Here is a 57,671-nt window from a genome sequence, read left to right on the forward strand (position 1 = left end):
GAGCTACGCCGCCCGTTCAATTACACTCGTTGGTATCTTACCGTTAATTCTCAATAAATTTTCTCCCGGAGATATCGTATTGTGGTATTTATTCTCCACTATGATCAGTCTTCAGATGCTTGCAGACTACGGACTTCGGCAAACATTCTCCCGTATTATTTCGTACGCATATGGTGGTGCGCGTGATATTTTAATTGTTAATCAAAACTCAGTTGTAGACATACCGACAGATGAAACCTGCAACGAACCGTTAATGGCTTCTATCATTGCTTCCATGAAGTTTCTCTACAAGTGGTTAACGGTAATTGTATTTATATTGCTGCTCACATTCGGCACCTGGGCTATGAAAAAGCCGGTGGACAATACCGATGTACCGGATCAGGCCTGGATCGCCTGGGGAGTATTTATAGTCACTTCCATCATTAGTTTCTACTCGAAAGTTTATCAGAACTTTTTGGAAGGTTTGAATAAAGTTGCTCTGGTGAGAAGGATCGAGACCTTTACTTCTCTGGGTGGAATTATATGCAGCCTGGGTGTATTAGTATGGGCGCCAAGCCTGTTGAATCTTGTCATAGTTAATCAGATATGGATCGTGATTGCCTCATTTCGCGACTGGCTGATCTGTCAAAAGACCGAGTCTGCACTATGGAAACGAGTAAATATTCGTTTATCAATAGACCCCATCCTGTTAAAAAAAATATGGGCTCCGGTGTGGCGAAGCGGTGTAAGCGGTCTAATGTCCGGTGGACTTATGAGCCTGACCTCAGTAATTTATGCTCAATTCGGAACTAAAGATTCAGTAGCTTCTTATTTACTGGCTCTGCGACTTGTCAGCCAGATACGTGACGTATCAATGGCCCCTTTTTTCAGTAAAATCCCGTTGCTAGCCCGGTTTAGAGTTCAAAATAATATGCAAGGATTGTTGACAACCATAAAAAAGGGGATGAAATGGAGTCATATTGTTTTTGTTTTCGGTTTTATTTGCACGACCATATGCATCGAGCCGTTTCTGCAAGTAATAGGGTCCGAAGTAACGTTTATCGATCCAAAGCTTTGGATTTTACTTGGATGGGCTTTCTACGCGCATCGGTTTGGATCCATGCATCTTCAGGTTTATTTATCCACGAATCATGTCATTGCCCATATTGCAGATGGTGTTTCGGGCATTATATACATTGGCGTAACCTGGCTACTTAGCTCGCATTTTGGCGTATATGCTATCCCAGTAGGAATGCTTTCAGGATATCTTGGTTTTTATTGCTGGTATTGCACAAAATATTCATATAAATCATTAAATAACATTAACTTTTGGTATTTTGAGAAAGGAGTCAGCGTTCCCTCTATCATTGTGCTGTTATTGTTTTCCATATTCTATTTCTTTAATAGTTAAGTAACACCAATACTGCCCCCATTTTTCATGAACGACTACTTCTCACAATATAAAGAGCTAAAAAAAATATTAAAATTCCGAGAGAATGATATTGAATTTGAATTTCCCATGGCAATAGAAGTGATGTCAGTTGCGCACAAAGAAAAAATCAATCTCTTTAAGATAATAGTTTCATTTTTCTTTGTATACAACTTTCCAAAAGCGATAAAAAACATCAAAAATCAACGTATTTTGTTTTCAGATGCGTATGAAAGAAAAGAGTACTCTAGATTACTCCAAATCATTAGACAGAATGTCGGGGACAACTCTCATATCCATTTTAGGAACATAGACCTGATACCACACTTTAATTTAAAAATAATTATCTCTTCGATTGGCTTTTCATTTAAAGTTTTAAGCGGAAAAGTCTCTCTTAAAAATACGTTTTACATTGCTTCCCGATTAACGTTTTACCGAAACTGTCTTTCGGTACTTCAACATGTTGATAATACAACTCCATTTCAGTTAAAAAAATATATAGCATTTAACGGACAATATGGAATTGAGGCCTTACTCGCTCAATTTTTCAAACAAAAGGGAGTAGAAACTTATACACTCACTCATGGTAAGAGTTACGTGAATTATAAGAAAACGATCCCACAGGATATCATCAACGGTGAAAATATTTCTGTGGACAAAGTCTTGGTCTGGGGGAATTCGGGAAAAAAGGAATTGATTGAAAACTTTGGTATTCCAGAAAAAAATGTAATTGTGGCCGGAAATCTCAATTATCCGTCAAAGAAGATAAACGTAAAGCAAACATTTAAGAATGGAATTATTCTTTTGGGACGTAAAATATACGATGAGGGAAATAAGGATATCCTAAGAATTGCAGAGGAGGTGGCGCTGAGCCAGGGTATTAAATTCAGTGTGCGACTACACCCTTCTTTATCTTATGAAATTTATTCTAATCTTTGCAAAAGCAGTCTTCTATCCTTAACCAACAATGAAGTTAGTTTACAGGAAATGTTTTTAGCCGGCCAGTATGATTTTGCAATCGTAAATAATTCTACGACATACTACGAATCTATGTATCATAATATGGTTTGCCTTAGATATGAGCCTGATGAAAATGAACAGTATGAAGGCCTTGATGACAAGTTTGGAGATTCTAAAACGTTCTATGAAAGAATTAGCTTTTTCCAAAAGATTGATAATAAATTACTCAATGAAAAAATAAATAAACTTTTGTCAGACAATCTTGGTATGGGTATTAACCGATACAAAGAAATTTTAGGAAAATAACCCGGATTACGTATAAATAATAATAACGAATGAATCATTATAACACACTGCTAATATCAATTTGTATACCTGCCTACAAAAATCCTACGCTTCTAAAAAGATGCTTAAATACGGTTCTTGAACAGACCTATTCCAATATAGAAGTCATCATTACCGATGATAGCCCCAATGAAGATGTTGCCAATGTCGTAAAAAAATATAACGACCCTCGAATTATTTACATTAAAAATGCAATTCCTTTGGGCTCTCCGGAGAACTGGAATGAAGGACTTAGACGTTCAAAAGGAGAATTCATTAAAATTATGCATCATGATGATTGGTTCGCCAACAAAGATGCATTACGAATCTTTGTTGAAACTGCGCTAAAAACAGGATCGGATTTCATTTGCTCAAATTGCTTCAATGTTCATCCTGATAGAAAAGAAAAACACTCTATTCTCAAACGATTTCAAAAAAAATGGCTGCAAGATCCTACACTAATACTGTATGCAAACTACGTTGGCAATCCGAGTACAACTTTTTTTAAACGGCAGACGGATCAGCCAGTATTTTTTGATCAAAAGAGTATTTGGTTTGTAGATGTTCTATTTTATTATGACTATACACGTCTTTACCCAAAGGTTGCTTTTATCGATGAATATTTGATTGATACAAGTGCAGGGCTCGACACGCAAATTACGAACAGTGCGATTAGTGCAAAAATAGCAATTGGAGAATTTGTTTATATGTGCATTAAATATAACCTTAACCGCACACATAAATTTCTCACTATACTGAGTATGATTGAGTTAATGAAAAGACATGAGATTACTTCCAAAGAAAAGTTAAGCACTCTAATAGAAAACTCTAACGAAATTCAACTCCCATATCCTATTCTACAATTACCAATTTCTCACCAGGTATTCAATGTACTGAAACACCTTATAATTCTAATCTAGATTCATCAGATAGATGAAGTTTTACCAATAAATATCATTGCCTAAGTACATAATGATAGAATAAACTCAGTAGCCTTTTAGGAATAATTCTTAAAGGGAGTCTAATAAATATACCAGCAATGTAGTATTTGAATTCAAGATATGAATTAGCATAGGCAAGATTCAGAAAATTCATCTCATGCCTAATATAGTTTAGTCCATGCCTACGTCCTATTGTATCACTGTCATTTCTAAAATGAACAAGTACCTCTTGTAAATTGTCTATTTTATATCCCTTATGTAAAATATTTATCCACAAATAGTAATCTTCAAAATATGGAACATCTTCGTATGAATTTGAAGCTAAAACAACCGACTTCTTAAAAACTACAGTTGGATGATTAATTGGATTTCTCCATCTGGAATAACTATACAATTCAGACGCTTTCGGCGCTTTATTAATTCTTTTCAAATCACCCGGCTCTTCACTAAACTCCTCAACATCAGCTCCTAGCACATCAACATCTAGATGTACTTGCAGATAATCTATTTGTTTTTTGAAACGATCCTTTAGAGAGATATCATCTGAGTCCATCCTTGCAACAATTTCATTCCGGCATTGTAATAAACCAAAATTAAGTGCTGGCCCCAGTCCAATATTTCTTTCCAACGGGTGAATATCAACTATTGCCGGGAAGGATGTGTAATACGTATTAATAATTCTCTTTAAGGTTTCAGGAATCGGACCATCTATCACTAACACCACTTGGTTAGGTAGCAATGATTGTTTAAAAATACTCCCAAGAGCCAAGTCTAAATGAAGAGGGTTGTCGTTGTGATAGGTTGAAATTAAAACTGAGAATAATGGACTGGACATATTTGTAAATTAATCCCTTAAAAGATTACACTCTCCTTTGCTACTTTATACTTTCGTTTTACCTCCGTACAGCAAGAGATTCAATGGAGGACATAATTTTACTATCTCATAGATTCCCATACAAAGCGAAATTATCAAGACAGAAAAGAATAAGCTTATGAAAATAATAAGAGAATTATTAAGCTCAGGTATTAGGTATAAACCTTTAAAAAGATCTATAAACTTGAAATGAGTCGCATAAATCACTATAGATGACATACCCCATTTTGTAACACAACCATCTACAATGGCATTGAAAGTGATCTTATTTATGATAAAATAAGAAGATAAAATTGCAGAAACTGCGCTAACAATTTTAATTAGAAGACTTATACCCATACTATGAAAGTTAGGATCGCCGAACGAGTAAAAACCCACCACTAAAACAAACAAAATCAGAAAAAAAGAGAAAAGTCGATAATCCAAAATTTTCTCTTTTAGCCAAGTATACTTTGCTATAAATATACCTATAAAAAAATAGCCATAGTATTGGATAAAAGAGTCTACATAGTCAGTTACATGTACGACTTTCAGAATAACCAAAAATATAAGGAACGTAAAAAATAGACAAACGTCAGTTACAAACTTGAATTTACCTCTTAGATGATTGGAAATGAGCAAGAAAGCAGAATATATAATTGTTAGAAAAAATAAATACCAGAGAAACCACAAACCGGTTCTTGGATCTTCCATCAATTCCAGAAATCTCGGATAGGGATTGAATTGAAAATTGCCATTAAAAAAAAGCTTATCCACCAGTAGCGGCCAGGCGAAAAAAGGAACCAATAAAGAGCGAATTTTTTTCAATAAAAAACTACTATAATTTTGAAAAATCCTTTCATTGATGCTCAGATAAGCCACATAGCCGCTTATAAACATAAACAATGGCATGTGAAAAGAGTATATAAAACTGAATAGCCTACTATCCTTTGATTCAATCGTATTATACTGTATAAAATGGCCAACTACAACAAGCAAAATTGAAATTCCTTTCAGATGATCAATATACGCGACTCTATTTTTCATTTCTGATATGTGTGATTTTAGAAATTTTTGATTCGGCTAGTTACCAGCCATATTTAAAACCAGGATATATAAGTAGCAGATTCATCCGTAGGCGTTTCCCATTTTTTGGGGAGAAACAATGCGGTCAAAATAAAAGTCAACAAAATTAAGGAAAACGAAAATATCAAGATACGGTTTCTTATGTGAACCTGATGTAACATAAAACATGCCGCTATAAAAGGGGAATAGGGAAATAGATAGCGAGCTTGAATGATTGGACTTACAATTGTACTAAATATGCCTAAAAATGCATAAATAATTATTAACTGGCCTGCTTCATTTAATTTTGGACTTTGGGATATCCTTTTATTAAAAAAGAGCAGGATGAATGATAAATTAAGAGGAAAAAGAAGCCACCCCATAAAAGTATAACCCCAATCCAATAGAGGAACATATGGAGAAGACAAGGTATTAGGACGCGCAATTGGTGCAAACATTACCAGCACCATTTTTATGATCAGCGCAAATATCTGGAATATAGGATTTTCCTGCATTACCTTCAATACCAGAGCCACTTCGTAATAAATTGACGACTGAAAAAATTCCAGTTCGTCTCCTCCGGAATTGGAGATAATTCCGTTTATAAAAGGTATTGAATTAAAAAATAAAAATAACAAAAGTATAGCTACACAAAGAGAAATAGGCTTCTTTATAACCTTTAAGAGAAGTACGCAAGTAAAAGCAACCAAGATAAGTAATCCAAATTGCGGACGAATAGCCATAGCACCAAAAGCAGGTACAATACTGAGCACCTTTAAGATTACTGGACCTCTCAAAAATAAAAAAAACGCTGCCAAAGAGAAGAAAATTAAATTTATCTCTTTCGTTGGACCCATGATAGAGATTAGAAGGTACGGGTTAAATGCGATACACGCTCGAGCCCAAGTAACCCCCTTGGCAGAAAAAGGAGCAAAAATAGAACAGAAATATATAGACAATAGTAGCAGAGTTGAGTTATAAAAAACAAAACTTTGCACTCCGATCGAGTAAAGAAATGTATTCATATGCAAAAACCCGGTTGCTATTCCTTTGTCTCTTGGATAAAACACCCAAGTTTCATAGTAACCGCTATCAGGAATTGTATAATGAGTTAAAGGTAAAAACTCATGCCTTGCTACAAATATGGATATAAGTGTAAAAACAATAGTTCCTATTTGAATAAAATACCACTTATATTCTGTCTTTTTCTCATTTTCATGAGTTATAACTCCATGCATAAAAGCTCTTCCCTTAAAATATTCAATTGCAGTAATTCGCTATCTTACACTTTGCAGTTTATCGTAAACCGAAAAGTAGGCATTTCTCATATATTCCCAGTCAAATTCAGTGGCATAAGTCAAACAATTCTTAGAAAATGTCAGATAATCATTTTCAGAAATATCAGCTACAATCTTTTCAATATCGTCCGGATTTTCAAAAATCACTCCAACTTTATACACATCAATAATTTCACGAAAAATAGCAATATTACTACAAACAACAGGCATAGCCTTTGACAAACTGTCCTTAAAAGTGCCTGCTCCGTTTGTATACGCCAGAGGATACGGTAACAGCATAAAATCATGATTTGCTACCAACTCCGAAATTTCTTCCTCGCTTAAAAACTTATCGATTATGGTGAGATTATTCCTACTTGCAAATTCTAAAATTCTACGATCTACAATTTTCCCAGCTATGGTTATTATCAAATTTTTGGTTGAATCATTTTGTAGAAATTCATAGATCCCTTTATCATCTCTCACTTGACCATATATCAAATATTTCCTTTTGTCGCCAGAAAACACTTTTACTTTGTTGGATTCTGGCTTAGGAGCTGGGTAGTTAATTACTTTAACCCGCTCTCTCTTATCATCACCAATTATTTTCAATATGCTCTCTTTATGACATTCGTAATGAGTAACAATGGTGGCATCTTTACTAACTGCCTTTCTTAAAGCCATCTCCAGTAATCGTCGCTGGTAACCAGAAAATCTATTGTGAAGCCAGTTACTGAAGTGTAATTGGTCACTGGAATGTATTGTAATCAGCAAGCGGGCATTAAGCTTATTAGCAAATAAAAGGTATGTCAGTGGCTCGAATTCGATAAAGTGAATAATTCCAAAATCCTTACCGCTCAAATACTTAAAAACATTAAACGAGTCCCAAAAACGGCCTTTAATCTTAGTCTTGATTGTTAGTTGCTTTTCAGCATCAAAATCAGATCTGATCCATTTTGAATTTCCATAGTCTTCTTTCTTGTTCGACGCATAAACACAATAATATTTCGAATTATGAAGATTTTCAAAATACTGCCTGTAATGCCCTTTCCAAGAAAGATATTGCTGAACTATAACTAAATTTTTAATCATTAACTATTTAGCAATCAATTACTATAATTTCCTAAACTATTTCCCACTACCTTTAATAACTGTAAGAATTGTATGAAGGATAATTCTGAAATCCAATACAAGAGAACAATTTTCAATATACAAAATATCGAACTTCATTCTTTCAACCATTTGGGACACATTTTCAGCATAACCATATTTCACCATCCCCCATGAAGTCAAACCCGGTCTTACCTTATGTAAATACTTATATTGAGGATGAGTTTCTGAAATAATATTGATAAAATACTGTCTTTCTGGTCTCGGTCCTACAAGACTCATGTCTCCCTTCAATACATTAAAAAATTGTGGAAGCTCATCAATACGATATTTACGCATAATTCGTCCCCAATTTGTTATACGAGGGTCTCCTGTACTGGACAAAGAAGGGCCTGCGGCTTCTGCGTCAATAACCATTGACCTGAATTTATAAATCTTAAAGATATTCCCGTAAAGTCCCACACGCTCTTGCCGGTAAACAATAGGTCCTGGCGATGATAAAAGTACTTTAATCGATGAAAATATATATATCGGCGATAACATTATAAGTGCGAAAAGAGAAGCGAAAATATCAATCATCCTTTTGCAAACTTTTTGCCAGTCGGGCATCAACCTGGGGCTGATATGCATAAATAACGTATCGTCGAAAATACTATTTACTTTTACAGATCCTGAAATGATATCGTATAGGTCAGGAAGAATCTTAATATAAACAGGTCTGTAACTTAGTTGGAGTAATATTTTTTCGAGCAAATTATGTTCGTCACTATCAACTGCAACAATAACATCCTCAATTGAATTATCATCAATTATTTTTTCTAACTCATCAATCGTCCCAAGCTGTCTCAGATACTTACTCATCCCATTAGAGCTTTCCAGCGATGAGTACACAAACCCTTTGAAGTGGTTACTATTATGGCTATTTCCAGACAAAATCTTTTGATAGATATTAATTGCATTTTGATTTCCACCAATGATAAGGGTATTAAACTTCACCTTGCCCTTCACGATATTTGCGTGAATCATAGACAAATATAAAACTCGTATTAATAGCGTAAAAAAAGTATGAAGTAAAATGTACCTACCAGTTGATTTACTAAAGTATTCGAAATCTGTTGCATCATTCGAGAATGCAACCAAGGCAATAATCACTGTTCCAATTAAACAAGAACCTAAAGTTCTTTTTATTTCATCATATCTTGACTTCCTATATAGATCAAAATAGGTACCCGAAACATAGTATAAAAAGCACCATGCAAAGGGTATAATAAACAAACCCAAAATAACATCCGTCCAGCCCAAATACTGCAAATTCCAGAAAAAATCTTTGTGAAGTAAATCAAACCTATATCGGTAAAAAACTATCCAGACTGTTATAGCAATGATTCCATCAAGAACAAGTTGTGTAAAAACAGCACCTCGTCTGGTTGGGATAGTCAAAGAGGATTTTAGAGTTACATTATCAATTAGCAATTTGATAATTCCGTGAAATGTTGGTGAGGCTAGTCTCCTATCCGAAGCCTCAGTGGCACTAGCGGTTTTGGGGTAGTTGGATAACATATTAATAGTTTATAGCGTGTTGTATGCCAAAGATAAACAAAGATCAATAATTCTTTTAAAATTGACCAGTATATTTGTATATCACAAATTAAGATTTCAAACTTCAAAATGAGTTATCTCCGTTTGAGAGAATATAGGTTGGCTTTGCTTATACGGATATTTAGTGTCATTAATAAGGCGGAAAAATATTTCGAGCCGCAGCTATGCTGCATAAATAAACTTATAAGATTAAAAATATACTCTTCTCTGTATTTTTAATCAGTTGCAATTCTCGTTTTTGTTTACCTTGTAAATCATTATTTGAATAGATACATTTGATGCGACTTCTTCTATTTGTCTTTGGTTTCCTTTGCTGCTTTTGCGCCCATGCACAAGATTCCACACTCACCGTAAATCTATCATTGACATTGTCTGGATCAACCGGCTCAACTCCATTTTGGATGAGGGCCAGGCAAAACGGAACCATCCCAACTGCAAACCACTTCGTATCTGGACAATGGGGATTGTATAAGATTTATCATCCTCACAATCCACGATTGTTTCAATGGACGGCTGGCGCCGAGTTGATTACCAATTATGCAAAAAAAGGAGATGTTTTCTTTACAGACCTGTATATTGCCGGCAAACTTGGGGGCTTTGAATTATTAGCAGGGCAAAAAAAAAATATAGTTAGTTTGATTGACTCGTCTCTTGGGACCGGATCACTAAGTCTGTCCGGAAATGCAAGACCATTTCCTAGAATACAAATTTCTACTCCCGAATTTCAGCCTTTAAATTTCACAGATGGTTTTGTTTCTGTTAAAGGCGCCCTTTCGGAAGGAATGCTTGGAGCCAGCAACATATATTTTGGCTCAGCAAGCGCTGTACCGAATACTTATTTTCATCATAAACAACTTTATTTCCGGTTAGGAAAGTATAGCGATCCACTGAAAGTCTATTTCGGAATGAACCATCAGGCAGTTTGGGGAGGAGAAAATCAAATTGCGCCGATTCTAAACACTACTTCTTTAAAATCGTACTGGAATGTTTTAACTGGTAAATCTATCAACCATCGAAAAGTTGGGAGTAACTTCGGAACAACTGATTTAGCGATCGATTTCAGAGTTAAAAACTTAAAGTTTTTCGTGTACCGAAACAATATCCATGAAAATAGTTCATTGTTTAAAATAATAAACTTTTCTGATGGTTTAAACGGAGTAACAGTTAGAAAAGAGAATCAACGAGTTAAAGAAAAATATTTTTTTATATTTAATTCCATAAATTTTGAATATTTGTCTTTGAATAATCAAAAAAATCAATTTCATCCTCAAGAATTGGTAGTTAATAAAATCGCCGACTATTATAACAGCTATCTGTATACACGTGGATGGTCAAATTATGGCCTAAGTATGGGGACTCCTTTTGTTTTAGCCAATAATCAAACAAATGAAAATTTACCAGAAAGGACAAATCAATTTACCAATAACAACAGAATTCAAGTTTTTCATACTGCTTTAAAATGGAAAATGTACAAAACAGAATTAACCTTTAAAGGTACATACTCAACAAGCTCCGGGACATACCTATTGCCATTCTCAACCGCTGTAAATCAATTATCCTTATTTATCGGTGCGGAACAACAACTAAGGATCATAAAAGGGAAAATAACTGCTGGAATAGCATCAGATATTGGAAAACTTTATCCAAATTCTATGGCCCTTTTTATTGGCGTAAGAAAATCAGCATTTTTGAACTAACAAAATATTGAATGCTAAGAGATATTCATATTTTTGAATTTACATTTTGTCCAACTCCATATTGTAATTATTGGCCCAATAATAATTTATGAAAACACACTATATTTTTCTGATTTTCTGTTCAGCATTAATTTGTACAAAATCACTTTCTCAAAATCTGGATTTAACGAATAATCTTGTAACAGATTCTTCCAGCGCCTACATAGAAATCTATGGGATGGGCGCAACAACAGATAAGACTCCTTTTTGGATGCATGCTAACCAATTTGGAACAGTTCCGAAAAAAGGATCTTACGGCGCTGCGAAAATTGGCTTTGATAAAATTTGGGATATTTCCCAGCCAGTAAGAGGCAAAAGCAACTTTAAAGCTGGAATTGGAATTGAAGCAATTGCTAACGTCGGAGTTGATAAAAAAATCATTCTCCCTCAGGCATACGGAACTATACAATTTAAAAATTGGGAACTGTTTGTAGGGCGTAAGAAACAATGGGTTGGCTTAGCAGATTCAACGCTTAGCAGTGGTTCATATATATGGTCTGGAAACTCGATGCCTATTCCCAAAATTCAAATTGGCACCCGCCGTTTCGTTTCAGTCCCTTTTACAAAAGGTTGGCTTTCCTTCAATGGTTTTTATTCGGATGGATTTTTCGAAAATAACCGTTCTTTCACAAGTGATTTAAAGTTGCATCAAAAAGCGCTGTATTTAAGAATTGGAAATGAAAAAAGTAGATTGAAACTATTTGCAGGGCTAAATCATCAAGTCCAATGGGGAGGAAAAACTCCGTTTGAGACGAGTAATGGGCAAATGCCAACAGGATTTAAAAATTACATAAGAGCCGTAACGGGTAAGCGATATGCATATGAAGAAGGTTTTACCGCTTTTGATTATAATAATAGGGTCGGAAATCATTTAGGAACAGTTGACCTCGCCTTGGCATATCAAGGATATGAATACAGTGTGATGGTGTATCGTCAAAATATTTATGAAGACGGCTCTCTATTTTCCTTTAATAATTTTAAGGATGGATTAAATGGATTGAAAATTAAGAAACAGAACTCGTACGGTGCTAATTTCGAGGTAAAGGAGATGGTGTTTGAATTTCTTTATACCAAATTACAGGGCGGGAGCATTTGGGATCTAGCTACAATCATAGGCCGTGATAACTATTTTAACCATGGCCAGGTAAGAGATGGATGGTCATACTATGACCGAACTATTGGTACGCCATTCATTCCACCAACCACTGATACTTATTGGAAATGGCCAGCCTATTTTTTCACCAGTAACAATCGAGTTATGGTTTTACACACAGGTTTAAGAGGGACTCTATTACGAAATGTAATTTGGCAAACAAAATTATCATATTCCAGTAATTCGGGAACTTATGATTTACCATTTGCTTCGTCACCTACCCAATTTTCTGGAATATTTTCATTACAATCCACCATAAATCTCTTCGGTGGTTCTGTGATCACTTGTTCATTCGCAGGAGACAAAGGTGAACTATATCAAGATAGCTACGCATTTTCCCTAGCATTACGAAAAAACTTCTCTTTTTAAGAAGAAGTTTTTTCGTAATCAAAAATACATCTCAAAAATTGCTTCTGATTTCGGCCGCCAACGCAGCCAGCTCTTCCTGTGTTATCTTTATTTTCTTACTAAAATCTGCGTCTGACATCGAATTTAATGGCAGCAGATGGACGTGTGCATGCGGCACTTCGAGGCCGATAACACTAACGCCCACGCGCAGGCATGGAACTGTCTTCTCCAAGGCAGGAACAATGCTCTTGGCAAAGAGAAAAAGCCTCGTATAAGTATCATCATCCAGATCAAAAAGATAATCAATTTCTTTTTTGGGAATGACTAGCGTATGTCCTTTCGCGATGGGAAATACGTCCAGAAAGGCTAAAAACTCATCATTCTCCGCAATCTTATGGGAAGGTATCTCGCCACTTACAATTCTTGAAAATATGGAAGCCATAAATTAACCTGTTTTCAAATTTTTATAAACAATTGAGTCTCAGAACTACGTAAACTTTAATGCAATTTTAAGTAGTTAGAAGGCCAAAAGTACTTAATATTGTGATCCAAAACTTTTAAAAAAATAGCACATGAATTTCACAAAATGGCAAGGATTTGGCAAAACTGCCTTAATCGCCTTATTTTCACTAGCCCTTACCGGAAACGAAGCACAAGCACAAAAAGGAAAATGGGTTAAGTTATTTGATGGCAAAACCACTACTGGCTGGCATAGCTGGCAGGAGTCTTCTGTCAATCCACAGTGGAAAATTGAAGATGGCGCCATTGTACTTGCTGAAAAAGGTGGCAAAGACCTGGTTACAGATAAGGAATACGGAGATTTCGAATTGGAATTGGAATGGAAGATCAGCGAAGGCGGTAACAGCGGTATTATCTATCACGTAGTTGAAGATAAGAAATATTGCTGCCCATACTCTACGGGTCCTGAAATTCAGATTCTTGACGATGTGAAACACCCTGACGCAAAAGCGGGTAAGGATGGGAACCACAAGTCAGCTTCACTTTATGACATGTTGCCTCCAAGCGATTTCACAGCGACAAAACCTGCCGGCGAATGGAACAAAGCCAAAGTGATCATCAAAAACGGTCATGGCGAAAGCTGGTTGAACGGCAAAAAACTAGTTGAATTCTCGACAATGGGTCCGGAATGGGAAAAACTGGTTGCCAACAGCAAGTTTAAAACCTGGAACGGTTTCGGTGTTTCGCAAAAAGGTAAAATTGCGTTGCAGGATCATGGCAACAAAGTGTCATTTAAAAACATCCGGATTAAAGAACTTTAATCATAAGTTCAACGATCCGGTCCAAAATTCACGGCTATAAACGCGCCTGACCGGCCAGTTTTTCAACCGTAAAAGAAGGGGTAAATAAGCGTGTGGTTCTTTTGACGATTTACTTCGGTGATATAAATCATCGTCGGTCAAAACCAGACCTTTATATACCCCTTCTTCTTTTTCCGTCAGATCAGAAAAAGGAAGTTCTTTAATAAGCTCCGGTTTCAATTTTGCCAGACGGTCTTTTAATAACCAGTCAGATCTGAATCGTTCCGTGGTTAAAGGCTTCGGCTGATAATTCCCTTCGGAAACCTCCTGCGCATATTGCAGATAAGCCTTTAACAATCTCGGGCCCTGATTGGCCGTTTGATCGGTCTGTAATTGTGATGGCCAGACACTGGTCACAAAGTATATTTTTTCTCTCGCACGGGTGACAGCCACATTCAGGCGATTTTCGCCGCCCTGGGAATTCAAACTGCCAAAATGAACAGAAAGTTTTCCTTTTTCGTCAGGTGCATAACCCATCGAAAAAATGATAATATCCCGTTCATCTCCCTGAACATTTTCAATATTTTTAACAAATAATCCTTCCGCCGTCACATGCTCCCGTTCCAGGATTTCCTGAATGAGCTGCTGCTGGTAGAAGTTAAAGGTTACAACGCCCAGACTTTTTCCCGTTGCACTCAGCCCTTTTACCAGTTCGACAACCTTTTCAGCTTCGACCAGATTGGTATTTTGTTTCCAGACTCCCTCTGTTTTTACATAATTTATCCCCGGTTCCTGTTTGTTGATCAGGTTAAAATCGGGTAACAAACGCAGCGAATTCTTATAAAAATGCTGATTTGAAAAGTCGATAAGGTCAAGGGACAGGCTTCGATAGTGCCCGGAAAGCTGATACTGATCAAGGCTTTGGGCAGCAAGATCCAGCAAAGATGCCACTTCCAACGCGATCGCAACGTCCTCCTCCTCTACCCTTTCCTCATAGCGCACCTTGTACAGGTCACTCGGCGAAAGCTGTTTACTATCACCCGCAACAACCAATTGCTTCCCCCTGAACGCAGCCGGCAAGCCATACTCCGCATAACACTGGGAGGCCTCATCGAAGATCACCAGATCAAAAAGTCCGGCTTCCATCGGAAATATTGCAGAAACAGCTTCGGGTGAAGCCATCCAGCACGGGATCAGAGAAAATACATCCTCAGAATGATTTTCAAGTAATTTCCGTATCGGCCAGATCTTCCTTTTTTTAGTAACCTGATGATTTAATTCACGGTAGGTTACCCGATTTCCAAGCCTGTTTTTTTCGATATTTTTGTAGGTCGTTTCTCTGAGTTTGATACCTGTGATGTCACGGCTCAAACCTTCTTTTTGCCCGATACTATCCTGCAATTGCTCTTCCCACTGCTGCATTTTAAGGGAAGTTACGGCGCGAAGTTCCGGATATTTATTCTCAATATGTTCAATCCATTCCAGCGCAATGCTGTTCTCGAATAGTCTTACAATCTCCTCGGAAAATGTATAACTCAACTTTTCACTTTTATCCAGAATCCTTTTGGAAGCAGACTGCTCATGCGAAGTCATTTCCAATCCAATCCGGTCCATTTCAACAAGAGAATCAAAATCCTTACGCAAAGAAGATAAAAGTTGGTCACTATACGATTCCGGGTCTGTCACCAGTTTTTCAATTTGTTCGGGCAACAAAAACGGACTCATCATCTCTTCCAACCGGTTCCACGACTTTACCCAGGCAGTCAGCTGGTCAATATACGTCGTAAATTCATGAACCGTTGCCGATTTTCTTGCCAGGTCAGCAATCACTTCATGCCAAGGCTTAATACCAGATCTTGAAACCGCATCAGAAGCTTTTTCAGCGGTCTGGAAAAATTGGATATGCTGCTGATCAAAAGAGGCATTAAATTCCAGATATTGATCGTCAAAATCCAGTAAAGGACTTGTCAGCCAGTTTTCCAGCTCCATCCGATTCCGGATACGTAAGTCGAGTTTTTCCAGATGTTCAGGAGAAGTGGTAAGGCCATTTTTATTACTCACCTCAGCCACCGCCGCTTTTTCACTTCCAAATAAACTCCACCAAACGGACGACACGGAGGATTGTTTTGCTTCAATCGCCTTCCTTAATTGTCCGCGAAAAACGGAAAGATCCGTGCGGTTCAGTGTCGACTCGATGCCATCTTCTGCAAAACCTTCAAGCGCATCGGTTGTCTGCCGGATAAACGCAAGACGCTCCGCGCTATTGATGCCAGAGAACAGGTACTTTTTGAAAAGAGTATAAGTGGTTTCCGTCTGGACCAGCTCTGCAATGTCAGATAACCTTTCCAGAATCTCACTCCTGTATTTAATATAATCAACAGAAAAAGGTCTGCCCGATATTTTCTCAAACTGCCGGCTTTGATGCAGATGGGCTTCCGGCCAGTCCGAAAGCATCCGCTCCATATTTCTCAGATCGCCGATACCATATTTTGCGAAACTACGCCGGTTGTACCAATCGTGTTTTTTGTCAAAACGTAGACTATAATTGGCAAATATTTTAAAACGCCGTTTGAAATCATCCCACTGGTCGAGCCGAAAAAAACGGTAAACATCCTTTAACGTCACGTACTCTCCTTTGGGATCACTGGTCAGGTATAGTTCCTTTACGGACACGCCCGACTCGTTTTCGTCAAATAAGGCTTTCCTGAAAGCATCCAGCTCGCCAACTGTCCGGTCAATCTGGCGGCTCTCCTGCGTAAATTGTCTTTCTAAAAAAACAGCATCCAGGCTATAATTCTGTTGCCGATACGATTCAACCTGTTCTATTTGCGTGGCAAATTGCCGGTAGAGTTCGGCTCTGTCATTTTTAAAGTCGTGGATAAGTCCAACAAAAGGATCCATTCCCACGGTTTTCAGACGCTGATAAACAACATCCAATGCCGCCCGTTTTTGACAAACCAGTAACACCCGTTTTCCCTGGGAGGCAAAATCGGCCATCAAGTTGCAAATCAATTGCGACTTCCCGCTTCCCGGAGGGCCTTGCACCACCACGGATTTGCCCGATTTCACAGATCGGATAATAGCCTCCTGCGACTCGTCAATTGCAAACGGCGTCAGTATTTGTTCTTCTCTTAAACTGGGGAAATCATTAACCGGCGGAAAAACCACGGTCTTCTCAACTTCGAATTCATCGCTTTCACCTTCCAGCAACAACATTTCGAGAGAATCCGCTTCGGACATTTCCAAAAGCCTGTCATAGTCCGGCACCAGGTAAGAGCCTGCCTGTGGAAAAATGCCCAGAACAGCCTCGGGATATAATTTCAGCTCTCCGTTTTTTTCTAAAAGCTGTAAGTCAGCACTTTTCTGTATATCAAATGGTTGGAGCCGGTCTTCAAAAAGTTGTTGATTAAAATTAATTCTAAGAGGAGTTTCTTTGAGCCACTCATAAAGCTGTGTTCTGAATTCCAGCATATCTTTTGAAAAATCCTCAAAAGATTTTTCAAGGATTTCATCTGAAACCACTGCCTCATTAAAATGCGCATAGGCCAGGGCAAGACTTCTGTTAAGAGTAACGCCGATGTCGTCCCGCTCAAACAAACACCACTGTTCACGATCGATGCGCAGCGTTACCGGGAAAAACAGTAAAGGCGCGTGAATCGGCGTACCATCAGAAAGTTTGCCTCTGACAAAAGGGTAACCAACATACAAATCTTTCGATCCCCTTTCCTCCTCAATGAAGTGCTCCGTCCTGGCAATTTTTCGCAGGCGTTTACTCACTTCATTGACCTTTTCAAAACGAGGATCCTGGATATCACAAACCGGTATCCTGGATTTCCTCTGTACCAGATTTTGAACAAATTCAAATGATGATTTTCCAAGGAGAAAATCCGTCTCGTGCAAATCCAGAAACTGCTCAGCAGGCAAACTCGTTAACAGAAGTGACTTGTTGCGCGTACTGAGATTGGTCAGACGTTTTAAATATGCTTTTAGGATGCGGTTCATAGCGTTTAAAACGATCCTTACCCGCTAACTATTGGATACCATCTCCTCAACCTCCTCTTTTTTCTCCGGAAAAATAACCGATGCCAGAATACTCACGGCAAGAATCCCCAAAATAATATACAGAGAGTACACGGTTTCAAAACCCATTGCTTCCAGTGGCTTATGTGCAAGCATTTTCCCTCCGATGAATACAAGGAGTACACCAAGTCCGTATTTCAGGAAGCGGAATAATCCCATAATGTTGCTTAGGAAAAAGAACATCGAACGAAGTCCCATGATGGCAAAAATATTGGAAAAGAAAACAACGTAAGGATCTTTTGTTACCGAGAATACGGCCGGAACCGAATCCACTGCAAAAATCAAGTCGGTAAATTCAACAATTAAAACCACAACAAAAAGCGGCGTAACAAGCCATTTCCCCTTTTTCAGTACAAAGAAATGTTCGTAAACATAACGTGGGAAAACAGGAAGGTATTTCGACGCGAATTTAACAACCGGGTGCTTGGCAGGATCGATCTTCTCATCGCCGTCGCCTTCAAAGAATATTTTACCACCCTGATAAACCAGTAATAATCCAAAAATATAGATAATCCACTCAAAACGCTGGATAAGTGCGGATCCGACGAAGATAAATACAAAACGCATGAGGATGGCACCTAAAACACCCCAGAAAAGCACTTTTTTGAAGTATTTGGCACGCACACCAAAAGATGAGAATATTAGAATGATGACAAAAATATTATCGACCGAAAGCGCATATTCGAGGAGATATCCCGTGATAAATTCCAGCGACATGTTTTTCCTGTATATTTCAAGGCTTTCTTCGAAGTTTCCGGGGATCAGTTCTAAGTGTGGTGCATACTTGGATTTAATCCCTTCCAGTTGTTCGTAATTAACGACACCATGCACCAAATCACCGTGCGTGTTTATCACGAGGTAAAAAACCAGCGCCAATGCAATCCAGGCAACCGTCCAGCCGGCAGCTTCGCCAAACTTTACAACGTGATCTTTACGATTGAAGACTCCCAAATCCAAAAGGAGCATGATGCTTATCACAAGAAGGAAACCTCCAAAAAACAGAACTTCGCTAGAAAACATGAAAATTTATTTTTAATTAAATCAGGATAAAGTCCGGAATAAAGATGCAAGTCTCGATCCGATAAGTAAGAAATCTGATAGCCAGTATCTCTTCGCTGTACAAAGGTAATCAAAAATTGAAGTAAGGGGCTGAAATAGGACAAACGGTCGCTGGTATAATTTCCAAGCTTGAAAATTGGGAGGTGCGGATGTGGTTTTCTCCTCTCATCACCCCGACTTTTTATCTTTTTAACCATTTTATTAGAAAACCTGCCGAGATCAATTCGGGTTTAACTAAAATACCAGGCCAAAATCACCGGAAAATTTTCGACAGGAAACAAAAAAACGCCCATTTCCACATATCAGCTGCTTTGGTTCGAAAAAAAGTTTAATTTTTTTTCAGCGTTAACTATCATGATTTACAATTTGTTAATAAAATCTTCATCTTTTTTCCAAAAATATTTTCTCTCAGCACTTGCGTTGTATACCCTCTCTGACTACCTTTGCACCACGTTAATCAAACAACGAAACACCAGAAACGCAGAAGTAGCTCAGCTGGTAGAGCGCAACCTTGCCAAGGTTGAGGTCGCGAGTTCGAACCTCGTCTTCTGCTCAGAGATATCAAGCACCGGAAACGGTGCTTTTTCTCATAAAAGCCGACAAACTTGTTTGAAGGCGGGCCAATGCCGGGGTGGTGGAACTGGTAGACACGCAGGACTTAAAATCCTGTGAGCCGAAACGCTCGTACGGGTTCGATTCCCGTCCCCGGTACTGATTACGAAGGAGTTGCGAGCAATCGCGACTCTTTTTTTTATTTTTGTCAATTCCTGGATCAGTCCGAAAATTTGGGGGGAATCTAAAAAAGCATTTGTTTTGCGCTGAATCAATTTGAATAGCATTGCACCGCGGCGGCGGACCGCGAGTCTTATCTAACCTTAGTCCGCTTCCTGTTACCCGAAGGAATTCTCAATTATTTCGAACTTTCCAAAATTGTTGAAGGTCTTACAGGTCTAAACATTTATTTGGAAGAAAAGAACTTTCCTCTTGCTAAGTATAAAGATCAAAAATTAGAATCCAAAGGTTTTTACCTGAGATATACATTCAGGATGTACCGATTCGTAATCAGCGTGTTACGCTATGTATTAAGCGCAGACGTTGGGAAGTTAAAGACACAGGAAAGATTATAAGCAGAGATTGGAATTTGGTGCAGCAGGGAACGCGAATGACAAAGGAATTCGCGGATTTTTTAAAACCGGGCCGCCGGGCGGGGATGTATTGATAATCATCCGGTAAGCTGCTCTCAGTTAGCCAGATATTTCCATCTGGACGGTAAACAATTTCAACAACAGTATAAAGACCATATCGGCGATTATAAGGATTGGGATCAGCGGGAACATGCGTCGGAGTGGCTATTATACTCACAAAACATAGGCCCGTATTTGAGTATTGATGAAACCTCACTTTTCAATGGCGAGCTTTATACGATTGTAACCAACAAAGCGGCAAAGGGTCGAAAAGGCTTATTATTAGCAATGGTTAAGGGTGCCGAAGCGGCATCAGTAATCGAAATTTTGCGAAAAATATCCAGACTTGTCCGTAGCAAAGTGCGTGAAGTGACTTTGGATATGGCCGCTAACATGGGCCGCCGCCGCGCGGAATGATTGTAAGCCAGTGTTTCCCCAAAGCGTCTAAGGTTATTGACCGCTTCCATGTTCAGAAACTAGCGTTTGATGCTGTTCAGGAGATTAGAATAAAACACCGCTGGGAAGCCCTGGATCAGGAGAATCAGGCCATTGAAGCTGCAAAACAAGCTGGTTTGCCCTATAAACCAGAAACGCTTGTCAACGGCGATACATTAAAACAGTTGCTGGTTAGAAGTCGATATTTATTATTTAAAAGTTCTGAAAAATGGACTGCTTCACAGATACAGCGATCACGGCTGCTCTTCGAGCGCTATCCATTAATTGAACAAGCCTATCAACTCGCAACAGGGCTAGGGACGATTTTTAGAACTTGCAAATCCAAAGAGCAGGCTTTTAAAAAGCTCGCACTTTGGTACAATACTGTCGAAGATTGTGCCCTTGATTCATTTAAAACCGTTGCGAGGTCTATCCAGGCACACTATCTAAATATTTTAAACTTCTTTAATACATAGAAGTACGAATGCATCTGCCGAATCCTTTAATGCGAAAATTAAGACTTTTAGATCTTCATCCAGGGGAGTTAGAGATATTCCTTTTTTCTTATTCAGGTTGACTAAACTTTATGCGTAGATTCCCCACAACTTTTCAGCTTGATCCCTTTAGATATGGCTACTAACATGAGCGACCGTCGCTGCGATTAATCGTGAGCCAATGTTTTCCCAAAGCATCCAAAGTTATCGACAGGTTTCATGTTCAGAAACCACCTTATGATGCCGTTCAGAAGATCAGAATAAAACATCGCGGGGAAGCTCTGGATCTGGAAAATCAAGCTATCGAAGCTGCTAAACAGGTAAGCATCCCCCTACAAACCGGAAACACCTGCTAATGGAAATACATTAAAACAATTACTGGTCAATATCTATTATTTAAAAGTTCTGGCAAATGGACGGTCTCCACAAGTACAGCGTTCAAGATTACTTTTTGAACGTCATCTGCTCATTCACCAGGCTTGCCAAATAGCAACGGGGTTGGCAACAATTTTCAGAACCTGTAAATCAAAAGAGCAGGTCTTTAAAAAGCTTACGCTTTGGTATAATACTGTTGAAGATTACGGTCTGAATTGATTCAAAACCGCTATCTGGTCAATTCAAACGCACATTTTGAGATAGCAAAGAAGAACACACGGTCCGAAAACAGTGGTTTTTTGTTTAGTGTAAATTGGTATATCAATGCCTTAATATTTAACTCGTACCTCCCCTGTTGCCGTTCGATACAACGCACCATTTTCAAGTCCGGCTGCTTTGGCAGCTTCATTGTTCGAGTATTCAGGTAAAGATGGAGCCGTTATAGCTCCCTTCAGATTACTTTTTCCTTCAACGAAAATATCTCCTTTAATCATACCTCCATCCGAAGATAGATAGAGCTCTGAAACTCCGGAAAGCTTACCAATTAATACCCTGTTATTCGAGTAATTAAGCACTCCATTAACGCGTGTAACTGCGGTCCCTCCCGGACTATAAAATGAATTGTCCGATACAATCACGCCCGATTGAGTTGTACTGTAAACACCATTTAATGCCTCAATTGCATTTCCCGTAATAATATTATCATTTGATTCATTATAAATTCCGTATTCCGGCAGCTGTCTTATTCTGTTATTCGAAATTATATTGGTCCCACCACCTCCGGTGAGCTTAATTGCATGACTATGTTTGGGAATTAAAGCACTAATTACAGCTGTTGCATTAGTAGTTCGCTGCTTTACCGTTTCACCCACTGTAAACTTACCCGATGTTACCTGAATGATAATTTTGCTCGATTTCTGGTCAAATCCAGCCAAATATCCAACCGCACCGGAACTAGATCCCACTACCCCATGCGTATTGATATCAGGTGCCGCAATAAACTTACCAAAACTATTAGTTACTTTACCAATAAAAGGGAGTAAATCAAGAGAATTACATAACAATAAATTTCCCCGGATTGTGTTAAATGCATTTCCCCCCGCTTTCGAAATTATTTCAATGCAATTACTCTCACCATCGAATAATGCCTTTGACTCTATGCCTACATATGGATTAAGTGTACTATTTAGAATTTGATTTTCTCCACCTCCTCCTGTCAGATTATTGCTATATATTGCAGCTCGTTTTGCACCTTCTAATTTACAATTGACAAAGATATTTTTATCACACGGGCCTAACATTTCAACGCTGTATTTCCCCCCATCACTCTCCATACCATCAATGACAAAGAAACGGCAATTATTAAGTCTTAACAATGCATTTACTTGGCCCGCCCCATATGCTTGTCCATTGTGATAGTTATTTTTCATATACACTGAATATCCACCAGGCACTTTTGTTGCTTCTGCTCCTATTTCGATACCACAATCCTCGCCGCCCATAAACATGCAATCGTAGATTTTTAGGGAAACAATTTCCGTCCCGTAAAGTATCCTCCTCGCCGTATTGGCTCTAAATTCGATATTCTGAATTGTGATATAATTATCCTTGGCCTGCCCTGAGGGAGCACCCGTATTAATGACGAACATATCCCCGGCAAAACCTACTTTACCAAAAATTTGGGTACGCCCAACCCCTGCGCCCTCCATAATTACCTTAAAATACCACTTCGGCGCTTTACTTACCGCTTTGTAGTTTACTTGTTTTCCTACATAGTAAACTCCATTTGCAAATTTCAGTATTGCCCCAGTAACAGGCACAGCGTTCATCATTTTTTGAATCGCATCCGCATCATCGTTCTCATCATTTGGATTTGCACCAAACCATTCTGGCCGCAGACATCCACTATCGTCCCTCAAATATCTCCGTTTTCCTGAAATAATCACCATACTGCTATCATCCGGCGATTTGCTATTGGGATCATATCTAAATGTACCTGACCTCAGCCCTTCATTTACATAAACAACCGTAGCAGTATCTGCAATCCCCCTTCTCAATTCTTTTTGAGTTACAAAAGGAATTCGCTTGGAGGCCATATCTGTAATGGAATTCAACGTACTCTGGAAATCTTCCGACACCAAGGCTTGCTTCTCCTTCCTCATGCGTTCGATTTTCCAACGCACCTTTTTCTCCGGCGATAATGTGTCCGGGACTTGTGCAAATCCAGAAAAAGCAATAGTAGCTAGAAGTAAAATTAGTGTTTGTCCTCTCATAATGAATCGTTTTAAGTGTGTCCCTTAAGTACCCAGGTTAATACACAACGTAAAAAAAGTACTTGATAAGATAATTTTTTCTTAAATCCTTCGTCTCTTGCCCTAAAAATTGAACCCGCTCACTTTCATTCTGAAGAAAAATTGCAAATTGCCCGCTACGTTATCGGTTGCGGGGTTTCTTTGATAAACATTATACAGTTAACCTAAGATTTCATTTTTTTTTGCCCCTCTTTATCCTATATTTGATATTTTTCAAATTCCAACGAAGCGAACTATCTTACGATTGGATAGCTTTCGAACGCTGCGTCATCGTTTTGCGAACTGATTGTTATGAAAGTATCTACCTCTGAACCTTTTAAAATAATATATTCCATCCTGGATCATGAGTATCTCGGCTACATATTCGAGTCATTTGTAGTCCAACTCAATGCTCAGGGTGACTTTTCCTATCAGATACAAAATATTTCTTCAAAAAATATAGAAGAATTCAGCGCCGGGCTTGATTCCACCGATTTTGAACTTGTAAGTCTTATCGATGATATTCAGCAGGACACGATTTTAAAGAAATTCAATACCAAAAAACTGTCTCCGGTCGATTTTTTCCTGAAAATATACGACGCACAAAAAGGAGATAAAGTTATTCAGGAAGCCATCAGCGCTTATTTAGAAAACAGCAAGGCTCGTATTTTAGCTAAGCTGGCCGGCAAAGATCTTTTCATCATGGGAAGTGACGGTAATCCGCTTTGGAAATCCGTGGAGTGGGAAACTGAAAAAGCGACCATCCGTTTTCATTTCATGCGAAATGAAGACAACACGCACTACTTTCCGGCGATTAAGCACAACGGCCAAAAACTGGATTTTCAATATAAAAATGCCATCATTCTTTGCGAGGAACCCGCCTGGCTTGTTGTGGACGGTCATTTGTATCACTTCGAAGGGAACGTAGATGGGAAGAAAATCAAGCCGTTTTTGGCAAAGAAATTCATTGCGATTCCGCGTAAAGTTGAGGAAACCTATTACGAACGTTTCGTTGCGCCACTTATAGCCTCTTATGATGTCGTTTCCCGTGGTTTCGACATCAGGAATATCTCTACGGCACCGAAACCGGTTCTGACCATCACAGACACGGCTGTGAAAAGTAAAAACACACCCGCCCTGCTATTTGCAGAAGCGGATTCGGAAGATAATACGGCTACAGACTATGACGACGGCGAGGTTTCTTTCCGTATTGCTTTTCAATATGGGACCTATACTTTCCCTTTTGACAGTTTCGCGAGCCCGTCAAGTGTGTTCATGGACAAAAAGGGAGACGACTATATTTTTTACAAAGTCAAACGTGACATTCCGACTGAACGCCATAACCTCAATCAGCTTAAAGAATGGGGCTTGAACATCCGCAACGGACAGACGCTGATGCCCAAATCTCAGGCATTTGGGTGGTTGCAAAGCACTGCCAAAACTTTATCTGAGAACGGTTTTATCCTTAGACAAAATACTGCTGATGTAAAACGCTACTTTCTCGGCTATTCTTCACTTGATGTTTCTATTGAAGAGGGTCGCGACTGGTTTGACATCAATGCGCGTGTTCAGTTTGGTGAATATGAAATTCCCTTTATTCAGCTCAGAAATTATATTCTTAATCAGAAAAAAGAATTTACACTTCCAAACGGAGAAATTGCGGTAATACCGGAATGGTGGTTCACCAAATATTCGGAGCTATTCGCATTTTCGGAACATGACAGTACCAGCGATGACATCCGTTTGCGCATGCACCATCTGGCACTTGTTCAGGAATTAAAGGAGGAAAGTCTTGCGACTACCATTATTAGTCATAAACTGGAACGGCTGCGCGACTTTAATCAGATTGAACCGACCAATGCACCGAAAAATTTCAAAGGGACACTTCGCCCCTATCAAAAAGCGGGTTACGACTGGCTTCAGTTCTTAAATCAGTACCGGTTTGGAGGCTGTCTGGCTGATGATATGGGTTTAGGTAAAACCGTGCAAACACTCGCCTTTTTACAATCCCAAAAAGAAGCAGGAATCAAAGAGCCATCACTGCTGATTATGCCGACTTCGCTTCTGTACAACTGGGCGCTTGAAGCGAAAAGGTTTACACCTAAATTGAAAGTAATGCTTTACACGGGCACTTACCGTGAAAAAAATACGGAACAATTTGAAGGTTTTGACTTAATTCTCACGTCATATGGCATTGTCAGGCTGGACATTGATTTCATTCAATTGTTCCGGTTCAATTATGTGATATTGGATGAATCCCAGGCCATCAAAAATCCGGCATCGATTATTACCAAGGCCGTCAGAAAATTGAATTCCGCGAACAGACTTATCCTGACAGGTACCCCGATTGAAAACAGTACGATGGATTTATGGTCGCAGATGTCGTTTGTCAATCCGGGACTGCTTGGAAGCCAGACTTTTTTCCGTGACGAATTTCAGATTCCGATTGAGAAAAAGAACGATGAAGAAAAATCGAAGCGGCTGTATAATTTAATCAAACCATTCATTTTGCGCCGTCACAAGTCTCAGGTCGCCACTGATCTTCCTGAAAAAGTGGAAAGTATTCAATACTGTGAAATGTCTGAGGAACAGGAAAAAGCTTACGAAGAAGCTAAGGCCTATTATCGCAATCTTATCCTGCAAAGCATTGATTCGGAAGGAATTTCAAAATCTCAGCTGGTGGTTTTACAAGGCCTTACTAAATTACGGCAGCTGGCTAACCATCCCAAAATGGTCGATCCGGACTATGCGGATGGATCAGGGAAGTTTGAAGATGTGCTTCACAAGATGGAAACAGCCATCAGCGAAAACCATAAAATACTGATATTCAGCCAGTACATAAAACATCTTGATTTATTCAGGGCTTATCTCGATAAAGGAAAAGTAACCTACGCCTATCTGGATGGTTCGACAAAAGATCGTCAAGCCGAGGTGGAAAATTTCCAGAACGACGAAAACATTAAAATATTCCTGATTTCATTGAAAGCAGGCGGGCTTGGCCTGAATCTCACTGCCGCGGATTACGTATTTATTCTCGATCCCTGGTGGAATCCAGCTATCGAGGCACAGGCTGTAGACAGGGCACACCGCATCGGACAGGACAGAACGGTATTTACTTATAAATTTATAACGAAAAACTCTGTCGAAGAAAAAATTCTTGCCTTGCAGCGTACCAAAAAACAGCTGGCGGATGACCTGATCTCGAATGAGGACGGATTTATTAAGTCACTTTCAAGAGAAGATGTTTTATCGCTGCTTGAATAAGTATTCAAACAGCACCGCATAAAAAATGCCCTGAAAACGATCGCTTTCAGGGCATTTTTTATGCGTAATCAATTTATTCTTAGTTCAAAAGAGCCGTAGTTTCGCGGGTAATTAACGCCTCACGGTCAGGGCCTGTTGAAATAAATGTTATTGGCAACTGAAGCTCAGCTTCAAGGAACTTCACATAAGCAAGTAGCTCTTCCGGGATCGCATCAAAATCACGGATTCCATCAAGAGATGTTTGCCATCCTGCAAAATCTTTGTAAACCGGCTCAACTGTATCGTCACATAAGTCGTACGGAAGCTGATCGGTCAAAGTTCCGTCTGGCAAACGATAGTTTGTACAAACACGGATTGTATCAAAAACTGTAAGTACGTCCACTTTCATCATGATCAGCTGCGTTACACCGTTGATCATAATCGCGTATTTCAAAGCTGGCAGATCCAACCATCCACAACGACGCGGACGACCAGTTGTAGCTCCGAATTCACGACCTTCCTGTCTCATTTTCTCGCCTGTTTCTTCAAGCAGTTCTGTTGGGAAAGGTCCGCTTCCTACACGTGTACAATAAGCTTTGAAGATACCGAATACTTCTCCAACAGCGCTTGGTGCAATACCAAGACCTGTGCAGGCACCGGCAGCCATTGTCGTAGAGCTTGTTACAAATGGATAAGAACCAAAGTCGATATCAAGTAAAGAACCCTGTGCACCCTCAGCCAAAACCGTTTTTCCCTCTGCAATCGCATCGTTGATAAGGTACTCGCTGTCAACCAAAGTAAACTGCTTCATAAATTCAACCGCAGCGAAGAAATTTTCTTCCGCCTTAGGAAGCACCTCAGCATAATCGAATGAATAAAAGTCAAGAATTACTTTGTGCGCATCAACAAGTTTTTTGTACTTATCAGCAAAATTAGGAGAAAGAACATCTCCCACACGCAATCCAAGACGCGCAACTTTATCCTGATAAGCAGGCCCGATTCCACGAAGTGTTGAACCGATTTTCGAATCACCTTTCGAGCGTTCGTAAGCTGCATCAAGCAAAGCATGCGTTGGCAAAATCAACGATGCTTTTTTAGAAATGAACAAATTGCCAGCCAAATCAAGGTTGTATTTAGCAAGATTTTCAATTTCTCTTTTAAAAACGATGGCGTCTAAAACGACCCCGTTTCCGATAATGTTCTGGATTTCGCTACGAAAAATACCGGATGGAATTTGGTGCAAAACATGCTTAATACCATCAAATTCCAAGGTATGTCCCGCGTTAGGGCCGCCCTGAAATCTTGCTACTACCTGATAACGTGGTGCGAGAACATCCACAATTTTACCCTTACCTTCATCTCCCCACTGGAGACCAAGCAATACGTCAACTTTCATCCAATAAATGGTTATTAAAAACTATTATTTGCTAAAATGATAAGGCGTAACAAACCATAAAATGTCTGTTACGCCTTATCGAAACCTACTCTCTTATTTCATGTCCCTCGGAAACTTCCTCGGAAATTTCTTTCCGGTTCTGGCAATTTTCTTTTGTGCAGTTGCCGTAGAAGATCAGGGAATGATGAAGTACACTGAAGTTAAGCATCTCGCCTACCATATTCTGGATAGACTGGATCCGTGGATCGCAAAACTCCATTACTTTATGACAATCCGTACAAATTAAGTGATCATGCTGCTTGTTTCCGTACGATTTTTCGAACTGTGCCAGATTCTTTCCAAACTGGTGTTTGGTTACAAGATCACAGTCTACAAGTACGTCCAGGGTATTATACACCGTTGCACGACTAACACGATAACGTTTGTTTTTCATGCTGATATAGAGTTCATCTACATCAAAATGGTCCTCACGGGTATAGATTTCTTCCAATATCGCAAACCTTTCAGGGGTCTTGCGAAGTCCTTTATTTTCGAGGTAAGCCGTCAGAATTTTCTTGGCGGCTTCAAAATTTGGTTTGCTGGCTTGTGGCATATCTTTTGAAAATCTTGCGCAAATTACGTGCTTTTTTTCTTAAATCACAGTGGCAATTATGCAGCGGTAGTCATTTGAAGCTTTCATGTGGCGACGTTAATGCGGCTATAACGCTGTTGCACCCGTACTATAAACCAATTAATTAACACGTCACACACATAATGGTTCCTTCTTTATTCATTTCCTGACAGGTTCGTGTCAAATCTTTGCACAGTGTACACGCCTTCAACCTGTTCGAGCTTACTGATAAGCACATCCAAATGCCGCGTATCCTGTACATATAGCCTGATATCTCCATTGAAAACACCATCTTTTGTATCGATGGTCAATCCCCGCATGTTGATATGAAGCTCGTTGGAAATAATTCTGGTAACATCGTTAATCAGACCAACACGATCCGTTCCGGAAATATACAGTCCGGCAAGGAACGCCTCGTCCTTATTCGACTCCCACTTCGCTTTGATGATACGGTTTCCATGTTTAGACATCAGTTCAGCGGCATTCGGGCAGGTTGTCCTGTGAATTTTTATACCTTCGTTAATGGTAACAAAACCGAAAACGTCATCACCGGCAATCGGATTACAACAGGGTGCCAGTCTGTAATCGATTTTATCCATATCATCACCGATCAACAGGGTATCACTGTCTGCACGGTCGCCATGGATATTTTTTAATAGTTTGGTATAAGCCTTTCCATCGGCTCCCTCAATCGGGGGAATAACAGCCGTAACAGCCTTTCTTTCCTTCGCCTCCTTATCTCTTTTAAATCTTTTTAATTCATCAAGCTGGACATATCCTTTTCCGATTTTATAGAAAAAGTCAGAAGCTGTTTTGCATTCAAAAAAGGCACGAAGCTGGTTCACAACCTCGGCTGTAAGCTCAATTCCAAGAATTTTCAGTTTCTTCTCAACCATCTGACGACCGTCCGTTTCATACCGGCGGTTATCTTCTTTCAAAAAGTCTTTGATTCTGGCGCGCGCCTTGGAAGTACGGACAATACGGAGCCAGTCTTCATTCGGCTTTTGCTTGTTGGACGTTATGATTTCAATCTGATCACCATTGTTAAGCACATAACTGATCGGAACAAGAATCCCCCCGACTTTGGCAGCCATACAATGCACGCCCACTTCCGAGTGTATATCAAAAGCAAAATCAAGCGCTGTCGCCCCGCTTTGCAATACCTTCAACTCTCCTTTTGGGGTAAAAACAAAAACCTCCTCATTGAAAAGATTTGTCCGGAATTCGTCCAGAAATTCGATGGCTGCTGTTTTATCGCCCGAACCCGTTTCCAGTGTTTCACGCACCTGGCTGATCCATTGCTCAATATTACCGCGAACCTTCGTATCATTCCCCTTGTATTTCCAGTGCGCCGCATATCCTTTTTCCGCAATCTCATCCATTCTCGACGTACGGATCTGCACCTCCACCCATTGGCCGCTCTTACTCATTACAGTCGAGTGAAGTGACTGATAGCCGTTGGCACGCGGCGTACTAAGGAAGTCCTTCAACCGATCCGGGTTGGGCTTGTAATGATCCGTTACGATGGAATAAGCCTGCCAGCAAAGCGCTTTTTCACGATCGCCCTCCTGAGAAGATTCCAAAACGATACGAATAGCAAACAAATCATAGATCTCTTCGAAAGGTTTGTTCTGCTTGCGCATCTTATTCCAAATCGAATAAATCGACTTGGGTCTGCCTTTGATGATATAATTTAAACCTGCCTGTTCCAGATCCTGAGCAATCGGCTCTGTGAATTTCGAAATAAACCGATCACGCGAGCTCTTCGTTTCTCTCAGCTTTCTCGAGATCGCGCGGTACTCCTGTGGCTCTGTATATTTCAGGTACAATTCTTCAAGCTCCGACTTGATACTATACAAACCAAGCCTGTGCGCCAAAGGGGCATAAATAAAAATAGTCTCGGACGCGATTTTAAGCTGCTTGTCACGCGGCATGCTGTCGAGCGTCCGCATGTTATGCAAACGATCCGCCAGCTTCACAAGGATTACCCGAACGTCGTCCGACAGGGTAAGCAACATTTTCCGGAAATTTTCAGCCTGCTGCGAAGTACCATATTCGAACCTGCCGGAAATTTTGGTGAGGCCGTCAATGATCTTGGCAACTTTTTTTCCGAACAACCGGTCGATGTCCTCGATACGCATATCCGTATCCTCAACCACATCATGCAACAAGGCTGAGACAATACCCGTGGTACCCAGCCCAATCTCTTCCACAACAATCTGCGCTACTGCAAGCGGGTGGTAAATATATGGTTCGCCCGATCGGCGGCGCATATCCTTATGTGCCTCCACCGATGTATAAAAGGCCTTCTTTATTAATTTTGCATCATTGTCCTTTAAAAATGGCTTGGCTGTCCGTAACAGCCTGCGGTATTTTTTAAGGATATCCTTACGCTCCTGCTCCAGATCTATGCTCAGGGTTTCAACGAGTTGCTCCAATGCTTAATAGTAATTAGTACGCTTCACCAAAATAACAAATTTTAGCGAGATTATTCAATTAAAAATTTTTTTTGAAAAATATTTTTCAAAAAGCTTGCATGTTTAAAACAAACTTTGCTACCTTTGCACTCCCAACCAACGACAAGGGTTGAAGATTAAAGAGAAAATAAGAGCGGGCGTGGCGGAACTGGTAGACGTGCTAGACTTAGGATCTAGTGCCGCAAGGCGTGGGGGTTCGATTCCCTCCGCCCGTACGAACAACAAGGGATTGACGGGGCGTCATGTTTCCTATCTGAAATAAGAAGATGAACTGCTCCGAAGTAAACCCGTCAAATGCCCTCAGGACACTGTTTTGAGGGCATTTTTGTTTTGCGTTTTATCTAAAAAAAGGACATTTACTAATATCATAAGCAACGCATGGAAGTTTTGTTAGAGAAGAGTTCGCCAACATTGGCCTCTCTTAAAGTTAAGCTAACCAAAGATGATTACCAGCCGAAGGTTGATAAATCCATTAAGGATTATACCAAACGTGTGAGTTTAAAAGGCTTTCGTCCGGGCAAAGTGCCGTCCCATGTAATCCAGCGCATGTATGGAAAAAGCATATTGGTGGACGAAGTAAACAGTCTTTTGAGCAATGCAGTAAGTACTTACATCCGCGAAAATAAATTACAGGTTGTGGGAGATCCTATCCCTAACCGTGAAAAAGCAGAAGAAGCTAACTGGGACAAGCCAGGTGATTTCGAATTTAGCTACGATCTTGGTGTTGCAACTGATTTCGAAGTTAAACTTCCTGAAATTTCTGCTGTAAAACGTTACACCATTGAAACTGACGCGAACGAACTGACTAAAACAGTTGACAGCCTTCGTGAAAGATTTGCTGACAGCATCCACCCGGAAGTAAGTGAATTGGGTGACATGGTGTTCGGTGAATTGAAGCAGGAATCAAGTGAATTTACAACCCGTACTGCAATACCTACAAAACAGGTTGCAGAAGAAAGCCAGGCGAAATTTATCGGCCTGAAAAAAGGTGATGTAGTTACATTTGATATCCAGAATACTTTTGCTGACCAGTCTGCGATTGCACACGTTACAGGAAAGAAAAAAGAAGATATCGGATCACTTTCAGGTGACTATACTTTGATCGTTGAGGATATCACCCGTTCTGCTCCTGCGGAAGTTAATCAGGAATTCTTTGACAAAGTACTTGGGCCAGGAATCGCTGACAGCGAAGAATCGTTCAACGAAAAAGTTACAGAAGTAATTAAAGGCAACTACGAACGCGAAACAGAAGCACTTCTTCGTCGTGATTTGGAAACTGCTTTGATCGATTCTATCCAGATCGACCTTCCGGGCGAGTTCCTTAAAGACTGGCTAGAACGTACTAACGAAGGTAAATTTACACGTGAGCAAATCGAGGAACAATTCGAAGATTTCCAAAAATCATTAAAATTGAGCCTTATCAAAAATAAAATCGCTGACTCGGAAGGCGTTAAAGTTGAATACCCTGAAATTCTTGAATTTACGAAACAAATGGTTCGTGGTCAGTTCGGAATGTACGGTGACGACGACAGCATGGCTGACACGATCGACCGTGTTGCAGCTGGTTACCTTGCCGATAAAGAACGCGATAACTATTCTCAGATATTCAATCAGGTTTTCGATAACAAAATCATTGATATCGTTCGCAGCCAGGTAGCTACGGATGAGCAGACAATCGATGTGGCAGGATTCGAAAAACTTGCAAAAGGTGAGGTTGCTTAATTAACTTCGTGATAATACAACGACAAGAGGCTGCAAAATTTGCAGCCTCTTGTCGTTTAGGGAATATTTGAAATATGCAGTTTCTCAAAGAAGTCAACTTTCGAAAAGTTGACTTCTTTCCTATATGAACTCGACGTCTATTTTGATACATCGTGCCTTTTCTAACCATTCCAAGCGCATAGCACTCTCAAAACCCAATCGGTTCCCGATGCTGCTGAATCTGTCTTCCGATTTCAACGGCTACAAGCGACCCGAACCGGTTCTTCCATTGATCCAGTTCATTTTGGAGCCTGGCATTGGCTGCCAACAATCTTTCGTTTTCCTGACGCAGCCATTCCGTTTCTGAAAGTGTTTTTGTTTCAAAACCTAGTAAAGCAGGCAAGGAAACGTCAAGCAGTTTGGCAATATTTTCCAGTCGGGAAAATGAAAGTTCGGTTCTTCCTCTTTCCATATCACCGTACGCGGTCGTCGACAAACCTAGCATATCGGCCATGTTTTCCTGCGACAATTCCTTTTGCAACCGCAGCTGCCGGATTCTTTCTGATGGGCTTGTTGTATCGTTCATAGTCTGTAAAGCGCAGAATAAATTTTTAGAATGAATTTCTGAAAGACTAAATTTTACTCGTATTATTGGCTTTTGAGTAATAACATCTGCAAGTTAAAAAGCATTCAAAGAATCGCTTCTCGCATTTTTCGATAAATTATAACCCAAACAGACAAGGATTATTCAATGAAATAGTCAATTTTGTGCAGGACAAAGAAACAGATCGGGATATTGATCTCCCGAAACTAAGACAAACGGCTTTTTGTTCTACCAAACATGTACTCCTTACATTACATATTATTTTAAAATTTAAAGTTTATTCATGAATAACGGAAATGAATTTAGAAAATATGCCGTTCACCATCTTGGGATGAGTGGCCTTACAGTTGACGGTTACATGAACCACACTGTTGAAAACATGACCCGTTCGGTTATTGAAGAGCGTCCGATGAACTTTCGTGAAGTGGATGTATTTTCAAGATTAATGGCCGACCGTATTATTTTTATGGGAACCGGTGTTGATGATAACATAGCCAATATAATTGTTGCACAGCTTTTGTTTTTGGAATCGGCAGATCCTAAAAAAGATATCCTGATGTATATCAACAGCCCTGGTGGATCTGTTTATGCAGGTTTGGGTATTTATGACACCATGCAGTATGTCCGTCCTGATGTCGCTACCGTTTGTACAAGTCTTGCAGCTTCTATGGGTGCAGTACTTTTGGCAGGCGGCGCAGCGGGCAAGCGTTCTGCACTTCCACATGCACGTGTCATGATTCACCAGCCATCAGGTGGGGCACAGGGCACGTCGGTTGATATCGAGATCACCACCCGTGAAATCGTTAAACTTCGTCATGAGTTATACGAAATCCTTGCCAACCACACAGGACAAACTGCGGAGCAAATCGGTTTGGATTCTGATCGTGACAAATGGCTGCGTGCTTACGAAGCAAAAGAATACGGACTTATCGACGAAGTTTTGACGCGCGATAAATAAGTTTTTTTGAATTTGATTGATACAAAATCGCCCGGAGATCCGTCTTTCGGGCGATTTTTATTTACCGGCCTATATTGAATTTGGTAACAAGCTTAAAAAGCCGGAACTTTGGCAAAATTTTCTATTGCATTGATTAAGAATAAAGTTGCTCCGTTTTCTGATACTGGTCATCTTATCATGGTAGTTCAGCACGTTTTCCGTCTTTATTTGTAATTAAAACGTGATTATTAATTTTAAGAGATAAAGTATTCACAGGAATTTCCGGGTTTTGAAACATTGCCCGCGATCCTTTTGTTATAGAACATTATCCAATAGTATTTTTCATGATACAATTATTTCCATAAGTATCTGATCAATAATAGTAAATTCAATAACTGTATATATTCACCAATGGCACAAGTTAGTTGTTCGTTTTGCGGACGCAAAAAAAATGAAGTTGAACTGTTACTCTCGGGGATAGATGCCCATATATGCAATCACTGTATTGCACAGGGGTATCAGGTTATTACGGAAGAGTTGAATTCCAAAGACGATAAAAAAGAAAAGAAGACAAAATTACCAAAGCTTAAGTCAATCCCTCCGACTGAAATCAAGCGTTTTCTCGAACAATATGTTATAGGTCAGGACGAAGCAAAGCGTTCATTGGCCGTTGCGGTTTACAACCACTACAAACGCCTTAACCAAACAGTTACAGACGATGACGTGGTGATTGAAAAATCGAATATTATTATGGTAGGTGAAACCGGAACCGGTAAAACGTATCTTGCCAAGTCCATTGCACGTATACTTCAGGTACCGTTTTGTATTGCCGATGCAACCGTTGTCACAGAAGCAGGTTATGTTGGGGAAGATGTAGAAACTATTTTGACACGTCTTTTGCAGGCTGCCGACTACAATGTGGAAGCAGCAGAGCGCGGCATCGTTTACATCGATGAAATGGATAAAATTGCACGTAAATCCGATAACCCATCCATCACACGTGATGTCAGCGGAGAAGGTGTACAGCAGGCACTTTTGAAATTGCTGGAAGGTTCGTCTGTGAACGTACCGCCGCAGGGTGGCCGTAAGCACCCGGATCAGAAAATGATCACAATCAATACTGAAAATATTCTTTTCATTTGCGGGGGAGCTTTCGATGGTATCGAACGCCATATCGCGAAACGTATCAACACGCGTCCGATCGGATTTTCGGGAGATAATCGTATCATCGAGATTTTCGACAAAGGAAATCTGATGCGTTACGTAACAGCCCAGGATTTGAAATCTTTCGGTCTGATCCCTGAACTTATTGGCCGTCTGCCGGTGCTTACACATTTGAATCCACTTGATCGTGAAACACTGCGTCGCATTTTGACTGAGCCAAAAAATGCTTTGGTTAAACAATACAGCAAGCTTTTTGCAATGGAAGGCATTACCCTTCATTTTGATGAAGAAGTTCTCGATTTCATCGTTGATCAGGCAATGCTTTGTAAACTGGGTGCCCGCGGACTTCGTGCGATTTGCGAGTCGATCATGACGGATGCTATGTTTGACCTGCCATCTCAAAAGGATGTGAAAGAGTTTACAATGACCCTGGATTATGCGCAGGAGAAATTCAGCAAATCATCCATGTCGCTATTACGTTCAGTAGCTTAGACAGTTAATACCTCATATAAAACGCCTTGCGGCTCCTCAACGGAGATGCAAGGCGTTTTTATTTCATATTCTATGGCAATAGTTCTATTTTGCATCAAAAATTGAAAAGATTATGGAAAATTGGCTGTCAAATAAGAATATCGTTATCATCGGAGGAACCACGGGTTTGGGATTTTCGGCCGCCAAAGCTTTTGTAAAACATGGTGGAAATGTGGTTGTGGTGGGAAGAAATCCTGAAAACTGTCTGGTAGCTGAACTCCAGCTCGGCAGTCAGGCGCGGGCGAAACAGGGTGACGCAACGCAACCAAACACCGCTTTGGAAGCTATTCAATTATGTATTCGTGAATTTGGAAGTTTTGACGCGTTATACCACGTAGCAGGTGGAAGCGGAAAAAAATACGGCGACGGTCCATTGCATCAGCTTACGTTAAGCGGATGGAACAATACGCTCGACCTGAACCTGACGTCCCTCATGTTATCGAATCAGGCAGCTGTCCAGGCTTTTCTGGGTATGGGCAAAGGCGGCGCGATCTTAAATATGAGCTCGGCGCTTGACTTCTCTCCTTTCCCGGGTCATTTTTCGGCACATGCCTATGCGACTGCCAAGTCAGCGGTTATCGGGTTTTCAAAGTCTATTGCTGCCACTTATGCACCAAACAATATCCGTATCAATGTGCTGGCACCATCCATTATTGAAAGCGCGCAGAATAAGGATCAGCAGATTGAAGAGTTTATCAGTGCAAAACAGACATTAAACGGTGGCCGTTTTGGCTTACCTGCTGACCTGGACGGAGCGGCTGTTTACTTCATGTCGGACCTTTCCAAATTCACCACCGGACAGACACTCACGGTCGACGGAGGCTGGAATCTGACGGAAGGTTAAGTACGAAAAGTTTTACGTATTTATTCGTGATAATTTAAATTGAAATAACCGTAACTCACTTTTCTGTTTATATTCACGTAATTTCGTCAAGCAGACACGATTTTTAGTAACGGATTTCAATTAAATATTAAATAATTTCAAAAAATATGGCTACCGGACCCATTGTTACCCTGACTATTAACCCGGCTTTGGACAAGAGTGCTAACGTTGACCGCATTGTACCGGAAAACAAGCTTCGTTGTGACACTCCAAACTTTGAAGCCGGTGGTGGTGGAATTAATGTTGCCAAGGCTATTCATCGTCTTGGTGGAAATCCGATTGCCATATTCACGATTGGCGGACCAACGGGACAGCGCCTGCACAAACTCGTGAAAAGTGAGGGTGTGGAAACGATGGTTATTGAAACCAAACAGTGGACCCGCGAAAATTTTCACGTGCTGGAAACAAGTACAGGATTTCAATACCGCTTTGGTGTGCCCGGTACAGAGTTAATGCCAACAGAGGTACGCTCAATTCTTGAAACAATCGAAGAATTTGACCCAAAACCTTCTTACATCATAGCCAGCGGAAGCTTGCCGCCGGGTGCTCCTGCTGATTTTTATGGGCAAATCGCAAAAATCGCACACAAACAGGGTGCACGTTTTATTGCAGATGCGTCCGGAGATGCGCTGAAATCGGCAACCGAAGCCGGTGTTTATCTGTTGAAGCCCAACATTACGGAGTTAAGTCAGCTCGTTGGTGTGGAAAAACTTGAAATGGACGATGTTGACGACGCTGCCCGCGCATTGATCATCCGTAATCAGTGTGAGGTTGTGGTGGTATCCATGGGTGCTATGGGTGCTATGCTCGTTACAGAAGATCAGGTCGAACATATTCCCGCACCGCCTGTGAAGAAAAAAAGTGCCGTTGGTGCCGGCGACAGTATGGTGGCCGGTATTGTCTGGACGCTTTCACAAGGCAAATCATTGAGAGAGGCTGTGAGAATGGGGGTTGCCTGCGGATCTGCGGCGACGATGAACGCCGGAAGCGAATTGTTCAAAATGCAGGATGTGAATAAGCTGATGGACTGGCTGAACCGTTACGGAAAGCGTTACTCCGGAAATTCCTGATTTTGAAGATCGCTGCGAAAAATATATTCAGGCTGCATACTACTTAAAAACCGGATATATCATAAACTATTCGGTTATAAATTATAATTTAAAAAAGAGCTTATCGTCTAAAAAACGGTAGGCTCTTTTCATAAGACATAGGGAGAAATTTAATTGACACGTCTTTTCCATGAAAACAATTATCAATGGATCAGAAACACTCACGCCGTCAATTCGCAAAGCTTGCTGCTGTAACAGCCACAGCGCTTACCTTCAAGCCCTTTTATATACTTCACGCCAAGCCAAAAGCGGATGGAGAAATTATTGGCCATGGCTCACACCGATACCGTGTTCATCAGGGTTGGGGAAACCTTGATTCTTCCAAGTTCCCGATCAACAACTGCCACGAAATGGTACAGGATAGCAAAGGGCGGCTGATTATGGTTGGCGATGAGGTGAAAAATAATATCCTGATCTATGATCGTTCAGGAAAACTGCTTGACAGCTGGGGACACGAATTTCCGGGAGGGCACGGTCTGACGCTTTGGAATGCAAACGGAGAAGAGTTTCTATTTGTCTGCGATCCCAACATCGGCAAGGTTTTTAAAACCGATATGAAGGGAAAAATCCTGTTAACCATCGAACATCCCTCAAAGGTTGGCGCCTACAAAGAAGCTGATGCATTCAAACCGACTGAAACCGCGATCGGCCCCGATGGCACGATTTACATCGCGGACGGTTATGGTTCTCAGTGGATTTTACGATACACCCCGAAAGGAGAATTTATTGACAAGTTCGGCGGTTCGGGTGACGGCGACAGCCAGTTTTCAACGGCGCACGGTATTACGGTGGATTACCGGGATAAGGCAAATCCAACTTTGCTGGTTACCTCGCGTGTCCACAATTCATTCAAACGTTTTACATTAGACGGAAAATATCTGTCCACGATTTTTCTTCCGGGTGCCTTTGTTTGCCGTCCGGTCATCAACGACGACACATTGTATGCAGGAGTTTGCTGGTCGCGTTTACGTTATTATAACCAGACTCCGAACTCCGGTTTTGTTACCATTCTTGACAAAAACAATAAAGTTATCTCCAATCCGGGTGGAACAAAACCGGAATATATTGGCGGTAAATTGCAAATGATGGTTCAGGACAAACCGATATTCATGCACTGCCACGACGTGTGTATCGATCAGGACAAAAACATTTACGTTTGTCAGTGGAATGCGAAAAAAACCTATCCTGTAAAACTGGAACGGGTTTAATGCCGAAGGATGATTTTAACGGATTAGTTTGATCAGCAAAGCGTTGACAGTCATAACGACGATGGCCAGGATTCCATAAGCCATGCCTATGGCCATTTTGGGCACTAGCCACCAGACTCCCAACAGAAATACGACAAATCCATACCCCGCAAGCAGCAATCCGTAGAGTATTCGCGCTGCTGCCTGCGGGCCTTGCTGCGAATGGGTAAAAACAGCCAGCGTTGAAGTCATGATGGGAAAAGGTGTCAGAATTCCACTCCACGTCGGGCCAAGTTTTTCGGAAAGCTGGGTCAGCAAAACCACAAATAACGTCGCGACAAACATCCGCAAGGGAATATCGTAAGTCGGATTTTTCCTATATTCTCCTTTGCCTTTTGGTTTTGGAAAGATGTACAAAACACCTGAAAGCACAATAAGGTTAAGAGCCACGGCAAAAGGAAGTGACGGTGTCCGTCCCAGGGAGGCCAGCGCAACAACAAAAAAGGCGACATAGCTAATCAAAACCGTCGGAAGCCAGGACAACCGCGGGGCAACGATTGAATAGATCAATGCGAAAAAAGTAGTACCGATGGATCCCATCAGGGCCGAGGGAATCGTCGACGCGGCGAAAACCGCTCCGTTTTCCATGGCTATAAAAAACGAGATCGGACCCGCTACCCAGGGAAAACCTCCTATCCATCCGCCAAACCCCTCTCCCCATTTCCTTACCGACAATGTGACCCCGGCGATGAGTGGAGGCATTAAAAGTATTTTTATAAGTAGAAGATCAGACACATTTAAGAAATTTAAGATGGACTGATCTGGTATTCCCATTCATAATCAGTCAGCAAATTTACTCGGTTAAAATAAAACCCATGAAGAAATTATGAATTTTTATTGCAACACAGTTGCATGAATTGTACTTTTGCAACGTTGTAACAAAACGAGTTATTCCTTGTAAACCCGTTTCACTCCTATTCTTGAACATAACCCGGACAATATAGGACTAAGAGAATTTTCTTATAGAAATCAGCTCTTTAACTTATCGATCCCCGAATAACCCGATGAAAAAATATTTTTTTTTAATCCTTTCCCTGGCAGTTATTTCCCTGGGCCATGCGCAAAACCCGACCTGTGCCTGCTTTATCCGCGGCATTGTCAAGGACCAGCATAGCGGCCAGCCTGTGGTGGGTGCGACGGTTTTGCTTATCGGGAAAAATACCGGCGTTTTTACAGATGATAAAGGACGATATGAAATCCGGAATTTATGCCCGGGGACTTATCAGCTTGAAGCCCGAATTGTTGGGTATAATGCCTATAAACAGACTATTGATCTGACGGCCGGTCACGAAGAAAACTTCAATCTGGAAGAACAGGAGGTGCATTTGAAGGATGTCGAGATCACTGCACACCGCACCGATGCCCCGTCTTCACAACCCTTAACGACCCTATCCGGCAATGATCTGGAACAGACCAGAGGACAGGCCCTTGGCGAAAGCCTGAAAGGCATTACCGGCGTCACGACGATGCAAACCGGTTCTTCCATTTCTAAACCGGTTATCCATGGCTTGCACAGCAACCGCGTGCTGATCATGAACAACGGGGTCAGGCAGGAAGGCCAGCAGTGGGGCTCTGAACACGCTCCGGAAATTGATCCTTTTGTGGCTACACGTATGTCGGTCATCAAGGGCGCCGCGGGCGTTCGTTATGGTTCTGATGCCATTGGCGGCGTTATTCTTGTGGAGCCGGAAGAACTTCCTTTCAACAAACCATTGAGCGGAGAAGTCAATCTCGTTGGTTTTAGCAACGGACGTCAGGGGGTTGCTTCATCTACTTTACAGGGCGGTGTAAAAGGATTATCAGGATTTGGCTGGCGGGCACAGGGCACGATCAAACGCGGTGGAAATATCCGTACGCCGAATTATTTCCTGGATAATACGGGTATCAGTGAAAAAAACTTTTCGATTGGCGCTGGTTATCGTAAAAAGGGTTTCGGTATCGATTTATTTTACAGCCGTTTCGACACCAAGATTGGCATTTTTTCGGGATCGCACATCGGCAGTGTCACCGACTTACTGAATGTCATCAACAATGGCGAGCCATTCGTAAAATCAGGTTTCAGTTATAAAATCGGGAGACCAAATCAAAACGTTACACACGATCTTTTAAAAGCCGAAACACATTATCATTTTAAAGACGGGAATCGCTTGCAATGGACGATCGCACAGCAGATCAATAACCGGAATGAGTATGATCTGCACGTGCCGCGGAATGATTCGATCGCTTCGCTCAATCACCCGGAGCTGACTTTCAAACTCCATACGTTAACCAATGATGTCATCTGGGATCATAAACCCATTGCCGGAAAAATTTCAGGGCAGATCGGTGTCAGCACGCTGTATCAATATAACCTGATGACCGGCCGCCCCCTGATCCCAAACTTCAATCAGTTTAATATTGGCATTTTCTGGATTGAGCGTTATGTGAAAAATGACTGGGAATTTGAAGCAGGAGCACGCTATGACTACCGGACGCTGAGTACGCACCGGATTGTAAGCCGTAAAAAAGTATCCAACGATTTTACTTTTTCCAATGGCTCGGGTACCATCGGGGCAACCCGGAATTTTTCACCCAATTTATCGGCGCGGTTAAATGCCGGTACCGCCTGGCGGGCACCCAACGTCAGCGAGCTTTTCAGCGACGGTGTACACCATGGCGCTGCGGCTTTTGAAAAAGGCGACTCGACATTACATCCTGAAAAAGCACTGAACACCATTGCCAGCGTGAAGTATGCCAGTGAAAAACTCACGATTGAAATCGGTGGTTATTATAACTATATCAAAGATTTCATTTACCTGAAACCTCAGCCCGATCCGATCCTGACCGTTCGTGGTGCATTTCCTTATTTTAAATACACACAAACGGATGCATCTTTCAAAGGAATCGATATTTCCGGTGCCTGGCAGTTTGTGAAAAACCTTACAATAACGAGCAAGCTGAGTTACCTGCGGGCTTACGACAAGCGTAATGACAGCTACCTGGTAATGATCCCTGCAAACAGGCTGGACAATCAGCTCAAATACGAACTGCCGGAACTTGGAAAATGGCATAACCTGTATTTTTCGGCTGGAAATCTTTGGGTTGCCCATCAGAAAAGAGTACCGCCAGCGAGTGACTTTTTACCTCCGCCGGCAGCGTATTCACTCTGGAATATCCAGGCAGGCGGAACAATTCACATTTCTGAGAAACAGCAGCTGGAAGTCGGGATCTCTGTCACGAATCTTTTCAATACCGTTTACCGCGATTATATGAACCGCTTCCGCTATTACTCCGACGATATTGGCAGAAATGCTTCGCTCCGCATCAAATGGAAGTTTGGCGCCTGATATGATTTCCCTATTTACAATACATAAAACAAGTAAAGTATGAAAATGAACCGTAAGTTAACCTGGATGTTGTTATTTGGCGTAGCCACCTTATTTACCCAATGCAAGGACTCCGGAGATGAGGTCGAAGTGGATGATGAAAACGAACTGATCACGTCCGTAACACTTAAATTTACCGAATCCGGGACGAATACCGTTACTTCATTCTCCTACAAAGATCCGGACGGAGACGGAGGAAATGCACCAACAAAATTCGACACGGTATCGCTAAAAGCCAACACAAGTTATACGTTGGCCGTTGAGTTCCTCGACGAAAGCAAAACGCCTGTGGATAATATTACGGAAGAAATTACTGAAAAATCGGACGAACACTTATTGGTTTTCACGCCAAGTCCAGCGTCTTTACTGACTTATACATACGGAGATAAAGACAAAAACAATTATCCGATCGGACTGACGGGAACGGCCAAGGCAGGTGTCGCCGGTACAGGAAAACTGAAAGTACAGTTGCGTCACCAACCCAATGCTAAAAACGGCACTCCCGGACCAGGCAGCGATGACGTTAATCTTGATTTTAATGTGAAAGTCAAGTAGATATCCATGATACAAAAAACGAGTTCAGATATTTTCTGAACTCGTTTTTTGTATCTTAATTATTTCCCAGACATTCGGGACATTTTCCCTGGATCAGTAAATTGAAACTTTCAGGCTGATATCCGGCCGGCAGCGCCACATTAGGGATATGTAAATTTTCCAGGCAATTGGTTTTTCCGCACTCATTGCACTTAAAGTGAATGTGGTCGTGCTGATGTTTCTCTTCCGAGCACTGATGCGAGCAAAGTGCGTACCGAAGCCCTTCATCATCCAGCACCTTATGGATAATTCCTTTTTCCAAAAAAGTTTTTAAAGTTCGGTATATCGTTACGCGGTCGTAATTTTCTCCCAACGCTCCTTCAAGATCACCATGAGAAAGCGCATTTTTTTTATTCATGAACGTCAAAAGAACATCTTCTCTGCACGTTGTCGTACGCAAATGATGGCCTTTGAGTGTTTCTCTTAACTGTTCCATTTTCAACCAATTTAATTCTTAATCTGGTTTCGGCTTTCTTAAAAACCTTCCAGTCCAAAGTTAAGTTCTAAGTTCAGCAAAATCCTCACAAAGATAAATTCTTTTCTCCGGCTTAATAAATATTGAACAAAAAACACTGCAACATCGTTGCAAGTGTTACAGATTACCGTTACTTTTGCAACCTTATTGTATTTACGCATGAAAATTAGTCATTCTCACAACAAAGCAGATTACATCGGCATACTTGGTTCATTGCTTTGTATTGTACATTGTCTTGCCATGCCTGTACTGGCGCTTGGCTCTGCTTTCGGACATGACCATCACATGCACATCGGTTTCCTTTCACTCGACTATCTCTTTATTCTGATCAACGCCGCAGCGGTTTATTTCGCTACCCGCGAACACCGGTCTGTTTTTGTAAGGATTTTGCTTTGGTCAGCTCTTCTGCTTTTTGCGGTCTCGCTTATCTTTGAAGAGCGTAACGTCGTATTCCAATGGCTTGGTTATCTTGGCTCCGCGTTGTTAATCACCGGACATCTGATCAACCTGTACATTTGCCAGTTTGCGCCACAGACAAAATTCAAAGTTTCCTGATCATTTATCATACCGGACTTCGAAACGGCTAAGATCGGGACGGACTGGACGATGCCTCCCCAGTTCGTAGTCAAAAACAGCTTTTCCCAAATCACGCATAAACGGTAACCCGATCGTCTCGTAATCATAGTGATCATCGTTGAAAATCTGGTCTTCATTACAATAAATGACCGCCGTCAGCATAAATTCTATCCCCTTTTCGAAATCGGCGATGTAGGCATTGTCGAGCAGATAACCGTAGGCATCGCCACATTTGTTGAACAAACGGATATGCCTCGGCAACCTCGTTTTTGTTCCGCCAAAAAGTAAAAACTTGCAATATCCATCGTAATAGTCGTCCGTATAATTGGCCGGAAATTCCGTTTCCACCGGGAATTGCGACATGTATTGGTATAAAAACCGGTAATCCTCAGCGGTCAGGTTGAATCTTTGCCGGGCCGGAACCTGTTCAGGAAAGAAAAGAGATTTCAGAAGCTTGTGCTGCTCTTCCAGCGCAAAGAAGTTTTTCTCCGTAAAATCGAAAGGCTCATTTACCAGAGCCCCGTTTTTCATATAACCTTTCCCCAATTTTACCGGCTCAGGTGAAATGTATTTTTTCTCCGAATATTTCCCCGGCTGCTCGTAAACCACCTTTCCGTCTTTAATGAATTTAACAGGATTGGTATAACGGTTATTTTCAGCCCCGATGGAAGATTCCAGCCGATGCGTGATTCTTACATCTTTATATCCTTTGGCATGCAGCGAGTCATTAAAATCTGCCTGCCCAATGAATTCATACAATCTGTTAAAAGCATCATTGTCGCTTGCCAATAATATCTTTCTGGCATAATGTGCTACCGATGGCAATTTATCCTCAGCGGTTGTGTCAGCCGTAACAGCGGTTTGTTCAGGACGATCCGCACCGGTAAGCATCGGCGTATTTTTGTCGATCCCCAGTTTATTTAACTTTTCCAGCGCAAGCACAACCGCGGCCAACTTCACGGTGCTGGCAGGATAAAAATATTTGGCGTTGTTAACATGATACCCGTAGGTGGTAAAATGCGGCTCATTTTTCCTGTTACGGTCTATTTTGGTATAAAGAATCTGAACTTCGTATTTGTCAGGATTATCAAGTACGCTGGCTAAATGGGTTGAGTGTTTTTTCAGAAGTTTTTCAAGAAACTGTCCGTTGTGAATGATTTGTGCAGATACCGGAGCTGAGATCATGCCGAGAATAAAGCAGGTAAATATTTTTAACGAAAGTGTTCTGATAATATCTGACGAAATCATAGGTTAACCGGGAGCACGTGTTTAACGAAGATACTATATTTTACTTTTTAAAGGACGGACAGAATTATATTTAACCACTTTCTGCCTTTACTTATTCGAATATAAACAATGGCGAATAATGGAAGAAAATAAATTGCGCAGCCGCGGCTGGTTTGGTAAGTCAGGAAAAGACGGGTTTATATACAGAGCATGGATGAAAAACCAGGGATATCCGGCAGATGAATTCGAAGGACGCCCTGTCATTGGTATCTGTAACACGTTTTCAGAACTGACTCCCTGCAACGGACATTTCCGTGAACTTGCCGAATCCGTGAAAAGAGGAGTTTGGGAAGCAGGTGGTTTCCCGTTGGAGTTTCCGGTCATGTCTCTGGGCGAAACCTTAATAAAACCGACGGCCATGTTGTACCGCAACCTGGCGAGTATGGACGTAGAAGAATCAATCCGCGCCAACCCGATCGACGGTGTGGTATTACTTTGCGGTTGCGATAAAACCACTCCTTCGTTGGTCATGGGAGCTGCCAGTGTTGATATCCCGACCATCGTCGTTTCAGGAGGCCCTATGCTTACCGGACGTTATCGTGGCAAAACCATTGGTACAAGTGATGTATGGCGTTTCAGTGAAATGTATCGTAAGGGAGAAATTTCACAAGAAGAACTTACTACTGCGGAGGCCTGTATGTGTCGCAGCCAGGGACATTGCGCGGTTATGGGAACAGCTTCCACCATGGCTTGTATGGTAGAATCACTTGGCTTGACCTTGCCCGAAAACGCGGCGATACCAGCAGCGGACTCACGTCGAAAAGTTATTGCGCACCTGTCCGGCCGCCGGATTGTACAAATGGTAAAAGATGATTTGAGATTGTCGCAGATATTAACGCGTGAAGCATTTGAAAATGCCATCATGCTGAACGCGGCTATCGGTGGCTCTACCAATTTTGTAATCCACTTGCTGGCCATCGCAGGCCGCATCGGGGTTGAGCTTTCACTTGACGATTTCAATGCTTTATGCGAAAAAATCCCGTTGCTACTCAATCTGCAACCTTCGGGCGGATATTTCATGGAAGATTTTTATTACGCGGGCGGATTGCCGGTGGTAATTAAAGAAATGCTTTCTCTGCTCCATAAAGATGCCATTACTGCCAATGGTAAAACTGTTGCTGAAAACTGTGCTTCTGCCGAATGTTTTGACACTGAGGTAATCGGAACACTGGAAGAACCGGTGAAAAATCTAACAGGTCTGGCTGTGGTTCGTGGTAATTTGTGCGTAAACGGCGCTGTGATCAAGCCTTCCGCTTCACTGAAACCGGAGCTGATGCAACACCGCGGAAAAGCAATCGTTTTTGAAGATATAGATGACTACAAAGCAAGACTGGACGACCCGGCGCTGGATGTCGATGAGAACAGTATTCTGGTTTTAAAGAATGTTGGGCCAAAAGGTTACCCGGGTATGCCGGAAGTTGGCAACATGTCGCTTCCTAAAAAACTGCTGGAAAAAGGAGTTATAGACATGGTCCGTATTTCCGACGGTCGTATGAGCGGAACCGGGTTCGGAACCGTTGTTTTGCACGTTTCACCGGAAGCAGCGGTTGGCGGTGTTCTGGCTCTCGTGCAGGATGGAGATATCATTGAACTGGATGTTGCAAACAGAAAGCTGAATCTGGAAGTTTCGGATGAAGAATTGGAACAACGCCGGAAATTATGGAAACCGCTGGATATGGGTTACAACCGTGGTTACGTTAATCTTCATATAAACCACGTCACCCAGGCGCACGAAGGTGCGGATCTGGACTTCCTGAGAGGTGGATCGGGAGACAAAGTGACGCGTGATTCGCATTAAGTGTTTGGGGGAGCCCGTCGGATGGCTTTTTTGCCATCCGACGGGTAAACAACAAGATTGAAACCAAATCAACACACACCGATACCAGTTCAATAAGCTATGTTTACAGCATAGCATCAACCACACACACTTATGGAATTTAGATCAAACACACTTTATCACGTGTATAACAGGGGAAATAATGCTCAAAAAATCTTTTTTAACTATGGCAATTATATTTATTTCCTGAAAAAGATAAACGATCACCTGCTCAAACATTGTGATCTGCTGGCTTATTGTCTGATGCCCAATCACTTTCATTTCCTGATAGCTTCAAAAGAAAATATACAGGACAACTCGATAAATAAGGCTATTCAGATTATTTTAAGTTCCTATTCTCAGGCGATTAACAAGCAAGAAAACAGAACGGGCTCGTTGTTTCAGCAACATACCAAAGCAAAATCATTAGAGAACAATACGCAGCATGCAGAAATTTGTTTTCACTATATTCATCAAAATCCGCTGCGGGCGGGCTTGGTGAGCGCAATTGAAAATTGGGAATTTAGTTCAGCAAAGAGTTATGCGCTGACAAGAAATGATAAAATGTGTAACTTGGAAAAAGCACGACTACTGTTGAACATTCCGGAAAATGGTAGTGAATTTTTAAAATTGTCAAACCAGGTTATTGAAAAAGAATATCTGGATAAAATACTTTAAGTGACCTCAATGGTGTCATTTACCATGCTGTTTTATATCCGTCCGACGGCCGAAAAAGCCGTCGGACGAAACAACCCGATCGGATGGCTTTTTCACCATCCGATGGGTAATAAACATTAACGTATTAATATTATGAGCACCCAACTATTTAATAATCAAGTTGCCATTGTTACCGGCGCGGGCCAGGGGATTGGATTTGAGATTGCCAAACAACTAGCAGTAAAGGGAGCTTGTGTAATTTTAAATGACGCCGATCCTGAGTTGGCAACGGAGGCGGCGAAAAGCATCCGCGCCCTGGGCGGCGAGTGCGTCGCGTTTGCCGGAGATGCCTCCCAGACAGAAATTATCGATGGCATGGTTGAAGAAGCCGTAAGCTGTTTTGGAAAACTAACCATAGCAGTCGCCAATGCAGGCATTACGCTGTTCGGCGACTTCTTTGATTACCCCAAAGAGAATCTCCAAAAAGTATTGGAAGTGAACCTGATGGGCTCATTTCTGCTAACACAGGCCGCGGCCAGACAGATAAGATCTCAAAAATCAGGTGGAAGAATTTTGCTGATGTCATCCGTTGTGGGACATCAGTCGCATCAGTTTCTGGGAGCTTATGCCATGACCAAAGCCGGCCTCGAAATGCTGGCCAAAAACCTGGTTCTGGAATTATCCCCGCATGGAATCACGATCAACGCCGTAGCTCCCGGTGCCACGCTTACCGAAAGAACTTTAACGACTGACCCGACCTATCCTAAAACCTGGTCGGCCATAACACCTATGGGACGCCCCGCCATTTGCGAGGATATCGCCAACGCAGCCTTATTCCTGCTTTCTCCCTACTCGGGACATATAACAGGACAAAGTCTGATTGTAGACGGTGGCTGGACATCGGTGAGTCCGCTGCCCGATCTGAGCAATATGGATGTCTGAAAATTTAATTATTCGCCTAAACCTTCCGCAAACAACTGAGCTTCCAGATCGTCAATATTTCCTTCTTTCGAAATAAAAAGTTCTCTTGGTTTTGCGGAAGAAACAGGCTTAACCGTCATAAAATTGCGGTATTGTTCATCCGAAATAATCCTCAATTGAAGCGCCCGTTTTAACACGATCGGGAAAGGTACTTTGAAAAAGTTGGCAATATCAGAGGCTAAAAATCCGGGGATTTTAGAAATATCATCCCTGAAAAAGCTCTCCACATCTTTAAAGGGCAGCAAAGCGTCAAAAATCAACTGCTCTGAACGGTTCGCAAGTGAAACCGGATTGGCGTAAGAACTATGCAGCCCCAGCGACACGGTCAGCAAATGGATATGGTAATTCCGCTCGTTAAATTCCGAAGCCGCATTAACAAATACCCAGCCTTTCTGGTGATACATAGCTGAGAATCCCTTAAAGCTTGAATCGATATTATGCAGCTGGGCAATCTTGATTCCCTCGGGATAAGGAAGTTTATGTCCGATCTGATGGACAATATCCTGTGCGTATGAAACATCAGCCACTTCACCGGCCGGCTCGATTACCCAGTCGCCATTAACCAGTTCATCAAATAACTGATCCGCTGCCCGCTGACATTCTATTTGTCCCAAATGCAAAATAATTCTATTGCCGCGGACTGAAAAATCGAGTGGGAGCTGATTTTTTATTTGTTTTCTGGCCATCTTTTGTGAAGTGTTAAATATTATTTTCAAAGATACATTCTTCCGCCTTTCACCACAATAGTCCCGGACACTTTATCTCTTCCATTCCAGCGTATTGAGCAAATGGATCATATCTTTTTGTATGAAATTGATAACCGGTGTTAAGGAGTCATTTTTCGTGGCAGTAGAAAAATAAATGGCACCACGAAGGAAATGAGTAGTACTGTCGGTGGTGTAAAACTGATAAGGACTTGGCACATCACCTTCAATTTTAAAGATCATGGCAGTCAAATTATTTCGAGTCCTTAACTTCTGCTCCTGAATCGAGGAAGCCCTTACCTGGTGTTTTCCAGTCAGTTTAAATGAGTCATTGATGTAGTTTCTCAAAAGCGTCTGATTCTTTCTGACAGACTTATAAGTCAGCTGGATATTCGCTTTGAATTGCGGATAATAAATGTAAATCCAATCCTTTTCGGCCAGGGCAAAAGTATCCGGAAGAATTTTAGCAGACTTCGAGTACTCAAATGTATAAGGATGGTTTTCTGTCAATTTTTGATAAAGCTGCTCTGGCAGATCAATCCGGTTGAAACCTTTGGGTTTGGGTACATAGGCCTGCTCTTCTTTTCCACAGGAAAACAGGAAGGCTGATAAAAAAGAAAGCGTTATGATAAAAGCAGGAAAACGATTTTGCATTGATTTGGTGATTTCTCTGAACAGAAATTTTGCCTGCAAAGCTAACGAAAAGAGCCTTACAATATTTTGACTTATTGATTTACCGCGATGGTCAAAAGCTAAAAAAGGAAACCAGTCTTTGTGAGACCAATTCCCTTTTTTATTTGAAACATGAAAATATCAATTATTCCACAGTCACGGATTTAGCAAGATTTCTTGGCTGGTCCACGTTTCTGCCGCGCATCACCGCGATGTAATAAGACAACAGTTGCAAAGGAATCACGGACACCAGCGGCGTCAGGATCTCATGCACCCGCGGCACCTCAATTACAAAATCAACCATTGTCGGGATTAACGTATCCCCTTCCGTCACGATAGCAATCACGCGGCCTTTGCGCGCTTTAACTTCCTGAATATTGGAAACTATTTTTTCATAAGAACTATCCTTTGTTGCCAGGAAAACAACCGGCATATCCTCGTCAATCAACGCGATAGGGCCATGTTTCATTTCCGCCGCAGGATATCCTTCTGCATGGATATAAGAAATTTCTTTCAGTTTTAGCGCACCTTCCAGGGCAACCGGGAAGTTCAAACCACGTCCCAGATAAATAAAATTACGGGCATAGGTAAATATGAAAGCGATTTCCTTGATTTTGGCAGCGTTTTCAAAAACCTGCTCAACTTTGGCCGGAATTGTTTCCAGTTCTACCAAAAGCTGTCTGTACGTCTCCTCCGAAATGGTTCCTTTTCTTTTGGCCGTAGCGATCGCAATCAGCGTCAAAACCGTCACCTGGGCTGTAAAAGCCTTTGTACTCGCCACTCCGATTTCGGGTCCGGCGTGGGTATAAGCGCCGGCGTGAGACGCCCGTGCGATGGAAGAACCCACAACATTACAAACACCAAAAATCGTGGCGCCTTTTGATTTGGCAAGCTCAATGGCAGCCAGCGTATCAGCCGTTTCACCAGATTGCGAAATGGCAATAACGATATCGTTTTCTTTAATTACAGGATTTCTGTAACGAAATTCAGAAGCATATTCAACTTCAACGTTAATTCTTGCCAGCTCTTCAAACAAATACTCAGCCACCAGGCCGGCATGCCAGGAAGTACCACAGCCTACAATGACAATTCTGTCCGAGGCAGCGAGCTTGTCAATGTAATTGGCCAGTCCACCCAGTTGCAAATGCGCTTCGTCAGCCCTTACCCGGCCACGCATACTGTCGGCAATGGAGCGCGGCTGTTCAAAAATTTCCTTGATCATGAAATGGTCATAACCACCCTTTTCGATGGTTTCCAGTTCCATTTCAAGTTTCTGGATGTATGGTACTTTTTGCGTATTATCAAGATTTTGAATGCTCAGTTTCCCATCACGGATAACAGCAACTTCATAATCATCCAGATAAACCACATCTTTTGTATACTCGATAATCGGTGTAGCATCCGAAGCAAAAAAGAACTCATCTTTCCCAACGCCAATCACCAGCGGGCTTCCCTTCCTTGCAACGATCAGCTGATCCGGAAAATCAACAGACATAACAACAATCGCATACGCCCCTACAACTTCCAGCAAAGCCAGTCTCACTGCCTCTTCAAGTGAAGTTCCAGTTTCCTTTTGAATGTCTTCAATAAAATGGATCAAAACTTCGGTATCCGTAGCACTTTGAAAAGTGTGCCCCTTTTGAATCAGATTTTGCTTGATCGACGCATAATTTTCAATGATACCATTGTGGATGATAGCCAGTTTCCGGTCATTTGAAAAATGCGGGTGTGCATTCACATCGTTAGGTTCACCGTGGGTCGCCCAACGCGTATGCCCGATACCTATTTTTGCATTGAGGGTCTTCTCGGTGAGCTGACTTTCCAGGTCAGACACTTTTCCCTTTTTCTTATAAATATTCAATTCTGAGTCTTCAATCAAAGCAACACCGGAACTATCATACCCCCGGTATTCAAGTCTTTTCAGACCTTTAATAATTAGTGGACAGGCTTCTCTATTTCCTATATAAGCAACAATTCCGCACATATTTTATATAATTAATTGTTAAATGTGTGTATAATATTGAGTGCAAATAAATAGCAATAACAATTCGATAACAAACAAAATACTAAAAATTATCCAATTTTCAGAGAGTGCTCGAACACACCCTAGTATATTCATTATGAAGCCTTTACATATTAAAAAATATTAAAAAAGAAAGATAGGATCATTTCATGACGTTCTGGAAATTTACCGGTATCAATACCGCGGATCAGCGAAGCAAAATCATAAGGCACAAAAAAAAGCGGCGACCAGAATCTGGTCGCCGCTTTTTCATCTATTTAAAAATCTTAACTCATTAAATCAGTATACAGATTGTAATATGACTCAGAGAATTTTTCTTCCTCTTCGTCAAGTTCTACACGCTTCGGTGCGTCATTGAAAATCTGGTTAAGACTTTCGCTGCAATGCTCCTCAGCTTTTACAACTGCGTCTGCATAAGCACAACCGATTTTAACAAAACCTTCAAAATCTGCTGAATGAAGATGTGATAAAGCTTCATCACTCACATCCATTGCTTTTGCCTTGCTCTGTAAATCTGCGTCAAATTTGTAGTCAAAAGCGTTATTATGAACAGTAAACACACTTTTCGTATCCTTAAACATTGGATCGTTACGATAAGTTGTTTTAAGGTACAATGGGATAAGCGCTGTCATCCAGTCGTTGCAATGTACAACATCAGGAGCCCAACCAAGTTTCTTAACTGTTTCTAAAACACCTTTGCAAAAGAAAATCGCGCGTTCGTCATTATCATCGTAAAAGTTGTTCTCCTTATCGAAGAATACCGATTTACGGTGAAAATAGTCATCGTTATCTATAAAATAAACCTGAAGCTTTGCGTTTGGGATGGAAGCAACCTTAATAATTAGTGGTTTTTCTTCATCACCAACCGTGATATTAATTCCTGACAATCGAACTACTTCGTGAAGCCTGTTTTTACGCTCATTGATTAGACCAAATCGAGGTACCAAAATTCTTATCTCTGCCCCGCGCTCCTGCATTGCTTGCGGAAGTCTTCTTACATAATCGGCAACATCTGTGGTCTGGAGAAAAGGATTGATTTCACTGGCTACATACAAAATTCGTAGTTTGTCCATAGATATTTAAAGCAGTTTGTGAAAAAAAGTTTTGCAAAATTACATAAAAAAATCTGCATTTTCAATAGAAATTCAAAACTAATTGTAATATTGCGCAGAGTTTGGGCATATCTATGCCAAATATTTCAGAAACCCCAGCGAACAGGCCGGATTAACCCAGAATACGAACTACAAAACATGTTGTGTTTGTATTGATCCTGCACCTTCCTATATATAACACTTTTCATGGAAGTTTTTACTTCAATTCATAGCTTAAAAAATTTTCTTTTTCATCAGCGTCTCGAAAACAAGACAGTCGGACTGATCCCTACCATGGGAGCGTTGCATGAAGGACATATCTCACTGGTAGACACAGCAAAACAGCAAAACGATATAACCGTCGCAAGCATCTTTGTAAATCCTACCCAGTTCAACAACCCGGAAGACCTGGCAAAATATCCCAGAACGCTTGAAAACGATTGCGCAATGCTTGAAGAAGCGGGTTGCTCGGTGGTATTTGCGCCGTCTGTGGCAGAAATGTATCCGGAGCCGACGACACTTACCATTAATTTTGGTTTGATCGAAACCGTTATGGAAGGCGCTTCCCGCCCGGGCCATTTCAATGGAGTTGGGGTCGTGGTTTCCAAGCTCTTCAATATCGTGCAGCCTAACAAGGCCTATTTTGGCCAAAAAGACCTGCAACAGGTTACTGTGGTAAAAAGGCTGGTAGCGGATTTATCATTCAACCTGGAACTGGTTATTTGTCCCACTGTGCGGGAGAAAGACGGGCTTGCGATGTCGTCACGTAACCGCCGTCTGAGTCAGGAAGAGCGCACACATGGCCCGATCATCTACAAAATCCTGATGGACGCCAAAGAAAAGCTGATTTCCGGAGATGATACCGAAGAAGTAAAGGAATCTGTCAGGATCGAATTTCATGCCATGGCCGGCTTTGAGCTCGATTATTTTGAGATTGTCAATATCGAATCACTGCAACCCATACATAGTCTCGGCGCTGCCGGCACTACTGCGCTTTGTATCGCCGCTTTTCTGGGTCCCGTGAGGTTAATTGATAACATCATATTTTAGATATTCATATTCAATGCAAAAGGCCTCGGATCCGAGGCCTTTTGCATTGAATATGAAATGTGATTATTACAATTTCCAGTCACCACGATAAGTACGTTTCACAAACTGATTCGCCTCGTCGAAGTTCGTAACCTTCATATTTTTTCCATCCCACAGCAATTTCTTGCGTCCCGGATAATCAAAACCTTTTCCATCGGCTCTGGCAGCACGAAGGTTATAACTGCGGATACCGAGGTTACCCATAATAACTGTCTCCGTAAGCGGCCCGGCATAGTCAAACGACGAAGTCAAGGCTTTGTGCTCCTTACTTTGATAACCAGCCTTACAAGCGTCAGACCATGAAACATGGTGTCCAAACTCAGGCATTGGCGTATATTTGTTACCAAAATCCCCCTCTTTATATTCCAGTTTGGTACCATTTTTCAGGTATACTTTTGGAGCTTTTCCATAGGTACCACAAGTCATCACACCTTTTTCACCGATAAGCAAAACACCGTTGCTGCTGTCAGGCTCCCCAAGCGGATCGTTTGCCGGAATCAAATCCGGGTGGAATGGACGTAGTCCGCCATCATGCCAGGTTAAGGTAACTTCCGATTTATTAATCTTATTGGCTGGGAATTTCAGCTGAACACGTGACGACGGAGGGCAACCTTCCGGGATATACTCCGGTGTCCAGTCTTTGATAAATACTGTTCCTACACTGCATTCAAGTTCGGTCGGATAACCAAGTCCCAATGTTCTGAAAGCGGGGTCAATCAAGTGACAGCCCATATCGCCCAAAGCACCAGTACCGAAGTTCCACCAGCCGCGCCATTTGAATGGGTGCCATGCCGGGTTGTAATCCACCCAGTCAGCAGAACCTACCCAAAGATCCCAGTCAAGCTCTTCCGGTGTTGGCATTTTTCCAACCGGCACCGGAATACCCTGCGGCCAAACCGGACGGTTCGTCCACACATGCGCCTCATGCACATTACCGATCAAACCTTTACTAAACCATTCCTTCATCTGAACCTGCGCAGGGTTGGATGCGCCCTGGTTTCCCATTTGCGTCACCACCTTATACTTTCTGGCAGCTTCGGTAAGCATACGTGCCTCGTAGATGTCGTGGGTTAAAGGCTTCTGCACATAAACGTGTTTCCCTCTTTGCATGGCAGCCATGGCAATAATGGCGTGCATATGGTCCGTCGTAGAAACCGTAACAGCATCTATATCTTTATCCATTTCATCAAACATGCGTCTGAAATCCTTGTATTTCTTGGCAGTTGGATGTAATTCAAAATTCTTTTTAGCCTGCCCCCAGTCCACATCGCAAAGTGCTACCAGATTTTCCGCTCCTTTATTCCATGCATTATTGGTATCTGAAAATCCTTTCCCTCCCACACCTATACCGGCAATATTCAGCTTGTCGCTAGGTGCAATAAATCCTTTACCCAGAACATTTCTGGGAACAATAAAGAAACTTCCCACTGCCGCCGCGGTAGTTTTCTGAAGAAAGTCACGACGCGTGACACCGTTTGGTTTATTCTCTGTACTCATCGGGTTTTGGTCTTAAAATAGATTAATAATAATCAAAAGCGCAGTCAGACTCATTCATACTTAATTGAATTAATCTGGGCTTAAATATAATGATGTTCGGATATATTGTCGCACCCGTTTTCATTAATTGATGATTAAGATTCTGCGGCCGACTTATCATTCAGATTATCTGTTCACTAACCCTGATTTTTTCTACGTTTAACCGCTGTAAATGAAGGTCGAAATCGTGCATAGGAAAAATTGGAACTACCCCGAATAGCCCGATGTTTTGAAGGCGTCGTATAATTCCTGTAACTTTGCAGGATTGGTATGTATATTATATTAATATTCACTCATCTAGCTGAGTAATGCAAATAACATTAATGAAATCGAAGATTCACCGGGTGAAGGTGACTCAGGCGGAATTGAATTACATTGGAAGTATCACTATTGACGAAGATTTGATGGATGCCTCAGGTTTAATTGAAAATGAGCAGGTACACATCGTTAACAACAACAACGGAGAGAGGTTTGTGACGTACGTGATCAAAGGAGAACGTAAATCAGGAATGATTTGCCTGAACGGTGCCGCAGCAAGAAAAGTAGCGATTGGCGATATCGTCATTATTATTTCTTATGCCAGCATGACACCGGAAGAAGCAAAAACTTTCAAACCGATGGTTGTATTTCCTGACCAAAACAATCAGGTGATCAGCGTGACAGCCAGAGGTTAATACAAATCTTATTACTCATCAATATTCTGATTTTATGAAAAGTGCTCTTCGCTACATTATCTCGCTTGGACTGGCGGGTGGTCTGATCTGGTTTGTATTCAAGGATATCGATCTGGCTGATATGCTTTCCAGGTTTGCCCAGGCAGATTGGCGTTGGATCGCACTTTCATGTTTTCTTTTACTCTGCGCTCACGTTACCAGAGCATGGAGGTGGGGCATGCTTATGGAGCCGCTCGGTTATAAACCGGGGTTACTGAATAGTTCTGTTTCTGTACTGA

48 protein-coding genes and 3 tRNA genes (2 of these 51 cut by a window edge) are annotated in these 57,671 nt (G+C 41.3%); 30 read left to right on the forward strand and 21 right to left on the reverse strand.

Annotation, left to right across the window (positions count from 1 at the left end):
• The 3 genes in view from M1L62_RS04855 to M1L62_RS04865 are tightly spaced (at most 29 nt apart) and all read left to right on the forward strand, a layout consistent with a single transcriptional unit that may run on beyond the window.
• Positions 1–1,390 carry the 3' portion of a lipopolysaccharide biosynthesis protein gene (locus M1L62_RS04855; RefSeq protein ID WP_254411878.1) on the forward strand. 56 nt of this gene lie to the left of the window's left edge, so only the last 1,390 of its 1,446 coding nucleotides appear in the window; the start codon falls outside the window, past its left edge; its stop codon occupies positions 1,388–1,390.
• A gap of 27 nt (positions 1,391–1,417) precedes the next feature.
• On the forward strand, positions 1,418–2,674 hold the full coding sequence (locus M1L62_RS04860) for a hypothetical protein (protein ID WP_254411879.1): 1,257 nt from the start codon (positions 1,418–1,420) through the stop codon (positions 2,672–2,674).
• 29 nt (positions 2,675–2,703) lie between these two features.
• Positions 2,704–3,612 carry a glycosyltransferase family 2 protein gene (locus tag M1L62_RS04865; RefSeq protein WP_254411880.1) on the forward strand — a complete coding sequence of 303 codons (909 nt, stop codon included), beginning with the start codon at positions 2,704–2,706 and terminating at the stop codon, positions 3,610–3,612.
• A 34-nt stretch (positions 3,613–3,646) separates the two neighbouring features.
• Here M1L62_RS04865 and M1L62_RS04870 read toward each other — a convergent pair whose 3' ends face one another.
• Genes M1L62_RS04870 through M1L62_RS04890 form a run of 5 tightly spaced genes read right to left on the reverse strand, consistent with a single transcriptional unit; the run spans position 3,647 to position 9,498 of the window.
• A complete protein-coding gene (locus M1L62_RS04870) occupies positions 3,647–4,468 on the reverse strand; it encodes a glycosyltransferase (RefSeq protein WP_254411881.1) in 822 nt (273 codons plus the stop codon).
• 45 nt (positions 4,469–4,513) lie between these two features.
• Positions 4,514–5,533, reverse strand: coding sequence for an acyltransferase family protein (locus M1L62_RS04875; protein WP_254411882.1), 1,020 nt, complete (start codon positions 5,531–5,533; stop codon positions 4,514–4,516).
• Between the two features lie 53 nt (positions 5,534–5,586).
• The gene (locus M1L62_RS04880; RefSeq protein ID WP_254411883.1) at positions 5,587–6,789 is read right to left on the reverse strand and encodes a hypothetical protein; all 1,203 of its coding nucleotides are present in this window, start codon (positions 6,787–6,789) and stop codon (positions 5,587–5,589) included.
• A 39-nt stretch (positions 6,790–6,828) separates the two neighbouring features.
• Entirely contained in the window at positions 6,829–7,920 is a 1,092-nt protein-coding gene (locus M1L62_RS04885) for a glycosyltransferase (protein WP_254411884.1), read from the reverse strand.
• A 36-nt stretch (positions 7,921–7,956) separates the two neighbouring features.
• Positions 7,957–9,498: a sugar transferase gene (locus M1L62_RS04890; protein WP_254411885.1), complete on the reverse strand. Its 1,542-nt coding sequence runs from the start codon at positions 9,496–9,498 to the stop codon at positions 7,957–7,959.
• 317 nt (positions 9,499–9,815) lie between these two features.
• Between M1L62_RS04890 and M1L62_RS04895 the strand changes: the two genes are divergently transcribed.
• Entirely contained in the window at positions 9,816–11,234 is a 1,419-nt protein-coding gene (locus tag M1L62_RS04895) for a capsule assembly Wzi family protein (RefSeq protein WP_254411886.1), read from the forward strand.
• Positions 11,235–11,322: 88 nt separating this feature from the next.
• Positions 11,323–12,795, forward strand: coding sequence for a capsule assembly Wzi family protein (locus tag M1L62_RS04900; RefSeq protein WP_254411887.1), 1,473 nt, complete (start codon positions 11,323–11,325; stop codon positions 12,793–12,795).
• A gap of 31 nt (positions 12,796–12,826) precedes the next feature.
• Here M1L62_RS04900 and M1L62_RS04905 read toward each other — a convergent pair whose 3' ends face one another.
• Positions 12,827–13,216 (reverse strand): HIT family protein, encoded by a 390-nt coding sequence (locus tag M1L62_RS04905; RefSeq protein WP_254411888.1) that lies wholly within the window; start codon positions 13,214–13,216, stop codon positions 12,827–12,829.
• 130 nt (positions 13,217–13,346) lie between these two features.
• Here M1L62_RS04905 and M1L62_RS04910 point away from each other — a divergent pair, with 130 nt between their 5' ends.
• Positions 13,347–14,054 carry a 3-keto-disaccharide hydrolase gene (locus M1L62_RS04910; protein ID WP_254411889.1) on the forward strand — a complete coding sequence of 236 codons (708 nt, stop codon included), beginning with the start codon at positions 13,347–13,349 and terminating at the stop codon, positions 14,052–14,054.
• Here the strand turns inward: M1L62_RS04910 and M1L62_RS04915 are convergent, their stop codons facing one another.
• A complete protein-coding gene (locus M1L62_RS04915) occupies positions 14,055–18,035 on the reverse strand; it encodes an AAA domain-containing protein (protein WP_254411890.1) in 3,981 nt (1,326 codons plus the stop codon).
• 24 nt (positions 18,036–18,059) lie between these two features.
• Positions 18,060–19,133, reverse strand: coding sequence for a TerC/Alx family metal homeostasis membrane protein (locus M1L62_RS04920; protein ID WP_254411891.1), 1,074 nt, complete (start codon positions 19,131–19,133; stop codon positions 18,060–18,062).
• Between the two features lie 519 nt (positions 19,134–19,652).
• On the opposite strand from M1L62_RS04920, the gene M1L62_RS04925 reads away from it, so the two are divergent.
• The 7 genes from M1L62_RS04925 to M1L62_RS04945 all read left to right on the forward strand — a co-directional run bounded on the left by M1L62_RS04925 (position 19,653) and on the right by M1L62_RS04945 (position 21,641).
• A tRNA-Gly gene (locus tag M1L62_RS04925) sits at positions 19,653–19,725 on the forward strand.
• Positions 19,726–19,797: 72 nt separating this feature from the next.
• Positions 19,798–19,883: transfer RNA gene (locus M1L62_RS04930), tRNA-Leu, on the forward strand.
• Between the two features lie 343 nt (positions 19,884–20,226).
• Entirely contained in the window at positions 20,227–20,391 is a 165-nt protein-coding gene (locus M1L62_RS29800; RefSeq protein ID WP_445439642.1) for an ISAon1 family transposase N-terminal region protein, read from the forward strand.
• Between the two features lie 160 nt (positions 20,392–20,551).
• Complete coding sequence (locus M1L62_RS29700) at positions 20,552–20,773, forward strand: transposase (RefSeq protein ID WP_374760290.1); 222 nt, start codon at positions 20,552–20,554, stop codon at positions 20,771–20,773.
• A complete protein-coding gene (locus M1L62_RS29705; RefSeq protein WP_374760291.1) occupies positions 20,770–21,267 on the forward strand; it encodes an ISAon1 family transposase in 498 nt (165 codons plus the stop codon). The genes M1L62_RS29700 and M1L62_RS29705 overlap by 4 nt, the downstream gene beginning before the upstream one ends.
• 37 nt (positions 21,268–21,304) lie before the next feature.
• Positions 21,305–21,385: a hypothetical protein gene (locus M1L62_RS29710; RefSeq protein ID WP_374760296.1), complete on the forward strand. Its 81-nt coding sequence runs from the start codon at positions 21,305–21,307 to the stop codon at positions 21,383–21,385.
• 73 nt (positions 21,386–21,458) lie between these two features.
• Positions 21,459–21,641, forward strand: coding sequence for a transposase (locus tag M1L62_RS04945; RefSeq protein WP_254411892.1), 183 nt, complete (start codon positions 21,459–21,461; stop codon positions 21,639–21,641).
• 348 nt (positions 21,642–21,989) lie between these two features.
• Here M1L62_RS04945 and M1L62_RS04950 read toward each other — a convergent pair whose 3' ends face one another.
• Positions 21,990–23,933, reverse strand: coding sequence for a hypothetical protein (locus M1L62_RS04950; RefSeq protein ID WP_254411893.1), 1,944 nt, complete (start codon positions 23,931–23,933; stop codon positions 21,990–21,992).
• A 330-nt stretch (positions 23,934–24,263) separates the two neighbouring features.
• Between M1L62_RS04950 and M1L62_RS04955 the strand changes: the two genes are divergently transcribed.
• Positions 24,264–27,215: a DEAD/DEAH box helicase gene (locus M1L62_RS04955; RefSeq protein WP_254411894.1), complete on the forward strand. Its 2,952-nt coding sequence runs from the start codon at positions 24,264–24,266 to the stop codon at positions 27,213–27,215.
• 79 nt (positions 27,216–27,294) lie between these two features.
• Here the strand turns inward: M1L62_RS04955 and M1L62_RS04960 are convergent, their stop codons facing one another.
• The 3 genes from M1L62_RS04960 to M1L62_RS04970 all read right to left on the reverse strand — a co-directional run bounded on the left by M1L62_RS04960 (position 27,295) and on the right by M1L62_RS04970 (position 31,638).
• Positions 27,295–28,590: an adenylosuccinate synthase gene (locus M1L62_RS04960; RefSeq protein ID WP_254411895.1), complete on the reverse strand. Its 1,296-nt coding sequence runs from the start codon at positions 28,588–28,590 to the stop codon at positions 27,295–27,297.
• Between the two features lie 85 nt (positions 28,591–28,675).
• Positions 28,676–29,182, reverse strand: coding sequence for a Fur family transcriptional regulator (locus M1L62_RS04965; RefSeq protein ID WP_254411896.1), 507 nt, complete (start codon positions 29,180–29,182; stop codon positions 28,676–28,678).
• A 173-nt stretch (positions 29,183–29,355) separates the two neighbouring features.
• Positions 29,356–31,638 carry a RelA/SpoT family protein gene (locus M1L62_RS04970; RefSeq protein WP_254411897.1) on the reverse strand — a complete coding sequence of 761 codons (2,283 nt, stop codon included), beginning with the start codon at positions 31,636–31,638 and terminating at the stop codon, positions 29,356–29,358.
• Positions 31,639–31,810: 172 nt separating this feature from the next.
• On the opposite strand from M1L62_RS04970, the gene M1L62_RS04975 reads away from it, so the two are divergent.
• Positions 31,811–31,892 (forward strand) — tRNA-Leu (locus M1L62_RS04975).
• A gap of 163 nt (positions 31,893–32,055) precedes the next feature.
• Positions 32,056–33,399, forward strand: coding sequence for a trigger factor (gene tig / locus M1L62_RS04980; protein ID WP_254411898.1), 1,344 nt, complete (start codon positions 32,056–32,058; stop codon positions 33,397–33,399).
• Positions 33,400–33,586: 187 nt separating this feature from the next.
• Here the strand turns inward: tig and M1L62_RS04985 are convergent, their stop codons facing one another.
• Positions 33,587–33,964, reverse strand: coding sequence for a helix-turn-helix domain-containing protein (locus tag M1L62_RS04985; protein ID WP_254411899.1), 378 nt, complete (start codon positions 33,962–33,964; stop codon positions 33,587–33,589).
• Between the two features lie 301 nt (positions 33,965–34,265).
• Here M1L62_RS04985 and M1L62_RS04990 point away from each other — a divergent pair, with 301 nt between their 5' ends.
• The 5 genes from M1L62_RS04990 (at position 34,266) to M1L62_RS05010 (ending at position 39,814) form a co-directional block, all read left to right on the forward strand.
• Positions 34,266–34,940, forward strand: coding sequence for a ClpP family protease (locus M1L62_RS04990; RefSeq protein ID WP_254411900.1), 675 nt, complete (start codon positions 34,266–34,268; stop codon positions 34,938–34,940).
• Positions 34,941–35,330: 390 nt separating this feature from the next.
• The gene (gene clpX, locus M1L62_RS04995) at positions 35,331–36,575 is read left to right on the forward strand and encodes an ATP-dependent Clp protease ATP-binding subunit ClpX (RefSeq protein WP_254411901.1); all 1,245 of its coding nucleotides are present in this window, start codon (positions 35,331–35,333) and stop codon (positions 36,573–36,575) included.
• A 112-nt stretch (positions 36,576–36,687) separates the two neighbouring features.
• Entirely contained in the window at positions 36,688–37,458 is a 771-nt protein-coding gene (locus M1L62_RS05000; protein WP_254411902.1) for an SDR family NAD(P)-dependent oxidoreductase, read from the forward strand.
• A gap of 146 nt (positions 37,459–37,604) precedes the next feature.
• Positions 37,605–38,567: a 1-phosphofructokinase family hexose kinase gene (locus M1L62_RS05005; protein ID WP_254411903.1), complete on the forward strand. Its 963-nt coding sequence runs from the start codon at positions 37,605–37,607 to the stop codon at positions 38,565–38,567.
• 185 nt (positions 38,568–38,752) lie between these two features.
• Positions 38,753–39,814: an NHL repeat-containing protein gene (locus M1L62_RS05010; RefSeq protein WP_254411904.1), complete on the forward strand. Its 1,062-nt coding sequence runs from the start codon at positions 38,753–38,755 to the stop codon at positions 39,812–39,814.
• 15 nt (positions 39,815–39,829) lie between these two features.
• Here M1L62_RS05010 and M1L62_RS05015 read toward each other — a convergent pair whose 3' ends face one another.
• On the reverse strand, positions 39,830–40,555 hold the full coding sequence (locus M1L62_RS05015) for a hypothetical protein (RefSeq protein ID WP_254411905.1): 726 nt from the start codon (positions 40,553–40,555) through the stop codon (positions 39,830–39,832).
• A 302-nt stretch (positions 40,556–40,857) separates the two neighbouring features.
• Here M1L62_RS05015 and M1L62_RS05020 point away from each other — a divergent pair, with 302 nt between their 5' ends.
• Both M1L62_RS05020 and M1L62_RS05025 read left to right on the forward strand, forming a co-directional pair.
• Positions 40,858–43,179: a TonB-dependent receptor gene (locus M1L62_RS05020; protein WP_254411906.1), complete on the forward strand. Its 2,322-nt coding sequence runs from the start codon at positions 40,858–40,860 to the stop codon at positions 43,177–43,179.
• 39 nt (positions 43,180–43,218) lie between these two features.
• Positions 43,219–43,773 carry a hypothetical protein gene (locus M1L62_RS05025; RefSeq protein ID WP_254411907.1) on the forward strand — a complete coding sequence of 185 codons (555 nt, stop codon included), beginning with the start codon at positions 43,219–43,221 and terminating at the stop codon, positions 43,771–43,773.
• A gap of 55 nt (positions 43,774–43,828) precedes the next feature.
• On the opposite strand, the gene M1L62_RS05030 is transcribed toward M1L62_RS05025, so the two are convergent.
• Positions 43,829–44,248: a Fur family transcriptional regulator gene (locus tag M1L62_RS05030; protein WP_254411908.1), complete on the reverse strand. Its 420-nt coding sequence runs from the start codon at positions 44,246–44,248 to the stop codon at positions 43,829–43,831.
• A 198-nt stretch (positions 44,249–44,446) separates the two neighbouring features.
• Here M1L62_RS05030 and M1L62_RS05035 point away from each other — a divergent pair, with 198 nt between their 5' ends.
• A complete protein-coding gene (locus M1L62_RS05035; protein WP_254411909.1) occupies positions 44,447–44,842 on the forward strand; it encodes a MerC domain-containing protein in 396 nt (131 codons plus the stop codon).
• On the opposite strand, the gene M1L62_RS05040 is transcribed toward M1L62_RS05035, so the two are convergent.
• On the reverse strand, positions 44,843–46,111 hold the full coding sequence (locus M1L62_RS05040; RefSeq protein ID WP_254411910.1) for a serine hydrolase: 1,269 nt from the start codon (positions 46,109–46,111) through the stop codon (positions 44,843–44,845).
• A 118-nt stretch (positions 46,112–46,229) separates the two neighbouring features.
• Between M1L62_RS05040 and M1L62_RS05045 the strand changes: the two genes are divergently transcribed.
• The 3 genes from M1L62_RS05045 to M1L62_RS05055 all read left to right on the forward strand — a co-directional run bounded on the left by M1L62_RS05045 (position 46,230) and on the right by M1L62_RS05055 (position 49,565).
• Positions 46,230–47,948, forward strand: coding sequence for an IlvD/Edd family dehydratase (locus M1L62_RS05045; protein WP_254411911.1), 1,719 nt, complete (start codon positions 46,230–46,232; stop codon positions 47,946–47,948).
• Between the two features lie 132 nt (positions 47,949–48,080).
• Positions 48,081–48,644 carry a transposase gene (locus tag M1L62_RS05050; RefSeq protein ID WP_254411912.1) on the forward strand — a complete coding sequence of 188 codons (564 nt, stop codon included), beginning with the start codon at positions 48,081–48,083 and terminating at the stop codon, positions 48,642–48,644.
• 132 nt (positions 48,645–48,776) lie between these two features.
• Entirely contained in the window at positions 48,777–49,565 is a 789-nt protein-coding gene (locus M1L62_RS05055; RefSeq protein WP_254411913.1) for an SDR family NAD(P)-dependent oxidoreductase, read from the forward strand.
• 8 nt (positions 49,566–49,573) lie between these two features.
• On the opposite strand, the gene M1L62_RS05060 is transcribed toward M1L62_RS05055, so the two are convergent.
• From M1L62_RS05060 to M1L62_RS05075, 4 genes are all read right to left on the reverse strand, one after another.
• Positions 49,574–50,290, reverse strand: a complete 717-nt coding sequence (locus M1L62_RS05060) for a hypothetical protein (RefSeq protein WP_254411914.1) — start codon at positions 50,288–50,290, stop codon at positions 49,574–49,576.
• A 72-nt stretch (positions 50,291–50,362) separates the two neighbouring features.
• Positions 50,363–50,962 carry a gliding motility lipoprotein GldD gene (gene gldD, locus M1L62_RS05065; protein ID WP_254411915.1) on the reverse strand — a complete coding sequence of 200 codons (600 nt, stop codon included), beginning with the start codon at positions 50,960–50,962 and terminating at the stop codon, positions 50,363–50,365.
• A 163-nt stretch (positions 50,963–51,125) separates the two neighbouring features.
• The gene (glmS, locus tag M1L62_RS05070; RefSeq protein WP_254411916.1) at positions 51,126–52,964 is read right to left on the reverse strand and encodes a glutamine--fructose-6-phosphate transaminase (isomerizing); all 1,839 of its coding nucleotides are present in this window, start codon (positions 52,962–52,964) and stop codon (positions 51,126–51,128) included.
• Positions 52,965–53,269: 305 nt separating this feature from the next.
• Positions 53,270–54,076 (reverse strand): glycogen/starch synthase, encoded by an 807-nt coding sequence (locus tag M1L62_RS05075; RefSeq protein WP_254411917.1) that lies wholly within the window; start codon positions 54,074–54,076, stop codon positions 53,270–53,272.
• Between the two features lie 225 nt (positions 54,077–54,301).
• On the opposite strand from M1L62_RS05075, the gene panC reads away from it, so the two are divergent.
• The gene (gene panC, locus M1L62_RS05080; RefSeq protein WP_254411918.1) at positions 54,302–55,144 is read left to right on the forward strand and encodes a pantoate--beta-alanine ligase; all 843 of its coding nucleotides are present in this window, start codon (positions 54,302–54,304) and stop codon (positions 55,142–55,144) included.
• A gap of 66 nt (positions 55,145–55,210) precedes the next feature.
• Here the strand turns inward: panC and M1L62_RS05085 are convergent, their stop codons facing one another.
• Positions 55,211–56,680: a Gfo/Idh/MocA family protein gene (locus M1L62_RS05085; protein ID WP_254411919.1), complete on the reverse strand. Its 1,470-nt coding sequence runs from the start codon at positions 56,678–56,680 to the stop codon at positions 55,211–55,213.
• Positions 56,681–57,027: 347 nt separating this feature from the next.
• Between M1L62_RS05085 and panD the strand changes: the two genes are divergently transcribed.
• Both panD and M1L62_RS05095 read left to right on the forward strand, forming a co-directional pair.
• Positions 57,028–57,393 (forward strand): aspartate 1-decarboxylase, encoded by a 366-nt coding sequence (gene panD / locus M1L62_RS05090; RefSeq protein ID WP_254411920.1) that lies wholly within the window; start codon positions 57,028–57,030, stop codon positions 57,391–57,393.
• 34 nt (positions 57,394–57,427) lie between these two features.
• A protein-coding gene (locus tag M1L62_RS05095; protein ID WP_254411921.1) for a lysylphosphatidylglycerol synthase transmembrane domain-containing protein crosses the window boundary here: on the forward strand, positions 57,428–57,671 show its 5' end (the start). The gene runs 791 nt beyond the window's last position; 244 of the gene's 1,035 nt are visible here — the first part of the coding sequence; its start codon is at positions 57,428–57,430; its stop codon lies beyond the right edge, outside the window.

The organism is Dyadobacter diqingensis (assembly GCF_024220585.1).
GTDB lineage: Bacteria > Bacteroidota > Bacteroidia > Cytophagales > Spirosomataceae > Dyadobacter > Dyadobacter diqingensis.

What these genes read in the sequence shown, in the direction of transcription:
- M1L62_RS05030 (WP_254411908.1), bottom strand. Translation starts at nt 44,248, where the DNA reads ATGGAACAGTTAAGAGAAACACTCAAAGGCCATCATTTGCGTACGACA.
- M1L62_RS05005 (WP_254411903.1), top strand. Translation starts at nt 37,605, where the DNA reads ATGGCTACCGGACCCATTGTTACCCTGACTATTAACCCGGCTTTGGAC.
- M1L62_RS05045 (WP_254411911.1), top strand. Translation starts at nt 46,230, where the DNA reads ATGGAAGAAAATAAATTGCGCAGCCGCGGCTGGTTTGGTAAGTCAGGA.
- M1L62_RS04985 (WP_254411899.1), bottom strand. Translation starts at nt 33,964, where the DNA reads ATGAACGATACAACAAGCCCATCAGAAAGAATCCGGCAGCTGCGGTTG.
- M1L62_RS04960 (WP_254411895.1), bottom strand. Translation starts at nt 28,590, where the DNA reads ATGAAAGTTGACGTATTGCTTGGTCTCCAGTGGGGAGATGAAGGTAAG.
- M1L62_RS04955 (WP_254411894.1), top strand. Translation starts at nt 24,264, where the DNA reads ATGAAAGTATCTACCTCTGAACCTTTTAAAATAATATATTCCATCCTG.
- clpX (WP_254411901.1), top strand. Translation starts at nt 35,331, where the DNA reads ATGGCACAAGTTAGTTGTTCGTTTTGCGGACGCAAAAAAAATGAAGTT.
- glmS (WP_254411916.1), bottom strand. Translation starts at nt 52,964, where the DNA reads ATGTGCGGAATTGTTGCTTATATAGGAAATAGAGAAGCCTGTCCACTA.
- M1L62_RS04860 (WP_254411879.1), top strand. Translation starts at nt 1,418, where the DNA reads ATGAACGACTACTTCTCACAATATAAAGAGCTAAAAAAAATATTAAAA.
- M1L62_RS04920 (WP_254411891.1), bottom strand. Translation starts at nt 19,133, where the DNA reads ATGTTTTCTAGCGAAGTTCTGTTTTTTGGAGGTTTCCTTCTTGTGATA.
- gldD (WP_254411915.1), bottom strand. Translation starts at nt 50,962, where the DNA reads ATGCAAAATCGTTTTCCTGCTTTTATCATAACGCTTTCTTTTTTATCA.
- M1L62_RS05010 (WP_254411904.1), top strand. Translation starts at nt 38,753, where the DNA reads ATGGATCAGAAACACTCACGCCGTCAATTCGCAAAGCTTGCTGCTGTA.
- M1L62_RS04890 (WP_254411885.1), bottom strand. Translation starts at nt 9,498, where the DNA reads ATGTTATCCAACTACCCCAAAACCGCTAGTGCCACTGAGGCTTCGGAT.
- M1L62_RS04880 (WP_254411883.1), bottom strand. Translation starts at nt 6,789, where the DNA reads ATGCATGGAGTTATAACTCATGAAAATGAGAAAAAGACAGAATATAAG.
- M1L62_RS04885 (WP_254411884.1), bottom strand. Translation starts at nt 7,920, where the DNA reads ATGATTAAAAATTTAGTTATAGTTCAGCAATATCTTTCTTGGAAAGGG.
- M1L62_RS04950 (WP_254411893.1), bottom strand. Translation starts at nt 23,933, where the DNA reads ATGAGAGGACAAACACTAATTTTACTTCTAGCTACTATTGCTTTTTCT.
- M1L62_RS04965 (WP_254411896.1), bottom strand. Translation starts at nt 29,182, where the DNA reads ATGCCACAAGCCAGCAAACCAAATTTTGAAGCCGCCAAGAAAATTCTG.
- M1L62_RS05025 (WP_254411907.1), top strand. Translation starts at nt 43,219, where the DNA reads ATGAAAATGAACCGTAAGTTAACCTGGATGTTGTTATTTGGCGTAGCC.
- M1L62_RS04900 (WP_254411887.1), top strand. Translation starts at nt 11,323, where the DNA reads ATGAAAACACACTATATTTTTCTGATTTTCTGTTCAGCATTAATTTGT.
- M1L62_RS05000 (WP_254411902.1), top strand. Translation starts at nt 36,688, where the DNA reads ATGGAAAATTGGCTGTCAAATAAGAATATCGTTATCATCGGAGGAACC.
- M1L62_RS29705 (WP_374760291.1), top strand. Translation starts at nt 20,770, where the DNA reads ATGATTGTAAGCCAGTGTTTCCCCAAAGCGTCTAAGGTTATTGACCGC.
- panD (WP_254411920.1), top strand. Translation starts at nt 57,028, where the DNA reads ATGCAAATAACATTAATGAAATCGAAGATTCACCGGGTGAAGGTGACT.
- M1L62_RS04875 (WP_254411882.1), bottom strand. Translation starts at nt 5,533, where the DNA reads ATGAAAAATAGAGTCGCGTATATTGATCATCTGAAAGGAATTTCAATT.
- M1L62_RS05075 (WP_254411917.1), bottom strand. Translation starts at nt 54,076, where the DNA reads ATGGACAAACTACGAATTTTGTATGTAGCCAGTGAAATCAATCCTTTT.
- M1L62_RS04910 (WP_254411889.1), top strand. Translation starts at nt 13,347, where the DNA reads ATGAATTTCACAAAATGGCAAGGATTTGGCAAAACTGCCTTAATCGCC.
- M1L62_RS05040 (WP_254411910.1), bottom strand. Translation starts at nt 46,111, where the DNA reads ATGATTTCGTCAGATATTATCAGAACACTTTCGTTAAAAATATTTACC.
- M1L62_RS04905 (WP_254411888.1), bottom strand. Translation starts at nt 13,216, where the DNA reads ATGGCTTCCATATTTTCAAGAATTGTAAGTGGCGAGATACCTTCCCAT.
- M1L62_RS04870 (WP_254411881.1), bottom strand. Translation starts at nt 4,468, where the DNA reads ATGTCCAGTCCATTATTCTCAGTTTTAATTTCAACCTATCACAACGAC.
- M1L62_RS05055 (WP_254411913.1), top strand. Translation starts at nt 48,777, where the DNA reads ATGAGCACCCAACTATTTAATAATCAAGTTGCCATTGTTACCGGCGCG.
- M1L62_RS05060 (WP_254411914.1), bottom strand. Translation starts at nt 50,290, where the DNA reads ATGGCCAGAAAACAAATAAAAAATCAGCTCCCACTCGATTTTTCAGTC.
- M1L62_RS05015 (WP_254411905.1), bottom strand. Translation starts at nt 40,555, where the DNA reads ATGCCTCCACTCATCGCCGGGGTCACATTGTCGGTAAGGAAATGGGGA.
- M1L62_RS05020 (WP_254411906.1), top strand. Translation starts at nt 40,858, where the DNA reads ATGAAAAAATATTTTTTTTTAATCCTTTCCCTGGCAGTTATTTCCCTG.
- panC (WP_254411918.1), top strand. Translation starts at nt 54,302, where the DNA reads ATGGAAGTTTTTACTTCAATTCATAGCTTAAAAAATTTTCTTTTTCAT.
- M1L62_RS04990 (WP_254411900.1), top strand. Translation starts at nt 34,266, where the DNA reads ATGAATAACGGAAATGAATTTAGAAAATATGCCGTTCACCATCTTGGG.
- M1L62_RS04895 (WP_254411886.1), top strand. Translation starts at nt 9,816, where the DNA reads ATGCGACTTCTTCTATTTGTCTTTGGTTTCCTTTGCTGCTTTTGCGCC.
- M1L62_RS05035 (WP_254411909.1), top strand. Translation starts at nt 44,447, where the DNA reads ATGAAAATTAGTCATTCTCACAACAAAGCAGATTACATCGGCATACTT.
- tig (WP_254411898.1), top strand. Translation starts at nt 32,056, where the DNA reads ATGGAAGTTTTGTTAGAGAAGAGTTCGCCAACATTGGCCTCTCTTAAA.
- M1L62_RS05085 (WP_254411919.1), bottom strand. Translation starts at nt 56,680, where the DNA reads ATGAGTACAGAGAATAAACCAAACGGTGTCACGCGTCGTGACTTTCTT.
- M1L62_RS04865 (WP_254411880.1), top strand. Translation starts at nt 2,704, where the DNA reads ATGAATCATTATAACACACTGCTAATATCAATTTGTATACCTGCCTAC.
- M1L62_RS05050 (WP_254411912.1), top strand. Translation starts at nt 48,081, where the DNA reads ATGGAATTTAGATCAAACACACTTTATCACGTGTATAACAGGGGAAAT.
- M1L62_RS04915 (WP_254411890.1), bottom strand. Translation starts at nt 18,035, where the DNA reads ATGAACCGCATCCTAAAAGCATATTTAAAACGTCTGACCAATCTCAGT.